48 protein-coding genes and 2 pseudogenes (2 of these 50 only partly in view) are annotated in these 57,671 nt (G+C 75.9%); 33 read left to right on the top strand and 17 right to left on the bottom strand.

Annotated elements, in window-relative coordinates; all coding sequences use genetic code 11:
* The 4 genes from BXA05_RS05840 to BXA05_RS05855 form a co-directional block, all read right to left on the bottom strand.
* A protein-coding gene (locus BXA05_RS05840; protein ID WP_076404286.1) for a metal ABC transporter permease crosses the window boundary here: on the bottom strand, positions 1–395 show its 5' end (the start). It extends 478 nt beyond the left edge of the window; the window shows 395 of its 873 coding nt (coding positions 1–395); the start codon lies at positions 393–395; its stop codon lies off the left edge, out of view.
* Complete coding sequence (locus tag BXA05_RS05845; RefSeq protein WP_076404287.1) at positions 392–1,156, bottom strand: metal ABC transporter ATP-binding protein; 765 nt, start codon at positions 1,154–1,156, stop codon at positions 392–394. Before BXA05_RS05845 ends, BXA05_RS05840 begins: the two co-directional genes overlap by 4 nt.
* Positions 1,153–2,121 carry a metal ABC transporter substrate-binding protein gene (locus BXA05_RS05850; RefSeq protein WP_076404288.1) on the bottom strand — a complete coding sequence of 323 codons (969 nt, stop codon included), beginning with the start codon at positions 2,119–2,121 and terminating at the stop codon, positions 1,153–1,155. Before BXA05_RS05850 ends, BXA05_RS05845 begins: the two co-directional genes overlap by 4 nt.
* A gap of 162 nt (positions 2,122–2,283) precedes the next feature.
* Positions 2,284–3,102, bottom strand: a complete 819-nt coding sequence (locus BXA05_RS05855) for an IclR family transcriptional regulator (protein ID WP_076404289.1) — start codon at positions 3,100–3,102, stop codon at positions 2,284–2,286.
* Between BXA05_RS05855 and BXA05_RS05860 the strand changes: the two are divergent.
* The 6 genes and pseudogenes from BXA05_RS05860 to BXA05_RS05885 form a co-directional block, all read left to right on the top strand.
* Positions 3,101–3,493: pseudogene (locus BXA05_RS05860) on the top strand (helix-turn-helix transcriptional regulator); the annotation flags it as partial. The gene BXA05_RS05855 and the pseudogene BXA05_RS05860 overlap by 2 nt on opposite strands.
* A 208-nt stretch (positions 3,494–3,701) precedes the next feature.
* On the top strand, positions 3,702–4,112 hold the full coding sequence (locus tag BXA05_RS05865) for a VOC family protein (RefSeq protein ID WP_031316030.1): 411 nt from the start codon (positions 3,702–3,704) through the stop codon (positions 4,110–4,112).
* Between the two features lie 238 nt (positions 4,113–4,350).
* Positions 4,351–6,735: an ATP-binding cassette domain-containing protein gene (locus BXA05_RS05870; RefSeq protein ID WP_076404290.1), complete on the top strand. Its 2,385-nt coding sequence runs from the start codon at positions 4,351–4,353 to the stop codon at positions 6,733–6,735.
* Between the two features lie 276 nt (positions 6,736–7,011).
* The gene (gene hutH, locus BXA05_RS05875; RefSeq protein WP_076404291.1) at positions 7,012–8,625 is read left to right on the top strand and encodes a histidine ammonia-lyase; all 1,614 of its coding nucleotides are present in this window, start codon (positions 7,012–7,014) and stop codon (positions 8,623–8,625) included.
* 31 nt (positions 8,626–8,656) lie between these two features.
* Positions 8,657–10,363 (top strand): urocanate hydratase, encoded by a 1,707-nt coding sequence (gene hutU / locus BXA05_RS05880; protein WP_076404292.1) that lies wholly within the window; start codon positions 8,657–8,659, stop codon positions 10,361–10,363.
* The gene (locus BXA05_RS05885; RefSeq protein ID WP_076404293.1) at positions 10,360–11,685 is read left to right on the top strand and encodes an amidohydrolase family protein; all 1,326 of its coding nucleotides are present in this window, start codon (positions 10,360–10,362) and stop codon (positions 11,683–11,685) included. The genes hutU and BXA05_RS05885 overlap by 4 nt, the downstream gene beginning before the upstream one ends.
* 101 nt (positions 11,686–11,786) lie before the next feature.
* Here BXA05_RS05885 and BXA05_RS05890 read toward each other — a convergent pair.
* Together BXA05_RS05890 and BXA05_RS05895 are read right to left on the bottom strand one after the other, a co-directional pair.
* Positions 11,787–12,757, bottom strand: a pseudogene (locus BXA05_RS05890) (arginase family protein).
* Positions 12,758–12,847: 90 nt separating this feature from the next.
* The gene (locus BXA05_RS05895) at positions 12,848–13,747 is read right to left on the bottom strand and encodes a universal stress protein (RefSeq protein ID WP_163185049.1); all 900 of its coding nucleotides are present in this window, start codon (positions 13,745–13,747) and stop codon (positions 12,848–12,850) included.
* 213 nt (positions 13,748–13,960) lie between these two features.
* On the opposite strand from BXA05_RS05895, the gene BXA05_RS05900 reads away from it, so the two are divergent.
* From BXA05_RS05900 to BXA05_RS05910, 3 genes are all read left to right on the top strand, one after another.
* A complete protein-coding gene (locus tag BXA05_RS05900; RefSeq protein ID WP_081599919.1) occupies positions 13,961–14,689 on the top strand; it encodes a response regulator in 729 nt (242 codons plus the stop codon).
* A 145-nt stretch (positions 14,690–14,834) separates the two neighbouring features.
* Entirely contained in the window at positions 14,835–15,308 is a 474-nt protein-coding gene (locus BXA05_RS05905) for a pyridoxamine 5'-phosphate oxidase family protein (protein WP_081599918.1), read from the top strand.
* Positions 15,309–15,336: 28 nt separating this feature from the next.
* Positions 15,337–15,849 (top strand): GNAT family N-acetyltransferase, encoded by a 513-nt coding sequence (locus tag BXA05_RS05910; protein WP_076404295.1) that lies wholly within the window; start codon positions 15,337–15,339, stop codon positions 15,847–15,849.
* Positions 15,850–15,861: 12 nt separating this feature from the next.
* Here BXA05_RS05910 and BXA05_RS05915 read toward each other — a convergent pair whose 3' ends face one another.
* Entirely contained in the window at positions 15,862–17,037 is a 1,176-nt protein-coding gene (locus BXA05_RS05915; protein WP_232322677.1) for a GAF domain-containing sensor histidine kinase, read from the bottom strand.
* Positions 17,038–17,235: 198 nt separating this feature from the next.
* On the opposite strand from BXA05_RS05915, the gene BXA05_RS05920 reads away from it, so the two are divergent.
* Positions 17,236–18,045: a tetratricopeptide repeat protein gene (locus BXA05_RS05920; protein ID WP_076404296.1), complete on the top strand. Its 810-nt coding sequence runs from the start codon at positions 17,236–17,238 to the stop codon at positions 18,043–18,045.
* 240 nt (positions 18,046–18,285) lie between these two features.
* Here the strand turns inward: BXA05_RS05920 and BXA05_RS05925 are convergent, their stop codons facing one another.
* Together BXA05_RS05925 and BXA05_RS19995 are read right to left on the bottom strand one after the other, a co-directional pair.
* Positions 18,286–18,858, bottom strand: a complete 573-nt coding sequence (locus BXA05_RS05925) for a hypothetical protein (RefSeq protein ID WP_076404297.1) — start codon at positions 18,856–18,858, stop codon at positions 18,286–18,288.
* A 175-nt stretch (positions 18,859–19,033) separates the two neighbouring features.
* Positions 19,034–19,447 carry a hypothetical protein gene (locus BXA05_RS19995; protein ID WP_076404298.1) on the bottom strand — a complete coding sequence of 138 codons (414 nt, stop codon included), beginning with the start codon at positions 19,445–19,447 and terminating at the stop codon, positions 19,034–19,036.
* 302 nt (positions 19,448–19,749) lie between these two features.
* Between BXA05_RS19995 and BXA05_RS05935 the strand changes: the two genes are divergently transcribed.
* The 7 genes from BXA05_RS05935 (at position 19,750) to BXA05_RS05965 (ending at position 30,193) form a co-directional block, all read left to right on the top strand.
* Positions 19,750–21,792: a D-alanyl-D-alanine carboxypeptidase family protein gene (locus BXA05_RS05935; protein WP_076404299.1), complete on the top strand. Its 2,043-nt coding sequence runs from the start codon at positions 19,750–19,752 to the stop codon at positions 21,790–21,792.
* 220 nt (positions 21,793–22,012) lie between these two features.
* Positions 22,013–23,752, top strand: coding sequence for an ABC-F family ATP-binding cassette domain-containing protein (locus tag BXA05_RS05940; RefSeq protein ID WP_076404300.1), 1,740 nt, complete (start codon positions 22,013–22,015; stop codon positions 23,750–23,752).
* Positions 23,753–23,870: 118 nt separating this feature from the next.
* Positions 23,871–24,404 carry a DUF2087 domain-containing protein gene (locus BXA05_RS20440; RefSeq protein ID WP_076404301.1) on the top strand — a complete coding sequence of 178 codons (534 nt, stop codon included), beginning with the start codon at positions 23,871–23,873 and terminating at the stop codon, positions 24,402–24,404.
* Positions 24,405–24,464: 60 nt separating this feature from the next.
* A complete protein-coding gene (locus tag BXA05_RS05950) occupies positions 24,465–24,998 on the top strand; it encodes an aminoacyl-tRNA deacylase (RefSeq protein ID WP_061267922.1) in 534 nt (177 codons plus the stop codon).
* Between the two features lie 337 nt (positions 24,999–25,335).
* Positions 25,336–25,710: an STAS domain-containing protein gene (locus BXA05_RS05955; RefSeq protein WP_021483854.1), complete on the top strand. Its 375-nt coding sequence runs from the start codon at positions 25,336–25,338 to the stop codon at positions 25,708–25,710.
* Between the two features lie 65 nt (positions 25,711–25,775).
* Complete coding sequence (locus tag BXA05_RS05960) at positions 25,776–27,062, top strand: exonuclease SbcCD subunit D (protein WP_076404302.1); 1,287 nt, start codon at positions 25,776–25,778, stop codon at positions 27,060–27,062.
* Positions 27,062–30,193, top strand: a complete 3,132-nt coding sequence (locus BXA05_RS05965) for an AAA family ATPase (protein WP_076404303.1) — start codon at positions 27,062–27,064, stop codon at positions 30,191–30,193. The genes BXA05_RS05960 and BXA05_RS05965 overlap by 1 nt, the downstream gene beginning before the upstream one ends.
* A gap of 35 nt (positions 30,194–30,228) precedes the next feature.
* Here BXA05_RS05965 and BXA05_RS20240 read toward each other — a convergent pair whose 3' ends face one another.
* A complete protein-coding gene (locus BXA05_RS20240; RefSeq protein WP_083711542.1) occupies positions 30,229–31,053 on the bottom strand; it encodes a helix-turn-helix domain-containing protein in 825 nt (274 codons plus the stop codon).
* An 83-nt stretch (positions 31,054–31,136) separates the two neighbouring features.
* Here BXA05_RS20240 and BXA05_RS05975 point away from each other — a divergent pair, with 83 nt between their 5' ends.
* Together BXA05_RS05975 and BXA05_RS20000 are read left to right on the top strand one after the other, a co-directional pair.
* The gene (locus tag BXA05_RS05975) at positions 31,137–31,565 is read left to right on the top strand and encodes a VOC family protein (RefSeq protein ID WP_076404305.1); all 429 of its coding nucleotides are present in this window, start codon (positions 31,137–31,139) and stop codon (positions 31,563–31,565) included.
* A 268-nt stretch (positions 31,566–31,833) separates the two neighbouring features.
* Complete coding sequence (locus tag BXA05_RS20000; protein WP_157446563.1) at positions 31,834–31,998, top strand: hypothetical protein; 165 nt, start codon at positions 31,834–31,836, stop codon at positions 31,996–31,998.
* Between the two features lie 199 nt (positions 31,999–32,197).
* Here BXA05_RS20000 and BXA05_RS05980 read toward each other — a convergent pair whose 3' ends face one another.
* From BXA05_RS05980 to BXA05_RS05990, 3 genes are all read right to left on the bottom strand, one after another.
* Entirely contained in the window at positions 32,198–33,013 is an 816-nt protein-coding gene (locus BXA05_RS05980) for a uracil-DNA glycosylase (RefSeq protein ID WP_076404306.1), read from the bottom strand.
* A gap of 126 nt (positions 33,014–33,139) precedes the next feature.
* Positions 33,140–34,585, bottom strand: coding sequence for a multidrug effflux MFS transporter (locus BXA05_RS05985; RefSeq protein ID WP_083711544.1), 1,446 nt, complete (start codon positions 34,583–34,585; stop codon positions 33,140–33,142).
* A gap of 76 nt (positions 34,586–34,661) precedes the next feature.
* On the bottom strand, positions 34,662–37,217 hold the full coding sequence (locus BXA05_RS05990; protein WP_143311063.1) for a tetratricopeptide repeat protein: 2,556 nt from the start codon (positions 37,215–37,217) through the stop codon (positions 34,662–34,664).
* A 235-nt stretch (positions 37,218–37,452) separates the two neighbouring features.
* On the opposite strand from BXA05_RS05990, the gene BXA05_RS05995 reads away from it, so the two are divergent.
* On the top strand, positions 37,453–38,226 hold the full coding sequence (locus BXA05_RS05995; RefSeq protein ID WP_076404308.1) for a DUF1266 domain-containing protein: 774 nt from the start codon (positions 37,453–37,455) through the stop codon (positions 38,224–38,226).
* A 51-nt stretch (positions 38,227–38,277) separates the two neighbouring features.
* On the top strand, positions 38,278–38,418 hold the full coding sequence (locus BXA05_RS20005; RefSeq protein WP_157446567.1) for a hypothetical protein: 141 nt from the start codon (positions 38,278–38,280) through the stop codon (positions 38,416–38,418).
* Positions 38,419–38,517: 99 nt separating this feature from the next.
* Here BXA05_RS20005 and BXA05_RS06000 read toward each other — a convergent pair whose 3' ends face one another.
* On the bottom strand, positions 38,518–39,303 hold the full coding sequence (locus BXA05_RS06000) for an LLM class F420-dependent oxidoreductase (RefSeq protein WP_076404309.1): 786 nt from the start codon (positions 39,301–39,303) through the stop codon (positions 38,518–38,520).
* Between the two features lie 117 nt (positions 39,304–39,420).
* Between BXA05_RS06000 and BXA05_RS06005 the strand changes: the two genes are divergently transcribed.
* From BXA05_RS06005 to BXA05_RS06040, 8 genes are all read left to right on the top strand, one after another.
* Positions 39,421–40,110, top strand: a complete 690-nt coding sequence (locus BXA05_RS06005) for an LmeA family phospholipid-binding protein (RefSeq protein WP_076404310.1) — start codon at positions 39,421–39,423, stop codon at positions 40,108–40,110.
* Positions 40,111–40,146: 36 nt separating this feature from the next.
* Positions 40,147–41,298, top strand: a complete 1,152-nt coding sequence (locus tag BXA05_RS06010; RefSeq protein WP_076404311.1) for a DNA glycosylase AlkZ-like family protein — start codon at positions 40,147–40,149, stop codon at positions 41,296–41,298.
* Between the two features lie 121 nt (positions 41,299–41,419).
* Positions 41,420–42,718, top strand: coding sequence for an FAD-binding protein (locus BXA05_RS06015; RefSeq protein ID WP_425291917.1), 1,299 nt, complete (start codon positions 41,420–41,422; stop codon positions 42,716–42,718).
* Positions 42,719–42,846: 128 nt separating this feature from the next.
* Entirely contained in the window at positions 42,847–44,493 is a 1,647-nt protein-coding gene (locus BXA05_RS06020) for a sodium-dependent transporter (protein ID WP_076404312.1), read from the top strand.
* Positions 44,490–44,657 carry a methionine/alanine import family NSS transporter small subunit gene (locus BXA05_RS06025; protein ID WP_076404313.1) on the top strand — a complete coding sequence of 56 codons (168 nt, stop codon included), beginning with the start codon at positions 44,490–44,492 and terminating at the stop codon, positions 44,655–44,657. The genes BXA05_RS06020 and BXA05_RS06025 overlap by 4 nt, the downstream gene beginning before the upstream one ends.
* A gap of 236 nt (positions 44,658–44,893) precedes the next feature.
* Positions 44,894–45,844 (top strand): ABC transporter substrate-binding protein, encoded by a 951-nt coding sequence (locus BXA05_RS06030; RefSeq protein WP_061267903.1) that lies wholly within the window; start codon positions 44,894–44,896, stop codon positions 45,842–45,844.
* Positions 45,845–45,988: 144 nt separating this feature from the next.
* Positions 45,989–46,996, top strand: coding sequence for an amino acid ABC transporter permease (locus BXA05_RS06035; RefSeq protein WP_076404314.1), 1,008 nt, complete (start codon positions 45,989–45,991; stop codon positions 46,994–46,996).
* Between the two features lie 74 nt (positions 46,997–47,070).
* Positions 47,071–47,835, top strand: a complete 765-nt coding sequence (locus BXA05_RS06040) for an amino acid ABC transporter ATP-binding protein (RefSeq protein WP_076404612.1) — start codon at positions 47,071–47,073, stop codon at positions 47,833–47,835.
* Between the two features lie 97 nt (positions 47,836–47,932).
* Here BXA05_RS06040 and BXA05_RS19640 read toward each other — a convergent pair whose 3' ends face one another.
* Positions 47,933–48,145 (bottom strand): hypothetical protein, encoded by a 213-nt coding sequence (locus BXA05_RS19640; protein WP_143311064.1) that lies wholly within the window; start codon positions 48,143–48,145, stop codon positions 47,933–47,935.
* Positions 48,146–48,227: 82 nt separating this feature from the next.
* Positions 48,228–49,244: a hypothetical protein gene (locus BXA05_RS06045; protein WP_076404315.1), complete on the bottom strand. Its 1,017-nt coding sequence runs from the start codon at positions 49,242–49,244 to the stop codon at positions 48,228–48,230.
* A 377-nt stretch (positions 49,245–49,621) separates the two neighbouring features.
* On the opposite strand from BXA05_RS06045, the gene BXA05_RS06050 reads away from it, so the two are divergent.
* A complete protein-coding gene (locus BXA05_RS06050) occupies positions 49,622–53,416 on the top strand; it encodes a TM0106 family RecB-like putative nuclease (RefSeq protein ID WP_244550394.1) in 3,795 nt (1,264 codons plus the stop codon).
* Positions 53,417–53,610: 194 nt separating this feature from the next.
* Positions 53,611–54,381, top strand: a complete 771-nt coding sequence (locus BXA05_RS06055) for a hypothetical protein (RefSeq protein WP_076404316.1) — start codon at positions 53,611–53,613, stop codon at positions 54,379–54,381.
* Between the two features lie 212 nt (positions 54,382–54,593).
* Here the strand turns inward: BXA05_RS06055 and cspE are convergent, their stop codons facing one another.
* Entirely contained in the window at positions 54,594–54,797 is a 204-nt protein-coding gene (gene cspE, locus BXA05_RS06060; protein WP_009861351.1) for a transcription antiterminator/RNA stability regulator CspE, read from the bottom strand.
* Positions 54,798–55,449: 652 nt separating this feature from the next.
* Between cspE and BXA05_RS06065 the strand changes: the two genes are divergently transcribed.
* On the top strand, positions 55,450–56,703 hold the full coding sequence (locus BXA05_RS06065; RefSeq protein ID WP_076404317.1) for a branched-chain amino acid ABC transporter substrate-binding protein: 1,254 nt from the start codon (positions 55,450–55,452) through the stop codon (positions 56,701–56,703).
* Between the two features lie 114 nt (positions 56,704–56,817).
* Positions 56,818–57,671 carry the 5' portion of a branched-chain amino acid ABC transporter permease gene (locus tag BXA05_RS06070; protein WP_043657230.1) on the top strand. It continues 205 nt past the right edge of the window, so 854 of the gene's 1,059 nt are visible here — the first part of the coding sequence; it begins with the start codon at positions 56,818–56,820; its stop codon lies off the right edge, out of view.

A 57,671-nucleotide genomic window follows, 5' to 3' on the forward strand; every position in this document is an offset into this window, starting at 1 on the left:
CCGAGCAGGTTGCCGAAGAGGATGTGGTTGAGGTCCGTCTGGCTCGGCGTCACGGAGATGAGGACGAGCCCGAGCGCGAAGAGCGTCGTGAACACGACCCCGATCGCGGCGTCCTCCTTGACGCGCGACGTGTCGCGCACCGCGCCGATGAGCAGCACCGCGAGCAGCCCGAAGACGAGCGCGCCGAGCGCGAACGGCGCCCCCACCACGTACGCGAGCACGACGCCGGGCAGCACGGCGTGCGAGACGGCGTCGCCCATGAGGGACCAGCCCACGAGCACGAGCCAGCACGACAGCACGCCGCACACGATCCCGGCGGTCACCGTGACGGCGAGCGCGGTGCGCAGGAACTCGAACGACAGCGGCTCCAGGAGGGTGTCGAGGAGGTCGGTCACGGGGCCACCTCCACGCCGAACGCGAGCGCGAGGTTCTCGGGCCGCAGGACCTCCGCGGGCGTCGAGTGCAGCAGGACGCGGCGGTGGAGCAGCACCGCCTCGTCGGAGAGCTCGGGCAGCGCGTGCAGGTCGTGGGTCGAGACGAGGACGGTCGCCCCGCCGGCCGCGAGCTCGCGCAGCAGCGTGGTGATCGTCGCCTCCGTGCGCTTGTCCACGCCGGCGAACGGCTCGTCGAGCAGGAGGATCGTCGCGCCCTGCGCGAGCCCCCGGGCGACGAACGCGCGCTTGCGCTGCCCGCCCGAGAGCGCGCCGATCTGCCGGTCGGCGAGGTCGGTGAGCTCGACGCGCGCGAGCGCGTGCTCGACCGCCTCCCGGTCCGCGGGCCGCGTGCGCCGCGTGAAGCCCTGGTAGCCGTAGCGGCCCGTCATGACGACGTCGCGCACGCTCAGCGGGAAGGCCCAGTCGACGTCCTCGCTCTGCGGCACGTACCCCACCGCCTGGGCGCGCCGGGCGCGCGCGGGGGGTGCGCCGTCGACCAGGACGGTGCCGCGGTCCGGCCGGACCATGCCCATGACCGCCTTGAACAGCGTCGACTTGCCCGAGCCGTTCATGCCGACGAGCCCGCACACCGTCCCCGGCCCGTGCGAGGACCCCAGGGCGAGGGTCGCGCCGTCGAGCGCGAGGACGTCGCCGTAGTGGACGGTGAGGTCGCGCACGTCGATCGCGGGCGTGCCCGACGGCGCCCGCCCGCCCGCGCTCACGCGTCACCGCCCGCGGTGGTGCCGGTGAGGCCCGCGACGATGGTCTCGGTGTCGTGGCGCAGGAGGTCGAGGTAGGTCGGCACGGGGCCGTCGGGCGCGGAGAGGGAGTCGACGTAGAGCGTCCCGCCGAACGCCGCGCCGGACTCGCGCGCGACCTGCTGCATCGCGTCGTCGGAGACGGTGGACTCGCAGAACACGGCCGGGACGTCGTGCTGCTCGACGAACTCGATGGCGCCGACGACCGACTGCGGTGTCGCCTGCTGCTCGGCGTTGACCGCCCACAGGTACTTCTCCGCGAGCCCGGCGTCGCGCGCGAGGTACGGGAACGCGCCCTCGCACGTGACCAGCGCGCGGTGACCCTCGGGCAGCGCGTCGAGCGCCGTCGTGAGCTCGTCGTGCACGGCGGCGAGCTCGGCGGAGTAGGCCGCGGCGTTCGCCGCGTAGTCGTCGGCGTGGGCCGGGTCGAGCTCCGCGAAGGCGTCGGCCATGTTCTGGACGTAGACCTGCGCGTTCACGGGCGACATCCAGGCGTGCGGGTTCTCCTTGCCCTGGTACTCCTCGGCGGTGTCGTCGCCGAGCGCGATGGGCTCGACGCCCTCGCTCACGACGACGTGCGGCACGTCGAGCCCGTCGACGAACCGCCCGAACCACGCCTCGAGCCCCATGCCGTTGTCGAGGATGAGGTCGGCGTCCGCCGCCCTGCGGACGTCGCCGGGCGTCGGCTCGTAGCCGTGGATCTCCGCCCCGACCTTCGTGATCGACTCGACGCGCAGGTGGTCGCCCGCCACGTTCTCCGCCATGTCGGCGAGCACGGTGAACGTCGTGAGCACGACGGGCCGGCCGTCGTCGGGCGGGGTCGCCCCCGCGTCCGTGGCGCTCGAGCAGCCGCTCAGCGTCGCTGCGGCGAGCACCGCGACGGCTGCGGCAGCACGGGATGCGGACCTCCGCGTCAAAAAGTTCGGCATACCGAAAAACCTAGTCGTCACGTCGGCCGCACGCAACGCCGTTTCCACCCCGGTCAGCCGAGGTAGAGCCCAGGTCCCGCGAGGTAGAGCCCAGGTCCCGCGAGGTAGAGCCCTGGCTCAGCGAGGAAAGAGACCACGGCTCTACCTCGGCAGACCAGAGCTCTACCTCGGCGCGGACGGGGCGGACGGGGCGGTCGGGCTCGCCGGGCGGGTCGGGGAGGCGCGGGCGCCGATGCGGCGGCTCACCTCGGCGGCGGCGCGCCCGACGGCGGCGGCGAGCTCCGCGCGGCGGGCGGGTGGGGCGTCGTCGGACCAGAAGGTGAGGGCGATGCCGGCGACGGGGAGCCCGGTGTGGTCGACGGCCGCGTGCGCGACGGACGCGAGGCCCGGGGTGACCTCGCCGTCCTCCTCGGCCCAGCCGCGCCGTCGGACGCCGCGCAGCACCTCGCGCAGGGCGCCGAGGGTCTGCGGCCCGACGCCGGTGCGGTCGGCGAACGCCGCGGCGCCGGGGAAGAGGGCGCGGACCTGGGCCGCGGGGAGGCCGGCGAGGACGGCGCGCCCGCTCGCGGTGAGGTGCGCGGGGAGGCGCACGTCGACGTCGGTCACGAGCGTGGGGCGGCCCGGCGCGCGCTGCTCGACGAGGTAGAGGACCTCGCGCCCGTTGAGCACGGCGAGGTGCGCGCTCTCGCCCGTCGACTCGACGAGGCGCGCGACGACGGGCCGCGCGAGCCGCGCGAGGGGCGCCTGCCGCGCGTACGCCGACCCGAGCGCGAGCGACGCCGTCCCGAGCCCGTAACGGTGCTCCTCGGGCAGGTGGGTCACGAACCCCTCGTCGACGAGGACGGACAGCAGGTGGTAGACGGTCGAGCGGGGCAGCCCGGGGCCCTGCGCGACGGCGGCCGCGGGCGACGGGCCCGCCTGCGCGGCGAGGAACGTGAGCACGCGCACGGCCTGGCGCGCGGCGGGGACGTCGCTCGGCATGGAGGCCACGGTAGGCCCGTGGCACGATCGAGGCGTGACGACGACGCCCGACGACCAGCGCCTGCGCGACCTCGCGCGCCTGCGGCGCGTGCGGGACCGGATCGACCGCGAGTACGCGCAGCCGCTCGACGTCACGGCGCTCGCGGCCGGCGTGCACGTGTCGGCCGGGCACCTGAGCCGCGAGTTCAAGGCGGCGTACGGGGAGTCGGTCTACGCGTACCTCATGACGCGGCGGATCGAGCGCGCGAAGGCGCTGCTGCGTCGCGGCGACCTGAGCGTCACGGACGTGTGCTTCGCGGTGGGGTGCTCCTCCTTGGGGACGTTCAGCACGCGCTTCACCGAGCTCGTCGGCGTGCCGCCGAGCGTGTACCGACGGCGCGCGGCCGAGTCCGACGCCGGGTCCCCGGCTCCCGCGGAGTCGCGGACGGCCGCGGCGGCGGCACCGGGCACCGCGTCGGGCGCCGCGTCCGCCGCCGAGGCGGGCGCCGTCCCCGGCGCGGAGCGGCTGGACGGGCTGCCGGCGTGCGTCGCGCGGCGCGTCACGCGACCGGTCAGGAATCGAGAAGCGCAGGCCGGACGGCGGTCCTAGCGTCGTTCTCATGAACCTCACCATCAACTCCAGCTTCCTGCCCCAGACCGACCCCGACGCGTCGCTCGCGTTCTACCGCGACGTGCTCGGCTTCGAGGTCCGCAACGACGTCGGCTACGAGGGGATGCGGTGGATCACCGTGGGCCCGGCCGACCAGCCGGACACCGCGATCGTGCTGCACCCGCCGGCCGCGACCCCGGGCCTCAACGACGACGACAAGCGCGCCCTCCTGGAGATCGTGGCCAAGGGCGCGTACTTCGGCGTCAACCTCGCGACGCCCGACGTCGACGAGACGTTCGCCCGGATCGAGGCCGCGGGGGCGGAGGTCGTGCAGGAGCCGATCGACCAGCCCTACGGCGTGCGCGACTGCGCGTTCCGCGACCCGGCGGGCAACGAGATCCGCATCCAGCAGCGCTCCTGACCTCCGCCCCGCCGCGGTCCCGCTCCGTCGCCCGGTTCCGCGCCGCCGTCGCGCACGGCGCGATGAGTCCCGACCGCCCGGCCGGTCCTCACCCCCGGGACGTCCACGCACCGCACCCATCCACGCGCCGACCGTCCGGCTCTCCGGCAGACTCTTCCCGGGCTGCCGGGAGCGGGCGGTCGGCGCCGTCGACCGGTCCTCCGACCGTGCGACGAGGCTCGACGACGAGGAGACACGCATGAGCACGGCCACGACGACGGGAACCCCGACCTCGGAGCGCCAGGACCCCGACGCGCACGACGTCATCCGGGTCCAGGGGGCGCGGGCGAACAACCTGCAGGACGTGAGCGTCGAGATCCCGAAGCGGCGTCTCACGGTGTTCACGGGCGTCTCCGGGTCGGGCAAGAGCTCGCTCGTGTTCGACACCGTCGCGGCCGAGTCGCAGCGCCTCATCAACGAGACCTACCCGGCGTTCCTCCAGGGCTTCATGCCCACGCTGGACCGCCCCGACGTCGACGTGCTCGAAGGGCTCACGACGGCGATCGTCGTGGACCAGGAGCGCCTGGGCGCCAACCCGCGCTCCACGGTGGGCACGGTGACCGACGCGAACGCGATCCTGCGGGTGCTGTTCAGCCGGTTCGGCGAGCCGCAGGTCGGCCCGCCCACGGCGTTCTCCTTCAACATCCCCGCGCGCAAGGCGAGCGGCATCATGACGTCGGCCACCGGCGAGAAGACGATCGTCCGCAACGCGATCTACCACGGCGGCATGTGCCCGCGGTGCGAGGGGCGCGGCGCGGTCTCGGACCTCGACCTCACGGAGATCTTCGACGACTCCAAGTCGCTGCGCGACGGCGCGATCAAGGTCCCGGGGTACACCGCCGACGGGTGGATGGTGCGCGGGTTCGCCGAGTCGGGGTTCTTCCCGGGCGACCGGCCCATCCGCGAGTTCACCGACCAGCAGATGCAGGACTTCCTCTACAAGGAGCCCACCAAGATCAAGGCGATGGGGATCAACGTCACCTACGAGGGCCTGATCCCCAAGATCCAGAAGTCGATGTTCTCCAAGGACGTCGACTCGCTCCAGCCGCACGTCCGCGCGTTCGTCGAACGCGCCGCGACGTTCGCGCCGTGCCCCGACTGCGGTGGCACGCGCCTGTCCGAGTCGGCGCGCTCGTCGAAGATCCGCGGCGTGAACATCGCGGACCTGTGCGCGATGCAGATCACCGACCTCGCCGCGTGGATCCGCGACCTGGACGACCCCCACATGGCGCCCGTCGTCAACGCCCTCGGCGAGAACCTGGCGTCGTTCGTCGAGCTCGGGCTGGGTTACCTCAGCCTCGACCGGCCGTCGGGCACGCTGTCGGGCGGCGAGTCGCAGCGCATCAAGATGCTGCGCCACCTCGGGTCGTCGCTCACCGACGTCACCTACGTCTTCGACGAGCCGACCATCGGCCTGCACCCGCACGACATCGACCGCATGAACGGCCTCCTGCTCCAGCTGCGCGACAAGGGCAACACGGTCCTCGTCGTCGAGCACAAGCCGGAGACGGTCGTCGTCGCGGACCACGTCGTCGACCTCGGCCCGGGTGCGGGCACGGCGGGCGGCCGGGTGACGTTCGAGGGCACGGTCGAGGGGCTGCGGGCGAGCGACACCGTCACCGGCCGCCACCTCGACGACCGCGCGACGCTCAAGGAGGAGGTGCGCTCGCCGTCGGGCGCGCTGGAGATCCGCGGCGCGGACGCGCACAACCTGCAGGACGTGGACGTCGACATCCCGCTCGGGGTGCTCGTCGTGCTGACCGGGGTGGCCGGGTCGGGCAAGAGCTCGCTCGTCGAGGGGTCGGTGTCGCGGCGTGAGGGCGTCGTGACGATCGACCAGAGCGCGGTGCGGGGGTCGCGCCGCAGCAACCCCGCGACCTACACGGGCCTGCTGGAGCCGATCCGCAAGGCGTTCGCCAAGGCCAACGGCGTCAAGCCCGCCCTGTTCAGCGCCAACTCCGAGGGCGCGTGCCCCGAGTGCAAGGGCGCGGGCGTCATCTACACCGAGCTCGGCTTCATGGAGACCGTCTCGACCCCATGCGAGGACTGCGGGGGCCGCCGGTTCCAGGCCGCGGTGCTCGACTACACGCTCGGCGGGCTGAACATCGCCGACGTGCTCGACCTCCCGGTCGCGAAGGCGCGCGCGTTCTTCTCGTCCGGCGAGGGCAAGGTGCCGGCCGCCGCGGCGATCCTCGAGCGCCTCGACGACGTCGGTCTCGGGTACGTGAGCCTCGGCCAGCCCCTCACGACGCTGTCCGGCGGCGAGCGCCAGCGCCTCAAGCTCGCGACCCACCTCGGCGACAAGGGCGGCGTGATCGTGCTCGACGAGCCGACGACCGGCCTCCACCTCGCGGACGTGCAGAACCTCCTCGGGCTCCTCGACCGGATCGTCGACGCGGGCAAGTCCGTCATCGTCATCGAGCACCACCAGGCGGTCATGGCGCACGCGGACTGGATCATCGACCTCGGCCCCGGCGCCGGGCACGACGGCGGTCGTGTCGTCTTCGAGGGCACCCCGGCCGACCTCGTGGCGGCCCGCTCCACCCTGACGGGCCAGCACCTCGCGGCCTACGTGAACGCCTGACCCGCTGCCCCCGGCCTCTCCGCCGCCCGCCCCTCCACACCCCCCGCCCGGTGCCGAACAGGTGATCGTGGCGCGTCCCGGGCAGCTGACGCGCCACGACCGCCTGCTCGGCTCGCCGGGATGGCCTGGTCTGCGGCGTGGGCGGCGTGGGCGGCGTCGGCGGCAGTTGCGGTAGGGGGCGGTTTCCGGCGGAAGGTGCGGGAGCCGTCTGGGATCCCAGACTGAACCTGTCGCAGCGGGCTCCCGGCGCGTCGAGGCGCGGTGTGTCCTGGGGGCATGGCAGCGACGACGCACTCCCCGGCCGTCTCCGACCCGGCCCGCGCCGCGCGCGTCGTCGTCGTGGGCGACGGTCCGCTGACGATCGACGACGTGGTCGACGTCGCGCGGCACGGCGCGCGCGTCCGGCTCGCGGACGCGGCGGTCGAGGCGATGGCGGCGAGCCGCGCCGTCGTCGAAGGGCTCGCGGACGACCACCGCCCGCACTACGGCGTCTCGACCGGGTTCGGGGCGCTCGCGCGGCGCCACATCCCGGTCGAGCGGCGCGCGCAGCTCCAGCTGAGCCTCGTGCGGTCGCACGCGGCGGGGTCGGGGCCGGAGGTCGAGCGCGAGGTCGTGCGGGCGCTCCAGCTCCTGCGGCTCGCGACCCTGGCGACCGGGCGCACCGGGGCGCGCCCCGTCGTCGCGCAGACGTACGCCGCGATGCTCGACGCCGGGATCACCCCGGTGGTGCGGGAGTTCGGCTCGCTCGGGTGCTCGGGCGACCTCGCGCCGCTGGCCCACGTGGCGCTCGCGGCGCTCGGCGAGGGCGAGGTCCGGGACGCGACGGGAGCCGTCGTGCCCGCTGCCGACGCGCTCGCCGCGGCCGGGATCGCGCCGCTCGCGCTGCGCGAGAAGGAGGGCCTCGCGCTCATCAACGGCACGGACGGCATGCTCGGCATGCTCGCGCTCGCGCTGCACGACCTGCGGTCCCTGCTCACGACGGCCGACGTCGCGGCCGCGGCGAGCGTCGAGGCGCTGCTCGGCTCGGACGCGCCGTTCGCGGCCGACCTCGTGGCGATGCGGCCGCACCCCGGCCAGGCGGCGTCGGCCGCGAACCTGCGCGCGCTGCTCGACGGCTCGCCCGTCGTGGCGAGCCACCGCACGCTCGACGCCGACGGCCGGCCCGAGTGCACGCGCGTGCAGGACGCGTACTCGCTGCGGTGCGCGCCCCAGGTGCACGGCGCCGCGCGCGACACGCTCGACCACGCGACCGCCGTCGCGCGCCGGGAGCTCGCGGCGGCGATCGACAACCCGGTCGTCACGGTGGACGGGCGCGTCGAGTCGAACGGCAACTTCCACGGGGCCCCGGTCGCGTACGTGCTCGACTTCCTCGCGATCGCCGCGGCCGACGTCGCGAGCATGAGCGAGCGCCGCACGGACCGGTTCCTCGACAAGGCCCGCAACGAGGGCCTGCCGCCGTTCCTCGCCGACGACCCGGGCGTCGACTCCGGGCTGATGATCGCGCAGTACACGGCGGCGGGGATCGTCTCGGAGCTCAAGCGGCTCGCGGTGCCGTCGAGCGTCGACTCGATCCCGTCGTCGGCCATGCAGGAGGACCACGTGTCCATGGGCTGGGCCGGGGCGCGCAAGCTCCGCCGCGCCGTCGACGGGCTGGGCCGCGTCCTCGCGATCGAGCTGCTCACCGCGACGCGCGCCCTCGACCTCCGCTGCGACGCCGGGTCCCTGCACCCCGCGCGGGGGACCGGCGCCGTGCGCGACCTCGTGCGCACGGCCGCCGCGGGCCCCGGACCGGACCGCTACCTCGCGCCCGAGATCGAGGCCGTGACCCGCCTCGTCGCGACGGGTGCCGTGACCGCGGCGGCGAGCGCCGCCGTCGGGCACCTGGCCTGAGACCCACCCGACCCGAAGGAGCGAGACGACCATGGTCCACGAGCCGACCCACCGCCTCGGCACGCCCGTCCCCGTCCGCGCCCCGCGCGGCACGACCCTCACCGCGCGGTCCTGGCAGACCGAGGCGCCGCTGCGGATGCTCATGAACAACCTCGACCCCGAGGTCGCGGAGCGGCCCGACGACCTCGTCGTCTACGGCGGCACGGGCCGGGCGGCGCGCGACTGGCCGAGCTACCACGCGATCGTCCGCACGCTCACGACGCTCGCGGACGACGAGACGCTCCTCGTGCAGTCGGGCAAGCCCGTCGGGGTGCTGCGGACGCACGAGTGGGCGCCGCGCGTGCTCCTCGCGAACAGCAACCTCGTGGGGGACTGGGCGACGTGGCCCGAGTTCCGGCGGCTCGAGGCGACGGGCCTGACGATGTACGGGCAGATGACGGCAGGGTCGTGGATCTACATCGGCGCGCAGGGCATCCTCCAGGGCACGTACGAGACGCTCGCTGCGGTCGCCGCGAAGCTCGCCGCCCGCCAGGGCGGGCAGGGGTTCAGTGGCGGGACCCTCGCCGGGACGCTCACGCTCACCGGCGGGTGCGGCGGGATGGGCGGCGCGCAGCCGCTCGCGGTGACGCTCAACGGCGGCGCGTGCCTCGTGGTCGACGTCGACCGGTCGCGCCTCGACCGGCGCGTGCGCGAGCGGTACCTCGACGTCGTCGCCGACGACCTCGACGCCGCGGTCCGGCTCGTCGAGGACGCGCGGCGCGAGCGCCGGGCGCTGTCGGTGGGGGTCGAGGGGAACAGCGCGACGGTCGTGCCGGAGCTGCTGCGGCGCGGGGTCGAGGTCGACGTCGTCACGGACCAGACGTCGGCGCACGATCCGCTGTCCTACCTGCCGGTCGGGGTGGACCTCGCGGACTGGGCCGACTACGCCGCCGCGAAGCCCGACGAGCTCACCGACCGCGCGCGCGAGTCCATGGCCCGGCACGTCGAGGGCATGGTCGGGTTCCTCGACGCGGGCGCCGAGGTGTTCGACTACGGAAACTCGATCCGCGACGAGGCGCGCCGCGGCGGGTACGACCGCGCGTTCGACTTCCCGGGGTTCGTGCCCGCGTACATCCGGCCGCTGTTCGCGCAGGGCAAGGGCCCGTTCCGGTGGGCCGCGCTCTCGGGCGACCCGCGCGACATCGCCGCGACCGACGCCGCCGTGCTCGACCTGTTCGACGACGACCACCTGCACCGCTGGATCCGCGCCGCCCAGGAGCGCGTCGCGTTCCAGGGACTGCCCGCGCGCATCTGCTGGCTCGGGCACGGCGAGCGCGACCGCGCGGGCCTCGCGTTCAACGACCTCGTGGCGTCGGGCGCGGTGCGCGCCCCGGTCGTCATCGGCCGCGACCACCTCGACGCCGGGTCGGTCGCGTCCCCGTACCGCGAGACGGAGGCCATGGCCGACGGCTCCGACGCGATCGCCGACTGGCCCCTGCTCAACGCGCTCACGGCCGCGTCGTCGGGCGCGACGTGGGTCTCGATCCACCAGGGCGGTGGCGTCGGCATGGGCCGCTCGATCCACGCGGGCCAGGTGTCCGTCGCGGACGGCACGCCGCTCGCCGCGGCCAAGCTCGCGCGCGTGCTGTCGAACGACCCGGGCCTCGGGGTGCTGCGCCACGTCGACGCCGGGTACGACGACGCGGTCGTCGCCGCCGAGCGCGGCGGGCTCCGCGTCCCCGCGCGGGAGACGCCGTGACGGGACGCCGCGCGACGGGCACGTCCTCGGGGCCCGGGTCGACGCTCGTCACCGGCATCGGCGAGCTGACGACCAACGCCCCGGGCGGCCCCGGCACGCGCGACGGCGACCCGACCGGCCTGGTGACGGACGCCGTCCTGCTGCTCGACGGCGGCCGGGTCGCCTGGGCGGGCCCGGCCCGGGAGGCGCGGGACGCCGTCGGGCACGCGCTGGACGGACGGGAGCCGGACGTGACGGTCGACGCGGGCGGGCGCGCGGTGCTCCCGGGGTTCGTCGACTCGCACACCCACCTCGTGTTCGCGGGCGACCGCGCCGCCGAGTTCGAGGCGCGCATGGCCGGGCGCCCGTACGAGGCGGGCGGCATCCGGTCGACCGTCGCCGCGACGCGCGCCGCGTCCGACGACGTGCTCCGCGCCGGGCTGGCCCGGCACCTCGACGAGGCGGCCCGCCAGGGCACGACCACGGTCGAGGTGAAGAGCGGCTACGGCCTCACCGTGGCGGACGAGGAGCGGTCGGTGCGGCTCGCGCGCGAGGTGACGCCCGAGGTGACGTTCCTCGGGGCGCACGTCGTGCCGGTGGAGTACGCGGGCCGGGCCGACGCGTACGTCGACCTCGTATGCGGGGAGATGCTCGCCGCGTGCGCGCCGCACGCCCGGTGGGTCGACGTGTTCTGCGAGACCGGCGCGTTCACGCCCGAGCAGTCCCGCCGCGTGCTCGAGGCCGGGGCCGCCGCCGGGCTCGGGGTGCGCGTGCACGCGAACCAGCTCGCCCCGGGGGAGGGGGTGCGCCTCGCCGTCGGGCTGGGCGCTGCCGCGGTGGACCACTGCACGTACCTCACCGACGACGACGTCGCGGCGCTCGCGGGCTCGTGGACCGACAGCGGGACGCGGCCGGACGGGACGTCGGGAGCCGTCGCCGGGACCGTCGCGACGTCGGGAGCGGGCGCCGGGACCGTCGCGACCCTTCTCCCCGGCGTCGAGTTCTCCACGCGCCAGCCCTACCCCGACGCGCGACGACTCCTCGACGCGGGGGCCGTCGTCGCGCTCGCGAGCGACTGCAACCCTGGGTCGAGCTTCACGTCGTCGATGCCGCTGTGCGTGGCGCTCGCGGTCCGCGAGATGCGGATGACCGTCGCCGAGGCCGTGTGGTCCGCGACCGCGGGCGGCGCGCTCGCGCTGCGGCGGGACGACGTCGGGCACCTCGCCCCCGGAGCCCGGGCCGACGTCGTGCTGCTCGACGCCCCGAGCCGCACCCACCTCGCCTACCGCCCCGGCGTCCCCCTGATCGCGAAGACGTGGAGGTCTGGCCACCCCCACCCCTGACCCACCCCCGGCGAACAGGTGGTCCTGGTGCGTCCGGGTCGCGTGTCGTGCCAGGACCACCTGGTGGGCCGGCCGGAACCGCCTGGTCGGCGGGGGGGGGGCTACGTCCGCAGCGGTTCCGGGGTCGGCGGGTGGAGGGTGAGGCCGGCCGCGAGCTCCAGGACGCAGAGGGCGGCGAGGCGGACCGTGCGGCCGTCGGGGGCGTCGGCCGTCGCGTCGACCTCGACGACGTCGGCGGAGCGGAGCCGGTCGTCGCGCGCCGCGGCCCGGACGAGGGCGCGCAGCTCCCACGCCGCGATCCCGCCCGGGACGCTCGCGGGGCAGCCCGGGGCGACGGAGCGGTCGCACACGTCGACGTCCACGTCGAGGTGCACCGGCCCGCCCGCGGCGCCCGCGACCTCCATGGCCGCGCGCATCACCTCCTCGGGCCCGCGCCGGCGCAGCTCGTCGACGTGCACGACGGTGATCCCCAGCTCGACGGCGCGGCGCGCGTACTCGGCGGAGTTCGCGAAGTCCGCGATGCCGACCTGCACGACCCGCCGCGGGTCGAGCCCCGCCTCGATGAGCCGTCGCACCGGCGACCCGTTGGACACACCGTCGCGCAGGTCGTGGTGGGCGTCGAGCGTGACGAGGCCCGCGGTGGCGAGGTCGTCGTCCCACGCGCCGAGCGCGGTCGCGACGGTCACGGAGTTGTCGCCGCCCAGCGCGACGAGCAGCCGAGCGCGCTCCAGCGCGGCCTGGACCGCCGCGCGCGTCGGGCCTCGCCCTCCGCGCCGTCGGGCTCGTCGACGTCGCCGAGGTCGGCGAACGTGAGCTCGGCGAGGTCGACGGGGCCGGTCCGCTCCGCGGGACCGCCCGAGGCGACGGGTCGCACGCGGGCGGAGGGGCCGCCGTCGGGCAGCGGGCGGTCGGGTACGAGCGCGGGGCTGAACCTCCGCAGCGCGGCGCGCACCGCGGCGGGCGTCGCGTGCGCGCCGGTCGGCGAGAGCGACGTGCGCCAGGCCGGGACGCCGAGCAGCGCGAGGTCGACGGCGTCACCCGCCGGCCCGGGCCAGTCGCCCGCCCGGGGCAACGACGGGTCGTGCGGGAGGGCCTGCGCGTCGTCGCTCACGGTCTCGACGCTAGCGGCCCGACGGCGTCCCCGCCCCGCGCGGACGGCACCCTAGTCGCGCGCCGCGTGCACGACGGCGACGGGGTGCGTCGCGTGGTGCAGCACCTCCTGGCTCACCGAGCCGAGGAGCATGCCGCGCAGGTCGCCGCGGCCGCGCGAGCCGACGACGGTCAGCGCGGCCCCCGCCGCGGCCTCCCGGAGGGCGACGGACGGCTCGCGGTCGACGACGAACGTCTCGACGAGGACGTCGTCGTGCTCCGCGGTGCGCACGCGCCCGAGCGCGGCCTCGACGGTGCGCGACGCCTCGGCGCGCGCGTCGCGCTCGGCGGCGGTGTAGAACGCGGGGTTCTCCTCCCACAGCGGTCCGGTGGGCATCCGCCACGCGCACACCGCGACGACGCGGGAGCGGGTGCGCGCGGCCTCGTCGAGGGCGAACCGGAGCGCGGCGTCGCCGTGCACGGACCCGTCGACGCCGACCACGACGTCGGTGGTGCGCTCCACGCGCTCGACGGACGGCGGCACGACGACGACCGGCACGGGCGCGCGGGCGGCCAGCCGGGTCCCCACGGACCCGAAGAACATCGACCCGACGGACCCGAGCCCGCGGGAACCCACGACGACGAGGTCGGCGTCCTTGGCCTCGTCGAGCAGCGCCTCCGAGGGCGGGCCGGAGCGCAGCAGCGTCCGCACGGGCACCGACGCGTCCACGCGCGCGGCGCGCTCGGCGGCGGCCGAGAGGATGGGGCCGGCGATCTCGCCGAGCTCCTCGACGCTCGGGTAGTACGCGCCGCCGACGAACGGCGTCGCGACGACGGGCACGTACGCGACGTGCAGCACGCGCAGCTCCGCGCCCCGACGCGCCGCCTCGTGCACCGCCCAGTCCAGGGCCTTGCCGCTCGTCGTGCTGCCGTCCACACCGACCAGCACGACCTGCTGCGTCGATCCGCTCACCATGACCACCTCGGTCCTGTCGTCCCCTTCGTGGCGGTCGTCCCGCCACCTGCCACACCTCCTGGATACCGCGCGCGGGCGGTCCGCCGCACCCGGCGACCGCCCCCGACGCGCGGGACGCTCGGCACGACCCACCGGGACGAAGGTCCCGCACCCGCGGCGCCACGGGCGGGCGCGCGCGAGAATCCCCCTCCGACCGGCTACGTTGAGGGCATGGGCTCTCCCCACCCGATCCGCGTGTTCCTGCTCGACGACCACGAGGTGGTCCGCCGCGGCGTCGCCGCACTGCTCGAGGCCGCCGGTGACATCACCGTCGTCGGCGAGGCCGGCACCGCCGCCTCCGCGCTCGCCCGCATCAAGGCGACGCGCCCCGACGTCGCGATCCTCGACGTGCGCCTGCCCGACGGCTCGGGCGTCGAGGTGTGCCGCGAGGTGCGCTCCGAGCTGCCCGAGGTCGGCTGCCTCATGCTCACGTCCTTCGCCGACGACGAGGCGCTGTTCCAGGCCGTCCTCGCCGGGGCGTCGGGGTACGTGCTCAAGCAGATCCACGGGTCCGACCTCGTCGGCGCGGTCCGCACGGTCGCGGCGGGCGGGTCGCTGCTCGATCCGGCGAGCACCGCGCGCGTGCTGGAGCGCCTGCGTCACGCCGCGGACGAGACGCCGGACCGCCTCGAGGGCCTGTCCCAGCAGGAGCGCCAGATCGTCGCGCTCATCGGCGAGGGCCTGACGAACCGCGAGATCGGCAAGCGCCTCTACCTCGCGGAGAAGACGGTCAAGAACTACGTCTCCCACGTCCTCGCGACGCTCGGCCTGCAGCGCCGCACCCAGGTCGCGGTCCTCGCGACCGAGATGCGCCAGGAGGAGGCGTCCCGCCAGGGCGCCCCGGGCGCGGGCGGTCCCACCGGGGACCGGCAGCACGGTGGCCCGGCGCAGCGTCCCTGACGGCGGGCCCGACCCGCAGGGCGGGACGGGGCCCGAGGGCTCGCCCGCGCACGGACCGGGGGCCGACGCCCACGGACCGGGCGACCGCGCGGCGTCGGGACCTTCGGCACTCCCGGATCTGACACCGCGGCGCGACGATGTGGAGATGGACACAGTCGAGCGGACCGGGACAGGGGCACCGGTGGGGAGCGGGGGGCTCGCGACCGCCGAGCGCCCGCGCGCCTCGGCAGGGCTCGCGGAGCTCACGCCGGAGGAGAGCTACGCGCTCCTCGCGACCGTCCCCGTGGGCAGGATCGTCTACACCGACCACGCGCTGCCGGCGATCCAGCCGGTGAACTTCGTGCTCGACGGCCCGGACGTCGTGTTCCGGACCGCGGAGGGCTCGAAGCTCGCGGTGGCCGCCAGCCGCGCCGTCGTGGCGTTCGAGGTCGACTCGTTCGACGCCGACGCCCGCTCCGGGTGGTCCGTCGTGCTCGTCGGCCGCACGTTCGAGGTCACGGAGCCGGTGGAGCGCGCGCGGCTGCTCGCGCTCCCGCTCGTGACCTTCGTGCCCGGCGTGCGCGACCGCGTCATCAAGGTCGTGCCGCGCATCGTGACCGGCCGGAGGATCCTGCGCTGACCCGCGGCCCGCGCACTACGCTCGCCCGGTGACTGCGACGATCGAGGTACGTGCCGGGACGCCCGCGGACTGGCCCGGCATCTGGCGGGCGCTCGAGCCCGTCTTCCGCGCGGGCGAGACGTACACGTACCCGCGCGACATGACCGAGGCCGACGCCCGGGCCGCGTGGCTCGACGCCCCGGGCGCGCGCGTCCTCGTCGCGGTCCCGGCGGAGGACGGCGCCCGCGGCACCGTGCTCGGCACGGCGAAGTACCTGCCCAACCACCCCGGTGCCGGGGCGCACGTCGCGAACGCGAGCTTCGTCGTCGGGCCCGACGGCGCCGGGCGTGGCGTCGGCCGGGCGCTCGCGCGCGCCGTGCTCGACGGTGCGCGCGCCGACGGCTACCGGGCGATGCAGTTCAACGCGGTCGTGGAGACGAACGAGCGCGCGGTCCGGCTCTGGGAGTCGCTGGGGTTCACGATCCTCGCGACCGTCCCCGAGGCGTTCGACCACCCGGCGCACGGGCTCGTCGGCCTGCACGTCATGCACCGGACGCTCTGAGCACCCGGCGCGTCAGCCGAGCGGCACCCACCACTCGAGGCGGGTGCCGCCGTCGGGCCGGGCGGTCGCGGTGCTCGACCCGCCGAGCGCGGCGGCGCGCGCCTGCATGTTCCGCAGGCCGGAGCGCCGGCCGCCGGGCTGGATGCCCACGCCGTCGTCCGTGACGGTGAGGCGCGCCTCGTGCGCGGTCACGGCCAGGTGCACGACGACGCGGCTCGCCTGCGCGTGCCGGGCGACGTTGGTCAGGGCCTCGCCGAGCACGACGACGAGCTGGTCCGCGACCTCGGCCGGCAGGCTGGGGCCGCCGTCGGTCACGCCCGCGCCCGACCCCTCGGCCGCCACCTCGACGTCGACCTCGGGCGCGAACCCGAGCACGGTCGTCGCGGCCTCGGCCTGCGCGCGGAACCGGTCCTCGATCGAGGGCGCGTCCGGGTCCGTGGCCGTGTGCAGCGCGAAGATCGTGGACCGGATCTGCCGGATCGTCTCGTCGAGGTCGGAGACGGTCTCCTCGATGCGCGTGCGCGCGTTCGGGTCGCTGACGAGCGGCTGCACGCTCATGAGCGTCATGGCCGACGCGAAGAGGCGCTGGATGACGACGTCGTGCAGGTCGCGCGCGATCCGGTCGCGGTCCTCCAGCACACCCACCTGCTTCGCCCGGCCGTAGAGCCGCGCGTTCTCGATGGCGACGCCCGCGGCGGCGGCGAGCGCGACCACGGCCGCCTCGTCCTCCGCGGTGAACTCCTCGCACCCGCCCCCGGGGACCTGCTTGTCGGTGAGGTAGAGGTTGCCGAACACCGTGTCGCGCACCCGCACCGGCACGCCGAGGAACGTGTGCATGGGCGGGTGGCCCTCGGGGAAGCCGGCCGAGCGCACGTCGTCGGCGATCTCCGGCACGCGGATGGGCGCCGGGTGGTCGATGAGCTCGCCCAGCAGACCCTCGCCGTGCGGCCAGTGGTCGATCTCGGCGACCTCGTCGTCCGAGAGGCCCAGGGGGATGAACTGCGCGAGGCGCTCGCGCCCCGAGGCGTCGAGCACCCCGAGCGCGCCGTACCGGGCGCCCGTGAGCTCCATCGCCGCGTCGACGATGCGCCGCAGCACCTGCGGCAGGTCGAGGTCGCTCGTCACCGCCACGACGGCGTCCAGCACGCGTTGCCCGGCGCTGGCCGGCAGGTCGGTCGTTCCGCTCACCCGATGCAGTCTCCCAGACCCCGGCGGCCGGGCGGCACCCGTCTCGCCCGGGGTGTGACGTGGGCGACACCGCCGCGCTATCGTGCGTCCACATCTCGGGACGTCCGACGCCGTCCTGCCGCCGGCCGCACGTCGCCGTCGCGCAGGTCCCGGACCACCGGGCCGTCGACGCAGGGGGCCGAAGGGACGCGGTGCCGCATGCCGACCACCGACCAGGGCGCGGACGTCGCCCCGCGCTCCGGAGCGCCCGCCGAGGCCGCGGCGAGCGCCCTCGCGGACCTGCGGTCCGCCGTCGGGCACCTGCACCCCGACGACCCGGCCGAGCTCGTCGCGATCGCCGACGACCTGCGCGCGCTCGGCAGCCCGGCCGCCGCGGTCCCGTTCTACGAGGCGGCCGTCGAGCAGGGCGTGCCCGGGGCTGTGTACCGGCTGGGCGTCGCGCACCACGAGGCGGGCGACGCAGCGGAGGCGTTCCGCTGCTTCGAGCTCGCCGGTCTGGCGGGCGACGCGCTGGGGGCGTTCATGGCCGCGCAGGTCGCGGCGGAGCGCGGCGACCTGCACGCGGCCCGCCGCTGGTACGAGCTCGCGCAGGGTGTTGAGGGCGCGGCCGTGCGGCTCGCGCAGGTGCTCGCCGAGCTGGGGGAGCGGGACGCGGCCGACGACGTCCTCGCGGCGACGTCGGGCGAGAGCTGGGAAGCGGCGGTCGAGCTCGTGCGCAGCGGCGCCTTGACTCCGGACGACGCCGTCGCGCTGCTCGAGGGGTGGGCCGGGACGGGCGAGGCGCGCGTCGCGGCGACCCTCGCGGACCTCTACGTGCGCGCGGGCCGCGGGCCGGACGCCGAGGACCTGCTCGAGCAGGCGGCGCTCGCCGGCGAGCCGACCGCGCGCACGAGCCTCGGGGTGCTCCGCCTCCGGGCGGGCCGCGTCGCCGAGGCGATGGCCCTGTGGCACGAGGCGGCCGCCCAGGGCGATCCCCAGGCGGCGGAGCTGCTGGCCCGCTTCGGCTGACGCCGGGGCCGCACCGGACAGGGCCGCGGGCCGGGCACGCAGAAAGGCGCCCGGCGGGCGACCGGCTCCGTCGAGCTGTCGGTCGCCCTGCCGGGCGCGGAGGGCGGGACGTGCGGGTGGTCTCCCCACCGCCCGCACGCCCCTCTTCCCCCGGGAGCGACTCCCTGCAGCGACGGCCTCAGATCGTCGCGCGGTATCGGTCGCCCCGTGGCCCGCCGCACACGGCGGGCGGTCGAACCGTCAGACCAGCCAGGCGTTGCGCTGGACGAACGGGATCCTCTTCCACGCCTTGCCGAGGCCGAGCACGCTGCCTGCCCCGAGGAGGGTGAGAGCGATGATCGTCAGCGACATCGTGATGTGGTCGTCGATGATCGGGTTGGTCACGAGCGGGAGCTCGGCCAGGTACATGAGCAGGAGCAGGAGCGTGCCGCTCACCGCGGCGATGCGCATCCCGATGCCCAGGATCAGGGCGAGCCCGATGCCGAGCAGGCCGACCATGAAGAGCACGTCGATGAACGCGTTCCCCGCGAGGCCGCTGAAGAAGCCCGAGAACGTGCCCTCGAGGTTCGACAGGAAGCCGGTGGTCGGGCTGTTCCCGTTGATCCACGACCGCTCGGCGGGGGTGGCGAACCCGAGCCCGAACGTCTTGTCGAGGAAGGCCCAGAGGAAGTAGAACCCGATCGTGATCCGCAGGACGCCGAGCACCACCTGGGTGGGTCGCGTGGCGCGCTCCGCGAGGCTGAGGGTCTCCGGCTCGGTGCCTTCGACCGTGGGGAGCGGCGCGTTGGCGTTCCGCTCGATCGTCCCCTTCATCACTGTCCCCTCTCATCGACCCGTCCGGTGCGGTCGGGCTCCTGAGACCAAGCAAACCCCTGTGAAGGAAGGGTGGACGTCAGGCAAAAGTCGCCGGGCCCGGGGACCTAGGTCCCCGGTGCGGACGAGGGTCCGGCGACACCGGGCGCGGGCCGCCCGCGCCCGGCCCGTGCGGTCAGGAGCCGGACGCGTCCTCGAGGTCCGCGCGGAGCTCGTCGACCCGGGTGCGCAGGCTCTCGATCGCGTCGCGCACCGCGGCGTCGGCGCCGGAGAGGGTGCCCGCGACGTCGCCCAGCTCGGTGGACGCGTCCTCGAGCGCGGCCTCGGCGTCGGCCAGGCGCTGCTCGGCCTGGGCGCGCGTCTCGTCCGTGGCGGACGCCGCCTCGTCCGCCGCGGAGCGGGCCTCGTCGGCGGCCTCCTGCGCGGACGCGACGGCCTCCTCCGCGCGGGCGCGCGTGTCGTCCGGGAGGGTGCCCAGGTCGTCGGTGAGCGACCGGACGTCCTCGCCGATCGTCTCGACCTGCGCGCCCGCGTCGTCGAGGAACTGCTGGACCTGGTCGCCCGTCAGGGTGAATTCCGGCACGCTCACCGAGCCGTCCTCGGCGCACCCACCCAGCGCGACGGTCGCGGCGACGGCTGCACCGAGCGCGAGCGCGCGGGACGTTGACCTGCGGTGACGTGTCGGTGAACTCATGGAGCGATTGTCCACCGCGAACATGAGACGAGGGTGAGAGCCTCGTGGAGGCGGTGTACGGTAGGCGGACGAGGGCACTGTGGCGTGCAGCACACCGATCGTGTGCGCGCGCAGCCGTGACGTCGGGCGCGACGACGCGCACATCCGGCGTGCGGGACCGCAGGTCCGTGGCAGGGCACGAAGCACGGGAGTGAGCGGTGAGCACCACGGCGGAGCACGAGGGCGCGGACGACGCGCCCGTGACGCCCGAGCCCGCGCCCGCCGCCGCGGTGGGTCCGGAGTCGTTCGGACGACGCGCGCGGGCCGTGTCGCACGTCCTCATCTCCTCGGCGCTCGCCATCACGCTCGCCGCGGCACTCGCCGGCAGCGCCCAGCCCCGCCCGGGCGCGTCGTTCTTCGCGCAGGAGACGGCCACGGCGACCCAGGTCGCGGCGCTCTCGAGCACCCTCGGGGCCGGCCTCGACGAGGGCCAGCAGCTCGACGGCGCCATCGAGGTCCTCGCGACGGCCAACGCGCTCGACGACGGCCACGTCTCCCCGCCCGTCGAGCAGGCCCGCGCCGAGCTCGGCATGCTCCTGGCCACCTACCTCGCGCAGCAGGACGCGGCCCGCCGCGTCCCCGCGCCCCTCGTGCCCGACGGCGACCTCGACCTGGACGAGTCGCTCGACGGCGCGCAGGTCCCCGAGCTGCCGGAGCCGCTCGGCCCGGGCGCAGGCGATGGCACCGACGACACCACGACGGGCACGGACGGCGAGACCGACGACCCCGCGACCGACCGCCCGGCGCAGCAGCCCGCGACGGTCGACGCCGCCGGCGACGTAGCGACCGACGCGGTCCGCACCGCGGCGACGCCCACCGCGCCGTCGCCCAGCCCGACGAGCAGCCCGTCCCCCAGCGCGTCCACCGACCCCTCGCCGAGCGACTCCCCGAGCCCCGGCGGCACGCCGAGCCCGGCGCCCGGCACGAGCACGCCCCTGGACCCGACCGCCCCCGGCGGCACGGGATCCGCGGGAGACGCGGGGTCCCCGGGCGACCGGACGCTGCCCGAGGACGAGGTGCCCGCGCCCGACGGGGTGGCCCCCGGTGAGCTCGACGGCTCCCAGGACCCGGCCGACGGATCGGCTGACAGCGGTGACGGCGGCCACGCCGAGGGCGACGACCACGCGCACGGCGACGTGACGCTGGAGGACGTCCTCGCCTCCGCGACGACGCTCGCCGAGCTGCTCGGCACCGACCTCGTGCCGGTCGGGGTCGTCCCGGCAGCCGGGGCGACGGCGCTCGCGGGCACGACCCTCGCGGAGCGGCTCGCCGAGGTCGTCGAGCGGTACGCGGGCTCGACGGCGCAGTACCAGAACGGCCGCATCCCGCCGGAGGCGTTGTGCGCGCTCGACTTCGCGCCCGGCAAGACCCTGCGCTGCGACGCCGCGGAGCAGCTCGAGGCCCTCGCCGCCGAGTTCGAGAAGGAGTTCGGGTACGCGCTGAAGATCACCGACGCGTACCGCCCCTACGACGAGCAGGTGCGCCTCAAGGCGGTCAAGCCCTACCTCGCGGCCGTGCCCGGCACGTCGCAGCACGGGTGGGGGCTCGCGATCGACGTCGGCGGGAACGTGCCGTCGGGGACGTCGCTCGAGTACGTCTGGCTCCGCACGCACGGCCCGGACTACGGCTGGGACAACCCCGCATGGGCGCGGCCCAACGGCTCCAAGCCGGAGCCGTGGCACTTCGAGTTCTTCGCGGCGGGGAAGATGCCGACGCGGTACACGCCTGCCGAGGGCAGCGCGCCGTCCACGCCGCAGAAGCCGGCGACGCCGAGCGCCCCCGCGCCGAAGCCGACGACCCCGCCCGCGCCGCAGCCCCCGGCACCGACGCCCACGCCCACGCCCACGGAACCCCCGCCGACGAAGCCCACGGACCCGCCGCCGCCCACGACCGTCGCCGTCCCGGCGAACCTCGTCGGCAAGCAGCAGGCCACCGTGGAGGCAGCGCTGCAGGGCGCCGGGCTGAAGGTCAGCGTCACGACGCAGGTCGACGAGGCCGCGCCCGGGACCGTGCTGTCCGTCACGCCGGGCTCCGGCACCCAGGTCGCGCCGGGAAGCACGGTCGCGATCGTCGTCTCGTCCGGGCCGCCGCCCGAGCCCGAGCCCGAGCCGTCACCCGAGCCGACGGACCCGGCACCCGAGCCCACGGTCGCGCCGACCCAGGCCCCGACGGCCCCCGGGACGGAGCCGACCACCCCCTGAGCCGAGGGGCGTCGTCGGGCCCGGGCGGAACCGTGGCCGCGCCCGGCGCGAGGGCGCCGCCGGGAAAATGCCGTGCGCCTTCCGTACCGACGGCGTAGCGTCGGGCGGGATGTGATCCTCACCCGCCCCGGCCGCTCCGTCCCGTCGAGCCCGTCGCCGTGGCCCCCGCCGCCCTCCGCGGCGTGCGCGCGCCACCCGGGCACCTGGTAGGTGATCACCCATGGCACGTCCCACCCCTGTCCTGCGCGCGTCCGACGTCCGCGTGTCCTTCGCGGGCCGCGCGGTCCTGCGCGGCGTCGACCTCGCCGTCGACCCCGGCCATCGCACGGGTCTCGTCGGCGAGAACGGTGTCGGCAAGTCCACGCTCCTGCGGGTGCTCGCGGGCACGCTCGCCCCAGACGACGGCACGGTGAGCCGGCCCGCCGACCTCGGGTTCCTGCACCAGGAGTTCCCGTACCCGCCGACGACGTCGGTCCGCGCGGTCGTCGACGACGCGCTCGCGCGCGTCCGCGGGATCGAGCGCGAGCTCGAGGAGGCGGCGCTCGCCCTCGCCGGCGACCCGGGCGGCGAACCCGTCCCCGGTGCCGAGGAGGCGTACGCGCGCGCCCTCGCGCGCGCCGAGCTCGCCGACGTCTGGGACGCCGACGCGCGGGCCGCGCGCACGCTCGCGGGTCTGGGGCTCGACGTCGACGGGGTCGTGGGCCGCGAGGTCGGGTCGCTGTCCGGGGGCCAGCGCACGCGGCTCGGCCTCGCCGCGCTGCTCGTGCGCCAGCCCGGCGCGATGCTGCTCGACGAGCCGACGAACCACCTCGACGACGACGCGGCGGAGTTCCTCGCCGCGGCGCTGCGCGCGCTCCCGGGCGCCGTGGTGCTCGCGAGCCACGACCGCGTGTTCCTCGACGAGGTGTGCACCGAGATCCTCGACCTCGACCCGGTCGCGGAGCCGCTCCGCGGCGCGGGCGGCGGGGACGCGGCACGCGGCGGGGGAGCGGGGACCCTCTACGGCGGCACGTACGGCGACTACCTCGAGGCCAAGCGCGTCGAGCGCGAGCGCTGGGAGCAGCGCTTCGAGGCGGAGCAGGCCGAGCTCGCGGAGCTGCGGCGCGGGGTCGCGGTGACGGCCCGGGACGTCGCGAAGAACCGTGAGCGGGGCAACCAGGCGAAGATCCTCTACGACTTCAAGGGCGAGCGCGTGCAGGGCCAGATCGCGCGGCGCGTGCGCAACGCGCAGCAGCGGCTCGACGTGCTCGAGCGCGACCAGGTGCGCAAGCCGCCCCCGCCCCTGCGCTTCGCACCGCCGAGCGGGGGGACCCGCCTCGCGCCGGGCGGTGGCGACGTGGTCGCGTGGGCGCGCGGCGTCGTCGTGCACCGGCCCGGGCGTGGAGGGCCCGGGGCGGCCCCGGGCGAGCGGCCGGACCGGCTCGACATGGCGGCGTCGGGCGTCCCGTCGATCGAGGTCGCGCGGGGGAGCCGGCTGCTCGTCACCGGGGCCAACGGTGCCGGGAAGTCCACGCTGCTGCACGTGCTCGCGGGCGACCTCGTGCCCGACGCCGGCACCGTGGGCCGGGCGCGCGGGGTCCGGGTGGGGCTGCTCGAGCAGGACGTGCACCTGCACGACGACGACCGCACCCCGCGCGAGCTGCTCGCCCTCGCGCAGGGCGTGGACCCGGCGGACGCGCGCGACGCGGCCGTGGACGCGCACGGCCTCCTCGCGCCGCGCGACCTGGGGCGACGGCTCGCGGAGCTCTCCGTGGGGCAGCGCCGGCGCGTGGTGCTCGCGATGCTCGTCACGCAGGCGCCCGACGTGCTGCTCCTCGACGAGCCGACGAACCACGTGTCGCTCACGCTCGCGGGCGAGCTCATGGAGGCCGTGGAGGAGTGGCCGGGCGCCGTGGTCGTGGCGTCGCACGACCGGTGGCTGCGGCGCCGCTGGCAGGGCGACGCCGTGCACCTCGCCTGACGTCCCCGCCGCGCTCGTCGGTCCGGCCGCGGGGTGGGGCGCCCGGGAGGTGGGGCACGGGGTGCGGGGTCCGGGAACGCGGTGGCCGTCCGCGGCGCGGCGTGCGTAGGGTCTGGCGGTGGACGACGACCGGACGGGCGCCCCGGTGCCCGACAACGCGTGGAAGCAGGTGGTCGCGTCGCTCGCCGACGCGGGACGGCTCGAGGTGCTCGCGCGCGTCGTGACCGAGGGGCCCGCGGAGGCGGTGCTGTCGGCCGACGAGCGCCGTCGGCTCGCGCCGCTCCTCGCCGCGGGCGTCGTGGTGCGCGAGGAGACGGGCTTCCTGCGGGCGGCGCCCGAGCGGTTCGCGGCCCTGCTCGCGTCCGCGCCCACGCCGCGCCCCACGGGCCCCGACCGCTTCCTCACGGACGGACGCCTGCTGCGCATGCCGAAGCGGCTGCGCGACCGCGAGCTCGTCGTGCAGTACCTCGCGGCGCAGGTGCTCCCGCTGGAGGAGCCCGTCACCGAGCTCACGTTGACCAAGCGGCTCGCGGCGCGCGCCGCGGACCCGGTGTCGCTGCGGCGCGCGATGGTCGACGCGGGCCTCGTGCACCGCACGCGCGACGGCGCCGAGTACTGGCGCACCGTCGTGACGGAGTTCGACGACGTCTGACGGGCGGCGGCCCCGCTACGGCAGCCCGTGCGTCGGGAGCGAGGGCTAGGGTCGGTTCTCATGAGCAGCGAGCGCGCCGTGGCGGCGCTGGAGGCGTCGGGCATCGACTTCACCCTCACCCGGCACGGCCGGGTGGGGTCGCTGGAGGAGGCGGCCGCCGCGCGCGGCGTGCACCCGGCGCGCGTCCTCAAGACGATCGTCGTGCGGCGCGCGGAGGACGACTACCTGTTCGTGCTCGTCCCGGGCGACCGGCAGATCTCGTGGCCCAAGCTGCGCGCGCTGCTCGGCGTGTCGCGCCTGTCCATGCCGGACAAGGAGGTCGCGCGCGACGTCACCGGGTACGAGCGCGGCACCATCACGCCGTTCGGCGCCACGCACGCGTGGCCCGTCGTGGCGGACGTGCGCGTGGTCGCCGTGCGCGGCGAGGACGAGGTGGACGTCGCGGGCGACCCGGCGACCCCGGAAGCCCCGGGTGACGGCGACCACCTCGTCTCCATCGGCGCGGGCGAGCACGGCGTGGCCGCGACGGTCGACGGGCAGGCCCTCGTGGCCGCCCTCGGGGCCCAGGTCGCCGACGTCACCGAGCCCCTGTAGCGGGTAAGGGAACGAGACCGCGACGCCGCCCGGGCTGCGCCTTCTCGTGGCGCTCCCGGGGCTCCGGGAGGCGCGCGGAGGCACCGACGCGGTCCGGGTTGTGAGGGTTCGGAGGAAGGTCGCGGTCGACCGCCGCGCGGGCTGGTGTGCGCCCCGCGCCGGGTGCAGACTCTGGGGTGCTCCGGTCACGGTCGCCTCGTCCGACCCGCCGCCCGACGGTCACGGCGAGCAACCGGACGGAGCCGTGAGGCAGGCGCAGGGAACAGGCCACCACCGCCGGACGTTGTCCGGAGGGGCGGCCGACAGCAGGCAGGACGACTCGAGAGAAGCGGGAACCGTGGACACAGGCAGCGCGATCGACCGGACGAGCGGGATCGTCTACGCCCCGGCGGACGGCGGCGTGGTCGTGACGATGTGGGGAGAGGTGGACGCGGCGCTGCGCGACCGCGCGAGCGAGGCGATGTCCTACGTGCTCGACACCCGCGGGCGCGTCGTGGTGGACGTCGCCGACGTCACCTTCATCGACTCCTCGGGCATCGCGTTCATCATCCAGCTCTACATGCTCGGCGAGGAGGACGGCCGTGAGGTCGTGCTCCGGGACCCGTCGCCGAGCATCGTCGAGCTGCTCGACATGATCGGCATGGGCGGGCGGATCCCCGTCGAGCGCAGCGGCGCCTCCACGGGCCCGATCGAGGTCGTCGGCGCCGTCTGACACCCGCGCGCCCGCCGCCGCCCCGGGTCCCCGGGGCTGTGGGAACCGGCCGGTACGGTGCGGGCATGCGCATCCTGCACACCTCCGACTGGCACCTCGGGCGCACCTTGCACGGGGTCGACCTGCTGGAGCACCAGGCCGCGCACCTCGACCACCTCGTCGAGCTGACCCGCTCCGAGGCGGTCGACGCGGTCGTCGTCGCGGGCGACGTCTACGACCGCGCGATCCCGCCGGTCGACGCCGTCTCCCTCCTCTCGGACGCGGTGACGCGGCTCGCCGAGCACGCGCACGTCGTCGTCACGCCGGGCAACCACGACTCCGCCGTCCGGCTCGGGTTCGGCGACCGCCTCCTGCGCCCGGGCGTCCACGTGCGGGCACGCCTGGCCGACGTCGGTGCGCCCGTCGTCCTGGGCCCGCGCCCCGGTGCGACGAGCGGCGACGCCTCGCCGCTGCTCGTCTACGCGCTCCCGTACCTCGACCCGGACACGGCCCGGCACGTCCTCGCGGACGCGCCGGACGCCGACGCTCCCGACGCCGAGGGGGTGGGCGGCGACTCGGTGAGGCAGCGGCCGCTCGCGCGGTCCCACGAGGCCGTCATGGGGGCGGCCCTGCGCCGGGTGGGCGCCGACCTCGCCCGGCGCCGCGCCGCGGACCCGGGGGTGCGGGCGGTCGTCGTCGGGCACGCGTTCGTCGTGGGTGGTCTGGCGTCGGACTCCGAGCGCGACATCCGCGTGGGCGGCGTGGACGCCGTCCCGGCCGCTGCGTTCGCGGGCCGCGGGGTGGACTACGTGGCGCTCGGCCACCTGCACGGGCCGCAGCGCGTCACCGTCCCGGACGTCGGCGGCGGAGAGGCCGACGGCGGCGTGGCGACCGTCGCCCGCTACTCGGGCTCGCCCCTCGCGTTCTCCTTCTCGGAGCTGCACCAGCGCAAGTCCACCGCGCTCGTCGACGTCGACCGGGTCCGCGCGGACGCGGACGCGGCGGTTGAGCTGGTCCCCGCTCCCGTGCCGCGCCGCCTCGCGGAGGTGACCGGCTCGCTCGACGAGCTGCTCGGGGAGGCGGGCGAGCCGCACGTCGACGACTGGCTGCGCGTCGTCGTGACGGACCCGGTCCGGCCAGCCGAGCTGTACGCCCGCGTCCGGTCCCGGTTCCCGCACGCGCTCCAGGTGACGCACCGCCCCCCGCGCGTCGCCCAGCGGGAGGTCGTGACCGCCGTCGGGCCGGGGCGCGACCCGCTGGACGTCGCGCGCGACTTCGTCGAGCACGTCTCCGGCCACGCCCCCAGCGAGGCGGAGGTCGTCGTGCTGCGGGAGGCGTTCGAGCTCGCGCTCGCCGAGGAGCGCAGCGCCTGATGCACCTGCACTCCCTGACCTTCCAGGCGATCGGCCCGTTCGCGGGCCGCCACCACGTCGACCTCGCGGCGCTCGGCGCGTCCGGGATCTACCTCCTCGAGGGGCCGACGGGCGCCGGCAAGTCCACGATCATCGACGCGATCGTGTTCGCGCTCTACGGCAAGGTCGCCTCCGACGCCGCGAGCGACGACCGTCTCCGCTCGGCGTTCGCGGGACCGGACGTCGAGTCGTACGTCGACCTCGTGCTGGAAGTCCCCGCCGGTGTCTTCCGGGTCCGGCGCACGCCCGAGTACCGCCGCCCCAAGAAGCGCGGCACCGGCACCACGACCCAGCAGGCCTCGGTGCGGCTCTGGCGGCTCGCCGAGGTGCCACCCACCGACGCGCCGGACGCGGTGGAGGACGCCGCGGGCGAGCTGCTGTCCGCACGGCTCGACGAGGCGGGCGACGAGATCCGCCGGCTCGTGGGCCTCGACCGGCGCCAGCTCGTGCAGACGGTCGTGCTGCCGCAGGGCGAGTTCGCGACGTTCCTGCGCGCGAAGCCCGAGGACCGGGCCGTGCTGCTCCAGAAGGTCTTCGGCACGGAGCTCTACCACCGCGCAGCCGCGCGCCTGGCGGAGCTCGCGCGCGCGGCGCGGTCGCGCACGGACGCCGCGCGGCAGGGCGTCGTGGGCGCGGCGGAGCGGTTCGTGGGGTCCGCCGGGCTCGAGCCCGACGACGCGCGGCGGCTGCGCGAGGCCGCGCACGACGACGACCGGCTGCGGCGGGCCGACGATGGCGGCGCCCCGGCCGCTGCGGAGGCGACGCCGGGCGTGCACACGCTCGCCGTCGCGCACGTCGCGCGCCTCGACGCCGAGGCCACGTCGCTGGCCGAGCGCGCGGCGGGGGCCGACGCGACGCTCGCCGCGGCGCGTGAGCGGTTCGAGCACGAGCGCGCTCGGCACGACGCGCTGGAGCGGCGAGCCCGGCTGCGGGCCGACGCGGCGCGCCTCGACGAGGAGGAGGTGGCGGTGGCCGAGTGTCGCCGTCGGGCGGACGCGGCGGCACGTGCCGCGGTCGTCGCCCCGGCCGCCCAGGGCCTCGCGCGCGCCGAGCAGACCCTGCGCGCCGCGCTCGACCGGCTCGCGCTCGCGCGCACCGGGGCGCCCGCCGCCCTCGCCGACGCCGACCCGACGACGCTCGAGGCCCTGCGCGCCGACGTCGCGACGGCGGCCGTGCGGGTGGCGAGGCTCGTCCCGGTGGGGGCGTCGCTGCCCGGGCGCGACCGCGAGCTCGCCGACGGGCGCAAGGAGGTGGCGCAGGCGACGGAGGAGCGGGGTCGCGTGCTGGCCGAGCTCGACGCACGCCCGGCGCGCCGCGACGCCCTGCGCACGCGGGTCGCGTCCCTCGCGGAGGCCGCGGGCGCGCTCGGGGTGCTCCGCGAGCGCGCGGATCGCGCCCGGGCGGTCGAGGAGGCGGCGCGCCAGACGGCGGCGCTCGCGACCGAGGCGGCCGAGGCGCACGCCGAGCGGGCACGGGCCGCGGTCCGGGCGCACGAGGCGGTGGAGCACGAGGCCCGGCTGCGGGCTGCGCGCATCGCGGGTCTGGCCGGAGAGCTGGCCGCGGGCCTCGCCGCCGGCGAGCCGTGCCCGGTGTGCGGCGGGGCCGAGCACCCGCACCCGGCGCCGCTCGCCGAGGACCACCCGGCGGTCGAGGACGTCGAGCGCGCCGAGCGGGAGCGCGCGGAGGCCGAGCGCCTGCTGCACGACGTCTCGGCCCGCGCTCAGGTGCTCGCCGAGCGGTGCGAGGCCCGCCGTCGGGACGCCGACGGCCTGACCCCGCAGGAGGCCGGGCAGCGGGTCGCGCACGCGGAGGAGCTGGTGGCCGCCGCGCGCACCGCGGAGCGTGAGCGCGCCGAGGCCGAGCGCGAGCTCGAGGAGCTGGACGCGGAGACGCGTGCGCTGGAGGCCCGGGCGGCCGGGCTCGCCGAGGCGGTCGCGGGCACGACCGCGCGGCTCCAGGAGACCGAGGCGGCCCTCGCGCGCGACCGCGCCGAGATCCGCTCCGAGCTCGACGCGGCGGGCCCGCTCGTGGAGCTCGTGGACCTGCCCGACCCGCTCGCCGACGAGGGCGGCGCGCGCAACCCCGTCGCCGTCCTCGCGGCCGCGCTGGAGGGACGGGTGCGCACGATCGACGCGCTCGCGGACGCGGGCAGCGCCGTCGCCGCCGCCCAGCGGGCGTGCGAGGAGCGTGCGGCCGACGTCGCCGCGCTCGTCGCGCGGTCGGGGTTCGCGGACGCGGCCGAGGCGCTCGCCGCGGTGCTCGACGACGCCGAGCGGCACGCGCTCTCTCAGCGCGTCGCGGAGCACGACGCGGCGCGGACCGCGACGGCGACCGGCCTCGCGGACCCGGCGCTCGCCGACCTGCCCGAGGACGTACGGGCCGACGTCGCGGGCGCGCGCGCCGCCGTCGACGAGGCAGAGGCCGTGGCCGGGGCCGCGGCGCGGCAGCACGAGCTCGTCGCCCGCCGGGCGGACGCGGCCCGGGTGGCGGCCGAAGCCGTCGGCGCGGCGGTCGACGGCTGGACCGCGGCGCGGGACGCGGCGGGACCGGTCGTGCGCATGGCGGCGCTCGCGTCGGGCACGGGCGACAACGCGCACGCGCTCTCGCTCGCGACGTTCGTGCTCGTGCAGCGGTTCGAGGACGTGGTCGCGGCGGCGAACGAGCGCCTCGCCGAGATGTCGTCAGGGCGGTACGAGCTCGTGCGCAGCGCGACGCGCGAGGACGTGCGGGCGCACAAGCGCGGCCTCGCGATGAAGGTGCTCGACCACGTGACGGAGCGCGAGCGCGACCCGCGCACGCTGTCCGGCGGGGAGACGTTCTACGTGTCGCTGTGCCTCGCCCTCGGGCTCGCAGACGTCGTCACGGCCGAGGCGGGCGGCATCGAGCTCGGGACGCTGTTCGTCGACGAGGGCTTCGGCAGCCTCGACCCCGAGACGCTGGAGGCCGTCCTCGCGGCGCTCGGCCGGCTCCGCGCGGGCGGGCGCGTCGTGGGCGTCGTCTCGCACGTCGAGGCGCTCAAGCAGTCCGTCGCGGAGCGCGTCGAGGTCCGTCGTCTCCCCGGCGGCGGCAGCACGCTCACCGTGCGGGCCTGACCGGGGCTGCGCCGTCCGTCAGGAGCGGCCGTCAGTCAGGAGCGAGGGCGCGGTCCCGGCGTCGGCGCGCACACGCGGTCGACGAGCTCGGTCACGGCCGCCCGCACGGGTCCCGGCGGCGCGCCCGCGTCGAGCGCGAGGGCGGCGCGGTCGAACGCCGCGGACAGCAGGAGCGTCAGCGCGTCGAGGCGTTCCTCGTCCGCGAGGTCTCGTGCGACGTCGCTGGGCTCTCCCTGGTCGACGGCGGACCTCTCGCCCGGGTGGACGGCGGACCCTTCGCCCGGGCGGACGGCGGACCCGTCGCCTGGGCCGGGCACGTCGTCGTCGCCCGCGCCGCGGCTCGTGCTGACCCCGCTCGACCGGATACCGAGCGCCGCGCCGAGCCCCTCGCGGAGCGTTCGGCGCGCGTGGCGGGCGTCGAGCGCGTCGGCCTCTGCGGGGCCGAGCACGGCGGGTGCATCGACGAGGAGCAGCCGCGTGCGGCCGGGTTCACCCATCGCGTCGAGGTAGGCGCGCGCACCCTCCACGAGCATCGCGCGGGCGTCCGGGGCGTCCGGGCCGTCTGGGTTGTCTGGGGCGTCCGGTCGTTCCGCGGCTGCCGTGCCGGGATCCCCGGCGGTGCGCTCCTCGATCTCCCGGGCGACCGCCTCGGCCTCGGCCTCGGCGACGGCGCGGAACAGGTCCTGCTTGTCGGCGTAGTGGTGGTACAGCGCGCCGCGCGTGACGTTCGCGGCGGCGGCGATCTGGGGCGTCGACGTCGCGGAGTACCCGGCGCGGACGAAGAGGTCGCGCGCGGCTGCGACGAGGGCCACGCGGGTCGCGCGGGTGCGTTCGGCGTTGGTCCGGCGGCGCTCTTGCATACCGACAGACTGTAGGCCATTCTCGATACATACAGCCTGTTTGTTTTTGCGACCGTCCGGTCGCCGACGACGAGGAGAAGACTGTGCGCATCACGAGCTGGTACCCCGTGCTCATGACCGGGGACGTCGCAGGGACCGTCGCGTTCTACCGCGACCACCTGGACTTCCGGCCGCTCTTCACGAGCGACTGGTACGTCCACCTCCAGTCCGTGCACGACGCGTCGGTGAACCTCGCCGTGCTCGACGGCGACCACGAGACGATCCCGACGAGCGGCCGGGGTCGCGCGGGCGGGCTCCTGCTCAACCTCGAGGTCGAGGACGTCGACGCCGTGCACGCGCGCCTCGTCGCCGCGGGACTGCCGATCCTGCGCTCGCTGCGCGACGAGGCGTTCGGGCAGCGGCACTTCATCACGGCCGACCCGAACGGGGTGCTCGTGGACGTCATCACGCCCGTCCCGCCGACGGGGGAGTTCGTCGAGCAGTATGAGGAGTCCGCCCGCCCGACGGCGTAACCGGCGCGCGCGTCCCCGAGGGTCGCTCGGGGCTCGGGGCTCGGGGCTCGGGGCTCGGGCTCACGATTCGGGGCGGGAGCGCAGGACGCCAGGCGCGGGACGTGGGATTGCCGCTCACGGCTCGGCCGGACGGGGCGGGATGTCACGAACCGGCCCCGTGTCCGTCCCTCTTCGAGGAGCCGAGCGACGTCCCGCCGGTCGTCGCGTGCTCTCCCGGGAACGGCCGCGACCGGCGGCGTCGTCCGGGAGCCGTCGAAGGAGAGCAGCAATGTCAGCAGCATCGTCCCCGCTCGAGCGCGAGCTGCGGCGCATGGAGGTCATCGCGCGCCGGGAGCAGCTCCGTCTCGTCGGCCGCGTCGCCCCGCGCGTGGCGGAGCGCCGCCGCTGGGCCGACGCACCGCGCCGCCAGTCCCCGGCCACCGCCGCCCGCTAACGTCTGTCGGGACTCGCGCCCCCGCAGCGTCCGGCGGCTCGCCACCGTGAGCCGTGAGCCGTGAGCCGTGAGCCGTGAGCGCGGCCACCGCGCCCCGGTACGGTCCGGCGGCTCGCCACCGTTCACCGTGGGTCGGGCGACCGCAGCCCGGGAAACGTCCGCCGGCTCACCACCGTGCGCGGTCGGGAGCGCGCGCACGTCAGACCGGTGCGCCGAGGCCCGCGAGCTCGCGCGCCCGGAGCAGCACGTCGTCGAGCATCTGCGGGGTGAGCCGGCCGGTGAACGTGTTCTGCTGGCTCACGTGGAAGCACCCCAGCAGGGTGAGGGTCTGCTCCGGGGGCGGGGGGCCGCCGTCGGGCACGACGCCGGGGAGCGACGCTCCCGGGGCGGGGCGAGGGGTGGCCCGGCGCAGCGTCACCTCCGCACCGTGCGCGAACCGGGGCCGCGGACGCGGCACGGCCCAGCCCTGCTCGGCGAGCGTCGAGAGCAGCGCCTGCCACCCGAAGCCGCCGAGGACGACGGCGACCCGCACCGTCGCGCCCAGCAGCTCGACCTCGCGCGCGAGGTACGGGCCGCAGCGGCGGCGTTCCTCCGGAGTCGGCTTGTTGTCCGGGGGCGCGCACCGCACCGGCGCGGTGACGCGGATCCCGGTGAGGCGGAGGCCGTCGTCGGCGGAGACCGACGTCGCCTGGTTGGCCAGGCCCGTGCGGTGCATGGCGGCGAAGAGGAAGTCGCCGCTGCGGTCGCCCGTGAACATGCGGCCCGTGCGGTTGGCCCCGTGCGCGGCGGGCGCGAGCCCGACGACGACGATCCCCGCCCGCTCGTCACCGAAACCGGGGACGGGGCGGGCCCAGTAGTCGTCGTCGCGGAACGACGCCCGCTTGACGTCGGCGACGTGCTCGCGCCAGGCCACGAGTCGCGGGCACGCCCGGCACTCGACGAGGTGGGCGTCCAGCGCCGCGAGCGTCGGCGCCGTCCGGGCCGCGAGCGGGTAGTCGGGGTCGTCGGGCGTCACCCGCCCATCCTGCCCGGACCCCCACCCGCCCGCGCCCCCTCCGCCGAGCACGGGGTCGGCGACCACAATCGGCGAGATCCGGTCGCCGATCCCGTGTTCAGCGGGCGGCAGGGCCGTGGTCGGCCGTCAGGCCTGCCGGTTCGTCGGCGCCGTCGCGCCGGCGAGCGCCGCAGCGTCGTGGGGCGCGTCGGCGGACGGGAGGGTGGCCTCGACGGCCGCGTCCGGGAGGACCGTGGCCGTGGCGGGGACGCCGACGGCGGGGTCGGGCGCGCCGAGGGAGTCCGCGGCGTCGGCCGGGAGCGGCGCGCCGAACGTGTGCCGCAGGCCGAGCAGCACGGCGCCCGCGACCACGACGACGCCGAACATCACCGCGGCCATGGTCACCGGCGGTGACCCGCCGAGCAGGCCGGTCACCGGCGCGACGACCGCCCCGACGCCGAACTGGAACGCGCCGATGAGGGCCGCGGCGCTGCCGGCGCGGTGCGCGTTGCGCTCGAGCGCGATGGCCGGGACGGACGGCATGACGAAGCCCGCGGTGCCGAGCGTGAGCACGATGAGCGGGACGAGCCACGCGAGCCCGCCACCGGCGAGCGCGGCGACGAGGAGCCCGCCCGAGAGGACGAACCCGGCCGCGACCGCACCCTGGAGGATGCGCTCGGGCGTGACGCGCCCGACGAGCGCGCCGTTGATCTGGCTGCCCGCCGTCACGGCCACCGCGCCCACGCCGAAGACGATCGCGTACTGCTGGGCAGACATCCCGTAGAAGTCCTGGAACACGAACGTCGACGCGGAGATGTAGGTGAACATCGCGGCCATGTAGAAGCCGGCGATGAGCGCGAGGCCGATGAACGACCAGTCCCCGAGGAGCGAGCCGTACGAGCGCAGGGCCGCGACCGTCCCGCCGCTGCGGCGGCGTTCGACGGGCAGCGTCTCGCGCAGCCGCAGGAGCACGAGCACGAAGAGCACGGCCCCCACGACGGCGAGCGCGACGAACATGCCGCGCCACGACCCGAGGCGCAGGAACTGCGCGCCGATGGTCGGCGCGAGGATGGGCGCGACGCCCACGACGAGCATGAGCCGCGCGATGACCTTGCCGATCTGGTAGCCCTCGAACGAGTCGCGCACGATCGCCATGGACAGCACCATCCCGGCGGCCGCGGAGAGGCCCTGGACGAACCGCAGGCCCGTGAGCGCGGCGACCGAGCCGGCGAAGACGATCCCGACGGACGCCGCCACGTACACCGCGAGGGACACCAGCAGGGGAGCGCGGCGGCCGACCGCGTCCGAGACCGACCCGATGAGGAGCTGGCCGAGGGCGAGGCCCGCGAGGGTCGCGGTGAGGGTGAGCTGGACGCGGGACTCGGTCGTACCGAGCTCGTCCACGATGCGCGGGAACGCGGAGAGGTAGAGGTCGATCGTCAGCGGCCCGACGGCGGTGAGCGCGGACAGCAGCAGGACGAGACCGGCGCTGATGCGCCCCTTGCGGGCCGCGGGGCTCGGGGAGGGGGCGGTGCCCGGGCGGGCGGCGACGGGCGCGGTCGGCGCCGGGGTCGCGGGTGGGGTGGAGGCCATGACAGCGGCAACCACCGGTGGTGCGCCACGTGTTCCCGCACGGCGTACGTGATCGGATGCTGAGACGTGCGGCGGGTCAGGCGCGGCCGACGTCGGCCCGGGCGGCGGCCAGCCCGCGCAGGGCCCGCGCGTGCTCCAGCCGGTCGTCGAGCTCGTCGGCGAGGGTGAGCGCGGCGTCGTGCAGGTGTGCGGCGCGCTCGGCGTCACCGGCCGCGCGGACCGCCTCCCCGAGCGCGTTGAGCGCCTCGGCCTCGACGAGCCGGGCCCGGACCCGCCGGGCCAGCGCGAGCGCCTCCTCGCCCGCGGCGACCGCGGCCGCGACCTCGCCCGCGGCGAGCAGCGCGGTGCCGAACGCGCTGCGGGCCTCGGCCTCGGCGTCGGGGTCGCCGAGGTCGACGGCCGCCGCGACGGCGGCCCGCAGCTCCGCGACGCCCGCGGCGGCCTCGCCCGTGCGCGCGAGGAGCCGCCCCACGTGCACCCGGCTGCGCGTCGTGAGGCCGGCGTCCCGGAGCGAGGTCGCGCTCGCGAGCGCGTCCCGGTGGAGCGCGAGCGCGCGGTCGAGCCCGCCTTCCGCCTCCGAGAGGATCGCGGCGTTGCTCGACACGATGGCGACGTTGAGGGCGTCGCCGACCCGCCGCGACAGCGCCAGCGCGCGGTCGTAGCCGGCGCGCGCGTCGTCGTGCCGGCCGAGGATGCGGTGCACGTCCGCGAGGTTCCCGACGGCGCGGCCCTCGCTCACCGGGTCGCCCGCGGTCCGCGCCCCGGCGGCGGCGTCGCGGTACGCGGTCTCGGCCTCGTCGAACCGCCCGAGGCGCTTGTACACGTTGCCGACGCGGTTGAGCGTCTGGCCGGGGCGGGGGTCGTCGCCGCGCTCGAGCGAGCGGACGAGCTGCGCGAGCGCCTCGTCGTACCGGCCGAGCCGTTCGAGCGCCCGGCCGAGGTCGCGCCCCGCCTGGGACCGGCCCGACGGCCGTCCGTGCTCGACGGCGGCCGTGTGCACCGCGACCGCGTCGTCCCCGTGCCCCGCCGAGTCCAGGTACGGGGCGAGGAGCGCGGAGAGGTCCGTCACGGCGTCGGCCAGCTCGTGCTCCGCGGCGAGCGCCGACGTCGCGACGAGCAGGTCGCGGTGCGCGTCGAGCCACGCGACCGCGGCGTCGGCCGTACGACCGGGAGGCGCCTCGCCCGCTGCGCCACGCGCTCCGACGCCCGCCCCGACGCCCGGCGCGGCCGCGTCGTGGTGGGGCGACGTCGCACGAACGGCGGGCCGGGCGTCGTCGAGCAGCCGCGCGGCGAGCCGCCCGACGGCGGCGGCCCGCGCCGAGAACGGGTCGTCCGTGCGGGCGAGGTCGGCGGCGAGGGCGCGCACGGCGTCGGGCATGACGACCTCCCCGCGCGGCCCGGCCGCGACGAGGTGCGCGCGGCCCAGGGCGGCGAGCGCGTCGCGGCTCTCGCTCGTCGAGACGCCGAGGAGCACGGGGACCTCGATCGAGTCGAGCGGCACCGGGACGAGGGCGAGCAGGCGCAGGGCGCGGGCGTGGTCGGCGGGCAGACGGCGGTGCACGGCGGCGAGCGCGGGGTGGAGGGCCGGTCCGGGGAGGTCCTCGACCCGGCGGACGTGGTCGGCGAGCGACCAGCCGGGGCGCGCGCGGACGTCGTCGGCGATCTGCGCCAGCGCCGCGGGGAGCCCTCCGGACGCGCGCACCAGCCGCGCGGCGGCCTCCGGCTCCGCGGCGGTGCGGTCCTGGCCGACGCGCGCCGCGAGCAGCGCACGGGCGTCGTCCTCGCCGAGCGGTGCGAGGGTCGTGGCGGTCTCGCCGGGGAGCCCGACGACCTGGTGCGCCGCGACGACCACGCGCGCGGTGCCGGGCAGGTGCGCGACGACGTCGGCGGCCTGGGCGCCGTCGGTCACGTCGTCGAGGACGATCGTCGCGCGCAGCCCGTCGAGCGCGGTCGCGAGCGCGGCGGCGAGGGCGGGGAGGTCGCGCGCCTGCGCGTCGGGCGGGGGTGCGCCGAGCGCCTGGAGCAGCGCGTCGAGCACGACGGCGGCCGGGCGCGGGCCGTCCGCCTCCCCGTGCAGGTCGACGAGCGCGACGACGTCCGCCGGGACCTCGCGGGCCGCGGCGAGCGCGACGCTCGTCGTGCCCGACCCGGGCAGGCCCGTGACCGTCACGACGCGCGGCTGTTCCTGCGAGGGTGCGGGAGGCGGGCCGGTGAGCGCCGCCGCGAGCCGCGCGACGTCGTCGGCCCGACCGACGAGCGGCCCGTCGGGCGCGAACGGTCCCAGCCGGACGGTCGGCGGGAGAGCGAGCTCCGGAACGGCCGCGGGGACGGTCGCCGTCCGGTACGCGGCGCGCCACGCCGCAGGCTGCCGGTCGCCGAGGACGTGCGCGACGTCGGCGAGCAGATCGACGTCGAGCCGCGAGCGGCCCGCCCGGAAGACGTCGTAGACGGTGACGCGGCCGGGGCGCGCCTCCGCGGCGGGGACGCCCCGAGCCGTGCGGAGCGCGCCGACGCGGCGCGCGATCTCGGTGTACGAGGGCTCTCCTGCCCACGCCCGCAGCGCCCGCAGCCGGGCGGCGAGCTCGTCCACCGACCCCGCGCCCACGGGGGACGGCGGCGGGTCGGGGGGCACGGCGTCAGGCTAGCGACGGCCGCCCGCCGCTGCGCGGCGTGCTCGCCCGGTGACGTGGCGGCGGGGTGCGGGCGGGTCGGCGGTGACCCTGGTCCGGGTGACGCGCACGCCCGGCCCGTTCGGGATCGTTCGGGATGCGTGCCGCGGGCGCGCGGCGTTGTCAGGCTCTCCGCAGGCCGCGACGACCGCGGCACGACGGGTCCGCGCGGGGCGCGGCGGGACGAAGGAGCGACCGGTGGGGCTGTTCGACAAGCTCAAGGAGATGTTCTCGACGACGGCGGACCTCTACGCGAAGGAGGACGCCCCCGCGCTCACGCCGGCGCAGCAGCGCGGGCTCGCGCTCGGTGCGGTCTACGCCGTCGAGGGCGTGCTGCCGATCAATGCGCTCACCGTGGAGGCCGACGCGCGCACGGCCGCGAAGCCGCTCGCGGCGGGCTGGGACGTGCGGGGCGCCGACGACGTCGAGCGCACCTATGAGTTCCTGCTCACCCAGGGTCACCGGGGCTACTACGCGATCGCGATGCCGAAGGTCGAGGAGCTCTACTCGGGCCGCCTGAGCCGTCGCGACGCGAAGGGCGCGGCGGACCAGCACGTCGCCCAGGCGAGGCAGGAGGCGACGGCGCGGGGCCTCGACCCCGAGCGCGCCGTCGCGTTCTACCAGGGGTGGAGCGCGTCGGCCCAGATGGGCGGGCACGGCGAGCTGGCCGACCCGCTGCCGCCGTCGATCGCGGCGTGGGACGCCGCGCGGGTCGTGCACGTGAGCCGGCTCGCGGTCGACGCCGGGTTCGTCACCCCGGAGCGGGCGTGGGCCGCGATCGAGGAGGCCGTCGCGATGTCGCGCCCCGCCTACGCGTCGTGGGAGCAGTTCGGCGACGGGTTCCTCGCGGGGCGGGCGTTCTGGTCCGCGGGCAACCGCACCCCGGTCGACCAGGACCTGCCCGACTTCAAGCGCGCGGTCCGGCGGCTGCTCGACACCGAGTCGTCGCCCTGGCGCACACTGTCGTACTGACGGCGGGGACGAGAGCGACGGGACGAGAGCGACAGGACGGGAGGGCGGACGGTGCACCGATCGGCGTGGTGGTGGCGCGCAGGGCTCCTGCTCGTCGTGGTCGGTGTCGGCGTGGCGGTGGTCGCGGCCGACGACGGCCTGCGCTCGGAGGTCCACGCGGCCCTGTCGAACCTGGCGCGGGCGCTGTTCTGACCAGACCGTCCCGCCGAGCACGGGGTTGCTGTCGTCCTGGGCCTCAGAGCGACAGCAACCTCGTGCTCGGCACCGTGGGCGGCGCCGGCAGCGCCGCGGTCAGCCCTGGGCGTCGCGCCAGGTGACCCACTCGCGCACGAGGGACAGGTCGTAGTCGGGCCCGCTCGTGCCGACGGTGAACAGGGTCGCGCCCGCGGCGACGAGCGCGTCCGCGGACTCCGCCGGCGGCCGGGACACGGCGACCGAGCGCTCGACGAGCGCGGCGGTGTCGCGGCCCACGGCCGTGCCGTGCTCGTCGAGGATCGCGCTCTTGCGCGCGAGCGTCTCCGCGTCGCCGAACGAGTGCCAGACGTCCGCGTGCTCCGCGACGACGCGCAGCGTCTTGCGCTCCCCACCTCCGCCGACGAGCACCGGGATGTCGCGCGTCGGCGTCGGGTTCGACGCCGCCCAGCGGGCCTTGATGCGCGGTAGCGCCGCGGCGAGGTCGGCGATGCGGCCGCCCGCGGTGCCGAACTCGTACCCGAACCGGTCGTAGTCCTTCTCGAACCAGCCCGCCCCGATCCCGAGGATCAGACGACCGCCGCTGATGTGGTCGACCGTCCGCGCCATGTCGGCGAGGAGGTCCGGGTTGCGGTAGCTGTTGCACGTGACGAGTGCGCCGATCTGGACGCGCTCGGTCTGCTCGGCCCACGCCCCGAGCATGGTCCAGCACTCGAAGTGCTTGCCGTCGGGGTCGCCCGTGAGCGGGAAGAAGTGGTCCCAGTTGAAGATGACGTCGACGCCCAGGTCCTCCGCGCGCAGCACGGCGTCGCGGATCTGGGCGTAGTCGGCGTGCTGCGGCTGGAGCTGGACGCCGATGCGGAAGGGGTGCCGAGGAGAGGTCATGCTCGGAATCTACGTCCGGGCCGAGAACGACGACACCCCGCGTCGAGCACGACCTCGTCGGCGCCACGAGCGTCAGAACGACGGCAAGGTCGTGGTCGGCGGACCTAGGGTGGGCGCATGAAGCGACTGGTGGGCCTGCTCGTGACGCTCGTGGTGCTCGTGGCGGTCGCCGTCGTGGCCGACCGGGTGGCGGTGCGCGCCACCGAGCGCGGCGCGGTCACGGCGTTCGAGCAGCAGGCCGACGACGTGTCCGGCGCCCAGATCGACATCACCGGCTTCCCGTTCCTCACGCAGCTCGTGCGCGGGTCGCTGACGCACGTCACGGGCTCCGCGGACTCCGCGTCGTTCGGCGGCTACGCGATCTCCGACCTCCAGGTCGAGGCCGACGGCGTGAGCACGTCGGAGCCGTACCGGATCGCGTCCGGCACGGCGTCGGGCGTCATCGCGGCGGAGTCGCTGCAGCAGGTGGTCGCCGAGCAGAGCGGTCTCGACGTCGACGTCACCGCGACCGGCGGCGTGCTGTCCCTGGGCTTCGAGCTGCTGGGCACCACGATCACCGTCGACGTGACGCCGCGCGTGTCCGGACCGGCCGAGCTCGCCGTCGACGTCGTCGCCGTCCGCACCGGCCTCGGCACGGTCTCTGTCGACGACCTGCCGTCCGGGCTCTCGGGCGCGCTGTCCGACCTGCGCGTCCCGCTCGACCTGCCCGACGGCGTCGCGCTCGACTCCGTGTCCGCGGTCGAGGGCGGCGTGCGCGTCGCGGTGACGGGGACCGACGTCGTCGCCGCGGACCTGGTGGCCTCGTGACGTGGGCGGTGCGACCGTCGTGACCGGGGCGGGGTCGTGAGCACCAGGGCGGTCGACGGGCGCCGCGTCCTCGCGGCGCGCCTCGCCGCGCAGCGGCTCCGCTCGCCCGACCTGCCCGACGTGCCGACCGCCGTCGGGCACCTCGTCGCGGTGCAGGGGCAGGAGTTCCACCCCGCCCTGTGGGGCCTCACGCGGCGGCTGCGGCCGGACGCGCGGCCGGGTGCGGCGGGCGCGGTCGCCGCGTGCGACCGCGGGGAGGTGCTGCGCACGCACGTGCTGCGGCCCACCTGGCACCTGGTCCGGCCCGACGACGCGCGCTGGCTCCTCGAGCTCAGCGCGCCCCGCGTCCACCAGGCCAACGGGACGCTGTACCGGCAGGTGGGGACCGCCGGGCACGGGGCGGAGACCGACCTCGTCGTCGAGGCCGTGCAGGAGCGGCCCCGCACGCGCCGCGAGCTCGCGGGACTGCTCGCCGCGCACGGCCGCCCGCTCGAGGGCATCGCGCTCGGCTACGTGCTCATGCGCGCCGAGCTCGACCGGCTGCTGGTCAGCGGGCCGCTCGACGGCCGGCAGCAGACGTACGCCCCGTTCGACGACCGCGTCCCGCCCGGCTACGGGCCGCTCGGCGAGCGGTTCGACCGGGACGCCGCGCTCGTCGAGCTGCTGCGCCGCTACCTCGCGAGCCGCGCGTACGCGACGGTCAAGGACGTCGCCCAGTGGTCGGGTTTCACGCTGACGGACGTGCGGCGCGCGCTCGACCTGCTCGACGACCAGGTCGTGGCGGTGCCCGGGGCGGGTGCGCTCGACGGGCTGACGCTCTGGCGGCTCGCGGACCCCGGCGACCGGGTGCTCGACCCCGCGCCGTTCGTCGGTGCGCTCGCGCCCGACGGCGACCCCGCCCGGCCGGTCGTCGACCTGCTGCAGAGCTACGACGAGCTCTTCCAGTCCTTCGGCGAGTCGCGCAGGGTCGTCGTGGCCGACGGCGTCGACCTCGGCGACCGGCTCGGGTCCTTCATCCATGCCGTCGCGGTCGACGGCGTCGTCGTCGGGCGGTGGCGCTGGGTCGTCGGGACGCGCGACGTCGTCGTCGAGCCGCAGTGGCGCCGCGCGCCGTCGCTCGCGGAGGAGGAGGCGTTCGCCGCCCAGGTGGACGCGGTCCGCGCCCACTGGGGCACGCTCCGCGCGTGACGAGCCGCCGAGCACGGGATCCGCGACCGGATCGGCCCCGAGACGGTCGCCGACCCCGTGCTCGGGGTGGTGAGACCGGGGGCGGGGGATGGGTGGTCTGGGAGGGGGGAGTGGCAGGGTGGTGGGCGTGACGAACGTCGACGCTCCGCGTCTCGCTAACTGGGCCGGGAACCTCATCTACGGGTCCTCCGGGGTGGCACACCCCGCGAACCCGGAGGAGCTCGCCGACGTCGTGCGGCGGTCGGCGCGCGTCAAGGCCCTGGGGTCGCGGCACTCGTTCGGGGACGTCGCGGACACGACGGGCACGCACGTCGTCCTCGACCGGTACGACGACGGCCGCGCCCCCGTCGAGGTCGACCCGGCCTCGGGCGTGGTGTCGGTCGCGGCAGGCCTGCGGTACGGCGACGTGACGCGGCACGTCCAGGCGGCGGGCCGGGCGCTCGCGAACCTCGCGTCGCTCCCGCACATCTCGGTCGCGGGGTCGGTCGCGACGGCGACCCACGGCTCGGGCGACGTGGTGGGCTCGCTGGCGAGCGCCGTCGTCGGGATGGAGCTCGTCACCGGCGACGGCGAGCGCCGGACGCTGCGGCGCGGCGACGCGGACCTCCCCGGCGCGGTCGTGGCGCTCGGGGCGCTGGGCGTCGTGACGCGCGTCGAGCTGGAGACGGTCCCGACGTTCGACGTGCGCCAGGACGTGCACGTCGGGCTGCCGTGGGACGCGGTGACGGCGCACTACGACGAGATCACCGCGTCGGCGTACTCGGTGAGCCTCTTCACGGACTGGGGGCCCGACGGCGTCCAGCAGGTCTGGCGCAAGTCCCGCCTCGCGCCGGGGGAGGCCGGCGCGGCGCGGGCGGACCTCTTCGGTGCGACGCCCGCCACGACGATGCTGCACCCCCTGCCCGGCATCGACCCCGTGCACTGCACACCCCAGCTCGGCGCGCCCGGCCCGTGGAACGAGCGGCTGCCGCACTTCCGGCTCGACTTCACGCCGAGCAACGGCGCCGAGCTGCAGTCGGAGTACCTCGTGCCACGCGCGCGGGCCCAGGAGGCGTTCGCCGCGATGCGCGACCTCGGCCCGCGCGTCACCCCGCTGCTCCAGGTGGGGGAGATCCGCACCGTCGCACCCGACCCCGAGCCGCTGTGGCTCAGCCCGTTCGACGGCCCGACCGTCGGCGTGCACCTCACGTGGAAGCCCCTGCCCGACGACGTCGCGCGCGTCCTGCCCGACGTCGAGGCCGCGCTGCTCCCGCTGGGCGCGCGCCCGCACTGGGGCAAGCTCTCGCACGCGCTCGTCCACGACCCGGGCACCGTCGCGGCGCTCTACCCGCGCGTCGACGACTTCGGCGCGCTCGCGCAGCGCTACGACCCGCAGAGCCGCTTCCTCGGCGGGTACGTCGAGCGTCTGCTCGCGGGCTGAGCACCGCCGTCGGCTCGCACGGTGCCCGACCGGTCGTTACGGTCGTCCGAGCACCGAGAGGCTCGCCGCCGCGCCGACCCGCGCGGCACCCGCGCGGGCACGGCACGACAGAGGTACCGAGGAGAACTGTGGCAGCGACCGGCACGGCGGGCGGGGAGCCCGCGACGCAGCAGCCGCGCGAGGAGTGGACCGGGCAGGTCGGCTTCATCATCGCGGCCATCGGCTCGGCGGTCGGGCTGGGGAACATCTGGCGGTTCCCCGGCGTGGCGTACGAGAACGGGGGCGGGGCGTTCCTCGTGCCGTACCTCGTCGCGCTGCTCACCGCGGGCATCCCCATCCTGTTCCTCGACTACGCGATCGGGCACCGCTTCCGCGGGTCCGCCCCGACGGCGTTCCGGCGGATCGCGCGGTGGCTCGAGGGCCTGGGCTGGTTCCAGGTGATGATCTGCTTCGTCATCGCGCTCTACTACACCGCGGTCATCGCGTGGGCCGTGAGCTTCTTCGTCTTCTCGTTCGACCTGCGCTGGGGCGACGACCCGGCCGCGTTCTTCACGGGCGACTACCTCCGGCTCGCCGACCCGGGCGTGAGCCTCGAGTTCGTGCCGGCGGTGCTCGTGCCGCTCGTCGCGGTCTGGGTCGTGACGATCGTCGTCCTCGCGCTCGGCGTGGCGAAGGGCGTGCAGCGCGCGAACACCGTGTTCCTGCCGCTGCTCGTCGTGGCGTTCGCGGTGCTCGTGGTGCGCTCGCTGTTCCTCGAAGGCGCGGCGGACGGGCTGAACGCGCTGTTCACGCCGGACTGGTCGGCGCTCGGCGACGCCAACGTGTGGATCGCCGCCTACAGCCAGATCTTCTTCTCGCTGTCGATCGCGTTCGGGATCATGGTCACGTACGCGTCCTACCGCCGGCGTCGGTCCAACCTCACGACGCCGGGGCTCGTCGTCGCGTTCTCCAACTCCTCGTTCGAGATCCTCGCCGGCATCGGCGTCTTCGCGACGCTGGGCTTCCTCGCGCACGAGCAGGGGGTCGGCGTGGGGGAGCTCGAGGGCATCAGCGGGCCCATCCTCTCGTTCGTCACGTTCCCCGCGATCGTGTCGCAGATGCCGGGAGGCCCGATCTTCGGTGCGCTGTTCTTCGGGTCCCTCGCCATGGCGGGGTTCACGTCGCTGCTGTCCATCCTCCAGGTCGTGTCCGCGGGGTTCCAGGAGAAGTTCGGCTGGACCCCGCGGCAGGCCTCCGTGCGCCTCGGCGTGGTGAGCGCGGTCATCTCCGTCCTGCTCTTCTCCACCACCACCGGCCTCGTCGCCCTCGACACGGCCGACCAGTGGGCCAACAACGTCGGCATCGTGGGGTCCGCCGTGCTCATGTCCGTCCTCGTGCTGTGGGTGCTGCGGCGCGGACCGGAGCTGCGCTACCACCTCAACGCCGTCTCGACGTTCCGCCTCGGCCCCTGGTGGCAGGTGCTCGTCGCCGTGCTGGCTCCGCTCGTGCTCGGCTACATGCTCGTGTCCAGGATCGTCACGCTCGTCGTCGACGGCTACGAGGGGTACCCCGCCTGGTATCTCGCGCTCGTCGGCTGGGGCGCGATCGCGTTCATGGCGCTCGCCGCCCTGGTGCTCACCGCGATGCGCTGGCGCCGCAGCCCCGACGACTTCGTCCCCTGGCCGCCGTACCCGCCGGGTGACGCCTCTGCGGGGCCGGGCCGTGCGCCGTCGGGCCGCGGGACGGCCGGCCGCACGACTGCCCCGACCGGTGCCGACGGGGAGGAGACCCGATGACCACCTCGGCCGTGATCCTGCTCGTGCTCGCCATCGTCGTCGTGTGGGGCGGGCTGCTCGTCGCGATCCTGCGGCTGCGCGCCCAGCCCGAGCGGGCGGACTACCCGCCCGGGGACGAGGACGACCACCGCGAGGACGAGGCGCCCGCCGCACGCGACACGTAGCCCGCGCCGGTCCGCGCCGAGGGCGGGTGCGGTTCGTCACGGTTAGGCCTCGATGTCCCCGCCGGTTTGGTGAGCGAGGCCGAACGGCCCCACACTCGTGCGCAGGTGCCGCGCACCGCCGGGTCCTCTGTTCCCCGTACGTTCCTCTGCCCTCACGGGCCGGGTGCTGACGTAACACGACGGAGACGATCGGTGTCTACGCTGCCCCTGCCCGGCCCCCACCGATCGGAGACACCATGCGTACGACCCCGCGCAAGCTCCCCCTCACCGGTCTCGTCGCGCTCGCCGCGACGAGCACCCTCCTGCTCGCCGCGTGCACCGACGCGTCCCAGACCGGGACGGACGGCAGCACGTCGGGCTCCGGTGACGAGACGTCGGCGGCGCCGTCGTTCGACCCGTCGACCATCGAGGTCGACGACGCGGCCGCCGCGCTCCTGCCCGAGGACGTCGCCTCCGCGGGGACGCTCGTCGTCGGCTCGAACACCGAGTACGCGCCCGCCGAGTTCATCGACGCGGACGGCAAGACGCCCATCGGGTTCGACATCGACGTCATCAAGGCCGTCGGCGCGACGCTCGGGCTCGACGTCGAGGTCCAGTCGGCCGACTTCCCGGCGATCATCCCCGCGCTCGGCACCAAGTACGACGCCGGGATCTCCTCGTTCACCATCACGGAGGAGCGCATGCAGGAGGCGAACATGATCGCCTTCCTCAACGCGGGCTCCGCCTACGCGGTCGCGTCGGGCAACCCGGACGACATCGACCCCGAGAGCCTGTGCGGCGTGACCGTCGCCGTGCAGACGGGCACGGTCCAGGACGAGGACATCGCCGTGCAGAGCCAGGCGTGCACCGACGCCGGCGAGGAGAAGATCGACATCCTCCAGTACGACTCGCAGTCCGACGCCACGACGAACGTCGCGGGCGGCAAGGCGCAGGTCCTCTACGCCGACTCGCCGGTGATCGGCTACGCCGTCGAGCAGACGGGCGGCCAGCTCGAGCAGCTCGGCGACGTGTTCGACAGCGCGCCGCAGGGCGTCGTCGTCGCGAAGGACGACACGGAGCTCGCCGCCGCGATCCAGGCAGCCCTGCAGTCGCTCATGGACAGCGGCCAGCTCGAGGAGATCCTCGGGGCCTGGGGCAGCGGCGACGCCGCCCTGGAGACGGCCGAGCTCAACCCGTCCGTCGGCTGACGACCCCCTCGCCAGCCCCCGTCCGTCCCGCCGTCCCGCGGGCGCCCACCCGGCGCCCGCGGCCGGCGGCCGGGACGACCGCGCGGACGACGACGACCGCGCGGCCCGGCTCGTCCCCCGAGCCCCGACCCCCCGAGGTGCACCATGACGACCGGTAGCTCCCCCCGCGGCGCCGCCGCCGGACCGGCCGACGACCCGGTCCCCGACCGCATCCACGCCGTCCCCGTCCCGCGGCCCGGGCGGTGGATCTCCGCCGCCCTGCTGCTCGTGCTCGCCGCGATGGCGGCCAACGCCCTGCTGACGAACGAGAAGTTCCGGTGGGACGTCGTCTGGCTGTACTTCCGCGACGTGACGGTCGTGCGCGGCGTGGGCTGGACGCTCGTGCTGACGTTCGGCTCGATGCTCATCGCGATCGTCCTCGCCGTGCTCCTCGCGATCATGCGGCGCTCGGACAACCCCGTCATGCGGTCGGTGAGCTGGGGCTACATCTGGTTCTTCCGCGGCACCCCGATCTACACGCAGCTCGTGTTCTGGGGCCTCATCTCGGTGCTGTACCCGCGCCTGAGCCTCGGCATCCCGTTCGGGCCGGAGTTCTTCGAGTTCCGCACGGCGGACCTGTTCACCGCGTTCGTGTGCGCGCTCATCGGGCTCTCGCTCAACGAGGCGGCGTACCTCGCGGAGATCGTGCGCGCGGGCCTCGGGTCGGTCGACCCGGGCCAGACCGAGGCCGCGAAGGCGCTCGGCATGAAGGACGGCAAGATCCTCACGCGCGTCGTGCTGCCCCAGGCCATGCGCGTGATCGTGCCGCCCACGGGCAACGAGACCATCTCCATGCTCAAGACGACGTCGCTGGTCCTCGCGGTGCCGTTCACGCTCGACCTGCAGTACTCGACGAACGCGATCGGCAACCGCCTCTTCCTGCCGATCCCGCTGCTCATGGTCGCCGCCATCTGGTACCTGCTCATCACGAGCGTCCTCATGGTCGGCCAGCACTACGTGGAGCGGTACTACGGCCGCGGGTTCGGCACGCAGGCGCCGACGCGGCGCCGCGGGCGCGGCCCGGGCGGGCGCGGCCGCAAGCCGAACCGGCAGGACCTCATCGCCGCGTCCGGCACGACGAAGGACGACCCCTTCCTGGAGGTGACCCCGTGAGCGGGACGCACGACACGGCATCCGCGGCGCCCCGGACCTCCCCGGAGGCGGGCCGCTCCACCGACGCCACCCCGATGGTGCAGGTCGAGGGCCTGCACAAGATGTTCGGCGACCTGCACGTGCTCAAGGGCGTGGACCTCGAGGTCGCGCGCGGCTCGGTGTGCGTCGTGCTCGGCCCGTCGGGCTCGGGCAAGTCGACGCTGCTGCGCTGCGTCAACGAGCTCGAGGAGATCACGGGCGGCCGCGTCCGGGTCGACGGCGAGCTCATGGGCTACCGCGAGGTCACCAAGGACGGCCGCACTCGCCTGCACCGCCTGCACCCCAAGGTCGTGGCGCGGCAGCGCTCGCGCATCGGCATGGTGTTCCAGCGCTTCAACCTGTTCCCGCACATGACGGCGCTCGAGAACGTCGCGGAGGCGCCCGTCCAGGTGCGCGGGCTGAGCAAGGCGCAGGCGCGGGCGCGCGCGTCCGAGCTCCTGGACCGCGTGGGCCTCGCGGACCGCGCCGACCACTACCCGGCGCAGCTCTCCGGCGGCCAGCAGCAGCGCGTGGCCATCGCGCGGGCGCTCGCCATGGATCCCGAGCTCATGCTGTTCGACGAGCCGACGTCGGCCCTCGACCCCGAGCTCGTGGGCGAGGTGCTGGCCGTCATGCGCGACCTCGCGCGGTCCGGCATGACGATGATGGTCGTGACCCACGAGATCGGGTTCGCGCGCGAGGTCGCCGACACCGTGGTCTTCATGGACGACGGCGTCATCGTCGAGCAGGGCAGCCCGGAGCAGGTGCTCGAGGACCCGCAGCACGAGCGCACGCGGTCGTTCCTCGCCCACGTGCTGTAGACGGCGTTCGGCACGGCGAGGGAGCCTCGCGAGACCGGCCCGGCGCCTGGGCGGACCCTCGACGGGTCGACCGCGGGCAGGCGGGTCGGTCTCGCGCTCAGCCGGCGCGGCGGCGGCGCGGGAGCGCGGGCGCTCCGTGCGTGGGCGCGAGGCGAGGCGAGAGCCCCGTGGGGCGGGCGACCGTGACCATCTCCCCGCTGAGCGCCCTGCCGAGGTGCACGAGCGGCAGCATGTTCTCGTGCTCGACCACGAGGGCGTCGTAGATCGGGGTCTCGCTGTCGGGGGTGGGAGAGGAAGATCGCGTCAGCACGCCTCCCACTGTCGGTGAGGGACGTGTGTTCCGCGACCGGAAGCGGTGACGTGTCCGTGAGGCGTTCGTGGAGACCGCCGGGTCACCAGCCCCAGTCGCCCCAGTCCCAGCCGCCCCCGCCGCCGTCCCCCTCGCCGCCGTCGTTCCCGTTCCCGCCGCCGTTCCCGGGCCCGTTCCCCGGACGCTCCTCCTGCTCGCGGTCGTCCTGCTCCTTCTGGCGGTCGTCGAGCTCCTGCGAGCGCTTCGCCGCGTCCTCCTCGGCCTGCGCGACGGCCTCCTCGCGCTCCGTGAGCTGGGCCGTCGCGGCGTCGAGCTCGGCACGCTGGGCGTCGAGGTCGGCCCGCTCGGACTCGAGCTGCTCGCGCTCCGCCGCGACCTCGCTCTGCACGCGCTGCGCCTCGGCCCGCTCGCGCTGCGCCTCGCCCTGCGCCGAGAGCGTGAGGCCGATGCCGACGAGCAGGCCGACCGCGACGCCCGCGAGGCCGACCGCCGTCGGGACGAGCCAGCGCCGCCCCCGCTCCGGCGCCTGGTCGCCGTCGTCGTCGGCCGCGGGCAGGGCGAGCGGCCCCACCGGGATGACGCCGGCGGTCCCGGCCCGGGCCGGGACCGTCGGGGCTGCACCCGGGGTCGCGGACGGCGTCGGGCGGGCGGGGGGCACAGGCGTCGCCGGGCGGGCGGCGGGGACGGGCGTCGGGCGCGCGGCCGGGTCGTCGAGCATCGCGCCGAGCGCGGGGAGGATCATCGTCGAGCTCGCCACGGGGTGGTCCTCCACGGCGCCCCGGGCCGGAGGGGCGGCCGGGACGGCGGCCGCGACGCGCGTCGCGTCGGCCTCGGGGCCGACCGCCGGGGTCGCGCCCGACGAGCGGGCGCGCAACGACCGGCGGGTCGGCGCGCCGGACCCGACGGGCAGCGGCTCGGTGCTGTGCAGGACGGGCGCCTCCGGGGGCGGCACGGGGCCGGGCGCGGGGGCGGCGTCGTCGGCCCAGAACACCCACCCGGGCGGGGGCGGCGGCCAGGACGGGTCCGGGTGCCACTCGGTCGTCGGGGTGAAGCCCGCGGGCACGGGCCACCCCGGCGGCGGTACGAAGCGCACGGCCATGGGTCCTCCTTCGGTGGCGCCCGCCGCGCGGGGGCGGGACGCCGGGAGCCGCGGGGCTCCCGTCCGGCGTGGACGCGCCGCGGCGACGTCCGACGACGACGTCCGGGCGGGACGTCCGACGGGAACAGTAGGGGAGCCCTGGCCGTCGGCACGAATCGCCTCATCCCGGGCACGGGTCGGCCGGAGATGCGTGATGGGGACGCGGAGGACGGCGGGCGGTCCTGGGTGCTCAGCGGGTGGTCGGTGGGCGCGGCGGGCGGAGGGGCCGGTGCGGGTGGGTGGCGCCGACGCGTGGGTGGCCGCTGGTAGAACGGACGCAGACCGACGGACGGTCGGCGGCGACGGCCGTCGGCGGCCGTCCCGAACCGGAGGTGTGCGTGTTCCTCGTCGACGAGCCGGTGCTGCGGGCCGCGACCGTGGCCGACCGGGCCGGTGCCGGCGCGGCGCCTCCCCGCGAGCAGGCGCTCGTGCTGTCGGCGAGCGACCTCGTCGTCGCCGCGGACTGCGAGTACCGGCTCCTGTGCCGGCTCGACGAGCAGCTCGGGCGGGCGCCCCGCCGCGACGAGGGCGACGAGGGCGACGACGCGATGCTGGCCCGCACGGCCGAGCTCGGCGCCCGGCACGAGCGCGCGGTGCTCGCGGGCTACGAGGCCGAGCACGGCCCGTTCGACCCGGCGACCGGCCGCGGCGTCGTGCACGTCGAGCCGCCGCGCGGCACCTCGTGGGACGAGCTCGTCGCCGCACAGGCGCGCACGCTCGCCGCGGTCGAGGCGGGGGCGGACGTCGTGCACCAGGCCGCTTTCTTCGACGGCGCGTTCCACGGCCGGGCCGACTTCCTCGTGCGCACCGGCACGGACGACGCGGGCGCGGCGCGCTACGCCGTCGTGGACGCCAAGCTCGCGCGCCGCGCCAAGGTCCCCGCCCTGCTCCAGCTCGCGGCCTACGGCGACCAGCTCGTCGCCGCGGGCGTCCCCGTGGACCCGGACGTCTCGCTCGTCCTCGGCACGCGTGAGCGCACGTCGCACCGCCTGGCCGACCTGCTGCCCGTCTACCGGGACCGGCGCGAGCGGCTCGTGCGCCTGACGGCCGAGCACGTCGCGCGCGAGGGCCGTGCCCCGTGGGACGACCCGGCGGTCCGTGCGTGCGGGCGCTGCGCCGACTGCCGCGCCCAGGTGGAGGCGCGCCGGGACGTGCTCCTCGTCGGTGGCGTGTACGAGTCGCAGCGCACGGCCCTGCACACGGCGGGGATCCGGACGATCGACGAGCTCGCCGCCGCGACCGACGAGACGCCGGTCCCGGCCGGGATGAGCCGGTCGACCTTCGCGCGCGTGCGGCGCCAGGCCGCGCTCCAGCTCGGCACCGGCCCGTCCGACGGCGCGGTCGTGTGGGCCGACGCGTCCGGGCCGCACGAGCTGTCGTGGCGCATCGACGACCCGGCGCCCGTGCTCGCCCTGCCGGAGCCCAGCCCGGGCGACCTCTTCTTCGACTTCGAGGGCGACCCGCTGTGGACGGACGCGAGCGGCACGAGCTGGGGGATCGACTACCTGTTCGGGTGGGTCGAGCGTCCGGCGACGCCCGAGGACCGGCCGCCGTTCCACGCCCTGTGGGCGCACGACCTCGCGGCGGAGCGGGACGCGCTCGTCGCGTTCGTCGACCACGTCAACGCGCGCCGCCGTGTCCACCCCGACCTGCACGTCTACCACTACGCCGACTACGAGCGCGCGCACCTGCTCGCGATCGCCGCGCGGCACGGCGTCTACGAGGAGGAGGTCGACGACCTGCTGCGCGACGGCGTCCTCGTCGACCTGTACGCCGTCGTGCGGCAGGCGCTGCACGTGTCCGACCGCTCGCGGTCCATCAAGAAGCTCGAGCCGCTCTACATGGGCGACGAGCTGCGCACCGGCGACGTGACCACGGGCGCCGCGTCCGTCGTCGCGTACGCCGAGTACACCGCCCTGCGCGACGCGGGCCGCAGCGAGGAGGCGGCCGAGCTCCTGCAGGGGATCGCGGACTACAACCGGTACGACTGCGTGTCGACGCTGCGCCTCGCCGCGTGGCTGCGCGAGGCGGCCGCGGGGGTCGCGGACCGTGACGTCACCGGGGATACCGCGGCCACGGCTACGGCCACCGGCACGGCCGCCACGAGCGTCGGCGCCACCACCGTCGCGGCTGCCACGACCGGTGGGGTCGACGAGACCGGGGCCGGGGAGCGCGAGCGGTCCTCCGCGGTGCTGCTGGAGGAGGAGATCCGGCAGGCCGTCGGCGAGGACCGCGCACGGCGCACCGCGGACGAGCAGGCGCTCGCGATGTACGGGGCGGCGGCCGGGTACCACCGGCGCGAGGCCAAGCCGTTCTGGCACGAGCACTACTCCCGCCTCGCGCTCCCGCCCGACGAGTGGCTGGGGCGGCGGAACGCGTTCCTCGTCGAGCAGGCCGAGGTCGTCTCGGGGTGGGAGGTCGAGCCGGGCCGGCGCACGTGGTCCCGGCACCTCGAGCTCGTCGGACGACTGCCCGAGGGCAGCGACCTGCGCGTGGGCGTCGCCCCGTTCGTGCTCTACGACCCGCCCCTGCCACCCTGCGCCCGCACGGCCGTCGACGGCGTGCGGGGGTGGCTCACGGGCGGGGTGATCCTCGACGCCGGACGCCGCGCGACGTCGGCGGGCGAGCGCGACGTGCTCGTCGTGCGCGAGCAGCTCCCGACGAGCGCGGAGCCGTTCGACGCGACCCCGGTCGCGCTCACCCCGTCGCCGGGGCCGGGCACGAAGCCGCTCGAGGCCGCCACCGAGGAGGCCGCGCGCCGCGCTCTCGCCACGTGGCGGGCCACGGGCTCGCTCCCGCGGGACGCCGCGACCGACCTGCTGCTGCGCCGGTCGCCGCGCCTCGTGCCCGCCGATCCGGCCGCACCGCACGTCGCTCCGGACGGAGCCGCCGCGGCCGACGGCGCGGGCAACGTGACGGGCGGCGTGCTGCCGCCCGTCGCGGACGATGTCGTCGACGCGGTCACGGCGGCCGTCGAGCGGCTCGACGACTCGTACCTCGCCGTGCAGGGCCCTCCCGGGACGGGCAAGACGTACGTCGGCGCGCGGGTCGTGGCGCGGCTCGTCGCGCAGGGGTGGCGCGTCGGCGTCGTCGCGCAGTCCCACGCCGTGGTCGAGAACCTGCTGCGTGCGGTCGTGCTCGGCGCGGGCGTGCCGCGCGAGCTCGTCGCGAAGAAGCTCGCGGCGGACGGGCCGTCGCCGCGCGCCGTGTACGCCGAGCTCGACGGCGCCCACCTCGCCGCGTTCGCGACCGAGCCAGGCCCGCGGGTCGTCGGCGGCACCGCGTGGGACTTCGCCGCCGAACGGCTGCCCGCGGGCACGCTCGACCTGCTCGTCGTCGACGAGGCGGGGCAGTTCTCGCTCGCGAGCACGGTCGCGGTCGCGCGGGCGGCCCGCCGCCTGCTCCTGCTCGGCGACCCGCAGCAGCTCCCGCAGGTCAGCCAGGGCCGTCACCCCGAGCCCGTCGACCGCTCGGCGCTCGCCTGGCTCGCCGACGGCCACGGGGTGCTGCCCCCCGAGCGCGGCTACTTCCTGGCCACCACGTGGCGCCTGCACCCGGACCTCGCCGCGGCGGTCTCGACGCTCTCCTACGAGGACCGGCTGCGGGCGCACCCGCTCGCCGCGGCCCGCCGCCTCGACGGCGTCGCGCCCGGCGTGCGGCAGGTGCTCGTGGAGCACGGGGGCAGCACCGTGCGCTCGACGGAGGAGGCGGCCGAGGTCGTGCGCCAGGTCGCGGACGTCCTCGGCCGGTCCTGGACGACGACGGTCGACGGCGTCGCGCACGAGCGTCCGCTCGGGCAGGGCGACGTGCTCGTCGTCGCCCCGTACAACGCGCAGGTGTGGGCGGTGCGTGGTGCCCTGCGCGACGCGGGCTACCCGGACGTCGAGGTCGGGACGGTCGACCGGTTCCAGGGCAAGGAGGCTCCGGTCGTCATCCTCACGCTCGCGGCGTCGTCCGGGCACGAGGCGTCGCGCGGGCTCGGGTTCCTGCTCTCCCGGAACCGCCTCAACGTCGCGGTGTCGCGCGCGCAGTGGAGCGCGGTCGTCGTGCGCTCGCCCGGTCTCACCGACACGCTGCCCCGCTCGGCCCGCGGTCTGGAGGAGCTCGGCGCGTTCCTCGCCCTCACGTCCTGATGGGCGACGCCCGGCCGCCTGACGGGCGACGCCCGGCCGCGGGAGCCACCTGAACCGCTCGGCGGAACCTCCGACCGGACGCACCCGCCGGAACCGCGCGCCGGTGCGCGTCGTTGGTCGGGGAGTGAGCCGTACCCGGCCACGACCCCGGCGCGAGCGCACCGCTCGGCGCCCCCACCCCCGGAGGACGACCCATGGGATTCCTGGACCGGCTCCTCGGCCGCGAGCCGCGAGACCACGGCGGCGCGCCGCAGCACACGGGCCCCTACGGCGCCCAGCCCCCGACGCAGCCCGCGAACCCCTACCCGACGCAGTACCCGGCCCAGCAGCCCGCGTACGGCAGCGCCCCGCAGGACGCCCGGCCCGCGGCCGGGCAGCGCACGCCCGACCAGGTGGCGATCGACCGCTACCGCTACCTGCTGCGCACCGCCCCGCCGGACGCCGTCGAGCAGGCGCACGCCGAGGCCTTCGCGCGGCTCACGCCGGAGCAGCGCCGGCAGGTGCTCGCCGAGCTCGGCGAGCAGGTCCCGGCGGGCGAGCGGGCGACGTCGGACGCCCCGCAGGACCTCGCCCGCATGGCGACGCGCGCCGAGATGCGGCAGCCCGGGACGCTGGAGCGCACCTTCGCGGGCCGGGGCCAGGCGGGCCCCGGGTTCGGCGCGATGGTCGGGTCGAGCCTGCTGGGCACGATCGCGGGCGTCGTCATCGGGTCCGCGGTCGCGAACGCCCTGTTCGGGCCCGCGTTCGCCGACCCGAGCCAGCCCGTGGCCGAGGACGCGGCTGCCGAGGACCCGGGCGCGGGCGAGGACCCGGGCGCCGCCGAGGGCGGCGCTGACGGCGGCGCCGTCGAGGCGTCGGGCGGGGACCCCACGGGCGGTGCCGACGGCGGCTTCGACGGCGGCGGCTTCGGCGGCGGTTTCGACGGCGGCGGCTTCGACGACTTCGGCGGCTTCGGCGAGTTCTGAGGCTGCCCGCCCTCGGCGTCGCCCGACCTCGCCCCGCGTTGAGTGCATGAAACAGTCGCCCTCGAATCGGTTCGGGCGCGACTGTTTCATGCACTCAGCGTCTGGCCCGTCGCGTCGCGTCGCCCGGAACGCACGAGTGCCCCCGACCGGAGGGTCGGGGGCACTCGAGGAACGATCGATCGGTGCGGCGAGCCGCTACCGAGGAGATCGGGTCAGACGGGGCGGATGTTCTCCGCCTGCGGGCCCTTCGGGCCCTGCGTCACGTCGAACTCGACGCGCTGGTTCTCCTCCAGCGTGCGGAAGCCCTGCGACTGGATCGCGGAGTAGTGCGCGAACACGTCGGCCGAGCCGTCCTCGGGGGCGATGAAGCCGTAGCCCTTCTCGCTGTTGAACCACTTCACGGTTCCGGTAGCCATTGTTACTCCTTCAAGAGTGTGGAAACACCCCCCGCGGGCGCAGGGGAGTACATCACGGTGTTCGTCGTCAACTCTTGGGTAACAAGGTCCGCCGGGCACCCGCCGGGTGGCGGTCACGTCGACGCGAGGACAAGCGAGGCACTGCAATCTCGGAGACAACCGTACATGGTAGGCCCCCTCTTGGCCATGGGTTGCCGCGAGCTGTTGTGCCGACCCCCGCGGCGTCCGCGGTGGCAGGTGCAGGGAGCGCGCGCGGAGGCGCCCGGACGGTCCCCGGGCGCTCCCCGTGAGGTGCCCGGAGAGGGTCGCCGGGGAGCGCGTCGAGGGCTCAGAACGGGACGTTCGTACCGTTCACGGAACGAAACGAGACCCTTGCGTTACGAGTCGGTAACAACTCCCTGCGTCCCACGAAACCCGATCCGCCTACGTTCGCGTCACCCAGGAACGCGGAGGCGCCCCCTCCCGCGGATTCGTGGGTCCGGAGCCCTCCGAGATGCCGCGGAGGGCTCCGGACGGCGCGACCGCGGGGAGGTTTCGTCCCCGGGTGACCTGTGTCACTATTCAGCACGCAATTCAGTGTTGAATTCAGCGATCGACCGCGGAGAGAGGCGGCTTGGCTGCCTCCGCGGGGATCAGGACCACGGAGGTTGGCATGCATCGCACAGCACGACGGGCGAGCGGGGGTGCCGCCCTGCTCCTCGCGGCCACCCTCGTCCTCACCGCCTGCGGTCCCCAGTCCCAGGGCGGCGGCGACGAGACGACCGGGACGTCGACCGAGACCGACGACGGCGGCGGCTCGGCCGACCTGAGCATCGTCCCGTCGGTCCAGATCGACATCGACGGCGCCGAGGTCGAGGCGACCGCGGCCGGCAACCCGGCGGACCCCGCCGGTGACGGCAGCGCCGAGTGCGCCGAGGGCACCTCGATCGCGGTGGCCGGAGCTCTCACGGGCCCGAACGCCGCGCTCGGACTCAACATCCAGTACGGCGCCCAGGTCGCGGTGGACGCGTTCAACGAGGCGAACCCGGGCTGCCAGGTCACGCTCAAGCCGTTCGACACCGAGGGCGACCCGCAGAAGGCGACCCAGGTCGCGCCGCAGATCGTCGGCGACGCGAGCGTGCTCGGTCTGCTCGGCCCCGCGTTCTCGGGCGAGACGGCCGCCACGGGCGACGTGTTCAACCAGGCGGGCCTGCTGTCGCTCACGGCGTCGGCGACCAACCCCGACCTCACGAAGAACGGCTGGACGAACTTCTTCCGCGGTCTCGCGAACGACGCCGTCCAGGGCCCGTCGGTCGCGAAGTACCTCGTCAACACGAAGGACTTCGGCAGCGTCTGCGTCGTCTCCGACAACTCGGACTACGGCATCGGCCTCGCCCAGCAGATCACCGAGGGCCTGGGCGACGCCGCGAACGAGGACTGCGCCGCCGAGGTGAAGACCGGCGACAAGGACTTCTCGGCCGCCGTCCAGATCATCTCCGGCGCCGACGCGGACGCCGTCTTCTACGCCGGCTACTACGCGGAGGCCGCGCCGTTCGTGCAGGGCCTGCGCGACGGCGGCGTCGACATCCCGTTCGTCTCGGCGGACGGCACGAACGACCCGCAGTTCGTCTCGCAGGCGGGTGCCGCGTCGAAGGGCGCGATCCTCTCCTGCCCGTGCGGCCCGGCCCCGGAGGACTTCGCGGCCACCTACGAGGAGACGAACGGCCAGGCGCCGGGCGTGTACTCGGTCGAGGGCTACGACCTCGCGACGATCATGCTCACGGGCATCGCCTCGGGCGTGACCGACCGTGCGGGCCTGATCGACTACGTGGCGAACTACTCCGGCGAGGGCCTGGCCCGCGCCTACGAGTGGGACGACACGGGCGAGCTCGCCTCCGCGCTCATCTGGATCTACGAGGTCCAGTAGTCCGACGACGACGGGCGCCCCGCCCCGACGTCCCCGCCCCGCGCGGGGACCGGTCGGCGGGGCGCCCGTCGTGGACCACGACCTCGTACCCCAGAGAACGAACCAGGGAGCGTCATGCCCGCTCTTGCTGACGCGCTGATGCACAGCGCGACCGCCGGCCCCCTCGTCCACCAGTCCCTCATCGACTTCAACATCGCGGGCCTCGCCCGGAACTTCTGGGGCCTCACCATCGAGGGCCTCACCTACGGCGCGATCTACGCGCTCGTCGCCGTCGGATACACGCTCGTCTACGGCGTGCTGCGGCTCATCAACTTCGCCCACTCCGAGGTCTTCATGCTCGGCATGTTCGGGCAGTACGCGACGCTCATGCTGCTCGGCTTCTACCCGAGCGGGAACGCGTACGACAAGGGCATCGCCCTGACGGTGCTCTACCTCGGCATCGCGATGCTCGGCGGGATGCTCGTCGCGGGCGGTGCCGCCGTCGGGCTGGAACGCGTGGCGTACCGGCCGCTGCGACGGCGCGGCGCACCGGCGCTCGTCTTCCTCATCACCGCGATCGGGATGTCGTTCATCATCCAGGAGTTCGTGCACTTCGTGCTGCCGAAGCTCACGGGCGGCACGCTCGGCGGCGTCAACGCGCAGCAGCCGATCCGGCTCGTCCAGCCCGAGGTGCAGTTCACGATCGGCGGCGCGCCGGTCACGAACATCACGCTCGTCATCATCCTGTCGGCGCTGGTCCTCGCGCTCGCGACGGACATGTTCATCAACCGGACGAAGTTCGGCCGCGGCATCCGCGCCGTCGCGCAGGACCCGGTGACCGCGACCCTCATGGGCGTCTCGCGCGAGCGCGTCATCATGCTGACGTTCCTCATCGGCGGCATCCTCGCCGGTGCGGCCGCGCTGCTCTACACGCTGCGCGTGCCGAACGGGATCATCTACTCCGGCGGCTTCATCCTCGGCATCAAGGC

The sequence above is a fragment of the Cellulosimicrobium funkei genome (assembly GCF_900155925.1).
Lineage (GTDB): Bacteria > Actinomycetota > Actinomycetes > Actinomycetales > Cellulomonadaceae > Cellulosimicrobium > Cellulosimicrobium funkei.

Bases quoted from the DNA above. Each gene is read 5' to 3' on its own strand.
- BXA05_RS05900 (WP_081599919.1), top strand. From the start codon at position 13,961: ATGGGCTCTCCCCACCCGATCCGCGTGTTCCTGCTCGACGACCACGAG.
- BXA05_RS05870 (WP_076404290.1), top strand. From the start codon at position 4,351: ATGAGCACGGCCACGACGACGGGAACCCCGACCTCGGAGCGCCAGGAC.
- BXA05_RS20000 (WP_157446563.1), top strand. From the start codon at position 31,834: ATGTCAGCAGCATCGTCCCCGCTCGAGCGCGAGCTGCGGCGCATGGAG.
- hutH (WP_076404291.1), top strand. From the start codon at position 7,012: ATGGCAGCGACGACGCACTCCCCGGCCGTCTCCGACCCGGCCCGCGCC.
- BXA05_RS06025 (WP_076404313.1), top strand. From the start codon at position 44,490: ATGACCACCTCGGCCGTGATCCTGCTCGTGCTCGCCATCGTCGTCGTG.
- BXA05_RS06040 (WP_076404612.1), top strand. From the start codon at position 47,071: ATGGTGCAGGTCGAGGGCCTGCACAAGATGTTCGGCGACCTGCACGTG.
- BXA05_RS05985 (WP_083711544.1), bottom strand. From the start codon at position 34,585: ATGGCCTCCACCCCACCCGCGACCCCGGCGCCGACCGCGCCCGTCGCC.
- BXA05_RS06030 (WP_061267903.1), top strand. From the start codon at position 44,894: ATGCGTACGACCCCGCGCAAGCTCCCCCTCACCGGTCTCGTCGCGCTC.
- hutU (WP_076404292.1), top strand. From the start codon at position 8,657: ATGGTCCACGAGCCGACCCACCGCCTCGGCACGCCCGTCCCCGTCCGC.
- BXA05_RS05905 (WP_081599918.1), top strand. From the start codon at position 14,835: ATGGACACAGTCGAGCGGACCGGGACAGGGGCACCGGTGGGGAGCGGG.
- BXA05_RS05965 (WP_076404303.1), top strand. From the start codon at position 27,062: ATGCACCTGCACTCCCTGACCTTCCAGGCGATCGGCCCGTTCGCGGGC.
- BXA05_RS06005 (WP_076404310.1), top strand. From the start codon at position 39,421: ATGAAGCGACTGGTGGGCCTGCTCGTGACGCTCGTGGTGCTCGTGGCG.
- BXA05_RS05940 (WP_076404300.1), top strand. From the start codon at position 22,013: ATGGCACGTCCCACCCCTGTCCTGCGCGCGTCCGACGTCCGCGTGTCC.
- BXA05_RS06045 (WP_076404315.1), bottom strand. From the start codon at position 49,244: ATGGCCGTGCGCTTCGTACCGCCGCCGGGGTGGCCCGTGCCCGCGGGC.
- BXA05_RS06035 (WP_076404314.1), top strand. From the start codon at position 45,989: ATGACGACCGGTAGCTCCCCCCGCGGCGCCGCCGCCGGACCGGCCGAC.
- BXA05_RS05855 (WP_076404289.1), bottom strand. From the start codon at position 3,102: ATGCCGAGCGACGTCCCCGCCGCGCGCCAGGCCGTGCGCGTGCTCACG.
- BXA05_RS06000 (WP_076404309.1), bottom strand. From the start codon at position 39,303: ATGACCTCTCCTCGGCACCCCTTCCGCATCGGCGTCCAGCTCCAGCCG.
- BXA05_RS05950 (WP_061267922.1), top strand. From the start codon at position 24,465: ATGAGCAGCGAGCGCGCCGTGGCGGCGCTGGAGGCGTCGGGCATCGAC.
- BXA05_RS05920 (WP_076404296.1), top strand. From the start codon at position 17,236: ATGCCGACCACCGACCAGGGCGCGGACGTCGCCCCGCGCTCCGGAGCG.
- BXA05_RS05925 (WP_076404297.1), bottom strand. From the start codon at position 18,858: ATGAAGGGGACGATCGAGCGGAACGCCAACGCGCCGCTCCCCACGGTC.
- BXA05_RS06055 (WP_076404316.1), top strand. From the start codon at position 53,611: ATGGGATTCCTGGACCGGCTCCTCGGCCGCGAGCCGCGAGACCACGGC.
- BXA05_RS05850 (WP_076404288.1), bottom strand. From the start codon at position 2,121: ATGCCGAACTTTTTGACGCGGAGGTCCGCATCCCGTGCTGCCGCAGCC.
- BXA05_RS05865 (WP_031316030.1), top strand. From the start codon at position 3,702: ATGAACCTCACCATCAACTCCAGCTTCCTGCCCCAGACCGACCCCGAC.
- BXA05_RS05960 (WP_076404302.1), top strand. From the start codon at position 25,776: ATGCGCATCCTGCACACCTCCGACTGGCACCTCGGGCGCACCTTGCAC.
- BXA05_RS06065 (WP_076404317.1), top strand. From the start codon at position 55,450: ATGCATCGCACAGCACGACGGGCGAGCGGGGGTGCCGCCCTGCTCCTC.
- BXA05_RS20240 (WP_083711542.1), bottom strand. From the start codon at position 31,053: ATGCAAGAGCGCCGCCGGACCAACGCCGAACGCACCCGCGCGACCCGC.
- cspE (WP_009861351.1), bottom strand. From the start codon at position 54,797: ATGGCTACCGGAACCGTGAAGTGGTTCAACAGCGAGAAGGGCTACGGC.